This is a genomic window from Marinomonas profundi (assembly GCF_020694005.1).
GTDB lineage: Bacteria > Pseudomonadota > Gammaproteobacteria > Pseudomonadales > Marinomonadaceae > Marinomonas > Marinomonas profundi.
Window position 1 is genome coordinate 749,730 of the sequence record NZ_CP073013.1, and the last position, 57,671, is coordinate 807,400.

61 protein-coding genes (2 of these 61 cut by a window edge) are annotated in these 57,671 nt (G+C 46.1%); 5 read left to right on the forward strand and 56 right to left on the reverse strand.

Annotation, left to right across the window (positions count from 1 at the left end; genetic code table 11):
• The 10 genes from zipA to ccmA form a co-directional block, all read right to left on the reverse strand.
• A protein-coding gene (gene zipA / locus J8N69_RS03460) for a cell division protein ZipA (RefSeq protein WP_168822637.1) crosses the window boundary here: on the reverse strand, positions 1–853 show its 5' portion. The gene continues 161 nt to the left of window position 1, outside the view; 853 of the gene's 1,014 nt are visible here — the first part of the coding sequence; it begins with the start codon at positions 851–853; the stop codon falls past the left edge of the window.
• Between the two features lie 65 nt (positions 854–918).
• Positions 919–2,121: a tetratricopeptide repeat protein gene (locus tag J8N69_RS03465; protein WP_227803964.1), complete on the reverse strand. Its 1,203-nt coding sequence runs from the start codon at positions 2,119–2,121 to the stop codon at positions 919–921.
• Entirely contained in the window at positions 2,121–2,531 is a 411-nt protein-coding gene (locus tag J8N69_RS03470; protein WP_168822635.1) for a cytochrome c-type biogenesis protein, read from the reverse strand. The genes J8N69_RS03465 and J8N69_RS03470 overlap by 1 nt, the downstream gene beginning before the upstream one ends.
• A complete protein-coding gene (locus J8N69_RS03475) occupies positions 2,528–3,037 on the reverse strand; it encodes a DsbE family thiol:disulfide interchange protein (RefSeq protein WP_168822633.1) in 510 nt (169 codons plus the stop codon). Before J8N69_RS03475 ends, J8N69_RS03470 begins: the two co-directional genes overlap by 4 nt.
• Before the next feature lies 1 nt (position 3,038).
• A complete protein-coding gene (locus tag J8N69_RS03480; RefSeq protein ID WP_168822631.1) occupies positions 3,039–4,976 on the reverse strand; it encodes a heme lyase CcmF/NrfE family subunit in 1,938 nt (645 codons plus the stop codon).
• 34 nt (positions 4,977–5,010) lie between these two features.
• Positions 5,011–5,478 (reverse strand): cytochrome c maturation protein CcmE, encoded by a 468-nt coding sequence (ccmE, locus tag J8N69_RS03485; RefSeq protein ID WP_168822629.1) that lies wholly within the window; start codon positions 5,476–5,478, stop codon positions 5,011–5,013.
• Complete coding sequence (ccmD, locus tag J8N69_RS03490; protein WP_168822627.1) at positions 5,478–5,654, reverse strand: heme exporter protein CcmD; 177 nt, start codon at positions 5,652–5,654, stop codon at positions 5,478–5,480. The genes ccmE and ccmD overlap by 1 nt, the downstream gene beginning before the upstream one ends.
• Positions 5,644–6,390, reverse strand: coding sequence for a heme ABC transporter permease (locus J8N69_RS03495; RefSeq protein WP_168822625.1), 747 nt, complete (start codon positions 6,388–6,390; stop codon positions 5,644–5,646). Before J8N69_RS03495 ends, ccmD begins: the two co-directional genes overlap by 11 nt.
• Complete coding sequence (gene ccmB, locus J8N69_RS03500) at positions 6,390–7,052, reverse strand: heme exporter protein CcmB (RefSeq protein WP_168822623.1); 663 nt, start codon at positions 7,050–7,052, stop codon at positions 6,390–6,392. The genes J8N69_RS03495 and ccmB overlap by 1 nt, the downstream gene beginning before the upstream one ends.
• Positions 7,049–7,663: a cytochrome c biogenesis heme-transporting ATPase CcmA gene (ccmA, locus tag J8N69_RS03505; RefSeq protein WP_168822621.1), complete on the reverse strand. Its 615-nt coding sequence runs from the start codon at positions 7,661–7,663 to the stop codon at positions 7,049–7,051. Before ccmA ends, ccmB begins: the two co-directional genes overlap by 4 nt.
• A gap of 189 nt (positions 7,664–7,852) precedes the next feature.
• Here ccmA and J8N69_RS03510 point away from each other — a divergent pair, with 189 nt between their 5' ends.
• Together J8N69_RS03510 and J8N69_RS03515 are read left to right on the forward strand one after the other, a co-directional pair.
• Complete coding sequence (locus tag J8N69_RS03510; RefSeq protein WP_168822619.1) at positions 7,853–9,439, forward strand: flagellar hook-length control protein FliK; 1,587 nt, start codon at positions 7,853–7,855, stop codon at positions 9,437–9,439.
• Complete coding sequence (locus tag J8N69_RS03515) at positions 9,439–9,687, forward strand: EscU/YscU/HrcU family type III secretion system export apparatus switch protein (RefSeq protein ID WP_168822618.1); 249 nt, start codon at positions 9,439–9,441, stop codon at positions 9,685–9,687. The genes J8N69_RS03510 and J8N69_RS03515 overlap by 1 nt, the downstream gene beginning before the upstream one ends.
• Here the strand turns inward: J8N69_RS03515 and J8N69_RS03520 are convergent.
• The 40 genes from J8N69_RS03520 to bioB all read right to left on the reverse strand — a co-directional run bounded on the left by J8N69_RS03520 (position 9,678) and on the right by bioB (position 49,381).
• Positions 9,678–10,082 carry a DUF2802 domain-containing protein gene (locus J8N69_RS03520; RefSeq protein WP_168822616.1) on the reverse strand — a complete coding sequence of 135 codons (405 nt, stop codon included), beginning with the start codon at positions 10,080–10,082 and terminating at the stop codon, positions 9,678–9,680. The genes J8N69_RS03515 and J8N69_RS03520 overlap by 10 nt on opposite strands.
• Positions 10,083–10,102: 20 nt before the next feature.
• Complete coding sequence (locus J8N69_RS03525) at positions 10,103–10,594, reverse strand: chemotaxis protein CheW (RefSeq protein WP_168822614.1); 492 nt, start codon at positions 10,592–10,594, stop codon at positions 10,103–10,105.
• A 37-nt stretch (positions 10,595–10,631) separates the two neighbouring features.
• The gene (locus tag J8N69_RS03530) at positions 10,632–11,498 is read right to left on the reverse strand and encodes a chemotaxis protein CheW (RefSeq protein WP_168822612.1); all 867 of its coding nucleotides are present in this window, start codon (positions 11,496–11,498) and stop codon (positions 10,632–10,634) included.
• A gap of 9 nt (positions 11,499–11,507) precedes the next feature.
• Positions 11,508–12,281 (reverse strand): ParA family protein, encoded by a 774-nt coding sequence (locus tag J8N69_RS03535; protein ID WP_168822610.1) that lies wholly within the window; start codon positions 12,279–12,281, stop codon positions 11,508–11,510.
• A 70-nt stretch (positions 12,282–12,351) separates the two neighbouring features.
• A complete protein-coding gene (locus J8N69_RS03540) occupies positions 12,352–13,128 on the reverse strand; it encodes an OmpA family protein (RefSeq protein WP_229426400.1) in 777 nt (258 codons plus the stop codon).
• A 31-nt stretch (positions 13,129–13,159) separates the two neighbouring features.
• Positions 13,160–13,897 carry a flagellar motor protein gene (locus J8N69_RS03545; protein WP_168822606.1) on the reverse strand — a complete coding sequence of 246 codons (738 nt, stop codon included), beginning with the start codon at positions 13,895–13,897 and terminating at the stop codon, positions 13,160–13,162.
• Positions 13,897–14,961 (reverse strand): protein-glutamate methylesterase/protein-glutamine glutaminase, encoded by a 1,065-nt coding sequence (locus J8N69_RS03550; protein ID WP_168822604.1) that lies wholly within the window; start codon positions 14,959–14,961, stop codon positions 13,897–13,899. The genes J8N69_RS03545 and J8N69_RS03550 overlap by 1 nt, the downstream gene beginning before the upstream one ends.
• Positions 14,962–14,987: 26 nt before the next feature.
• The gene (locus tag J8N69_RS03555; RefSeq protein ID WP_168822602.1) at positions 14,988–17,273 is read right to left on the reverse strand and encodes a chemotaxis protein CheA; all 2,286 of its coding nucleotides are present in this window, start codon (positions 17,271–17,273) and stop codon (positions 14,988–14,990) included.
• 12 nt (positions 17,274–17,285) lie between these two features.
• Positions 17,286–18,071: a protein phosphatase CheZ gene (locus J8N69_RS03560; RefSeq protein WP_168822600.1), complete on the reverse strand. Its 786-nt coding sequence runs from the start codon at positions 18,069–18,071 to the stop codon at positions 17,286–17,288.
• Between the two features lie 9 nt (positions 18,072–18,080).
• Positions 18,081–18,461, reverse strand: a complete 381-nt coding sequence (locus tag J8N69_RS03565; protein ID WP_204355562.1) for a chemotaxis response regulator CheY — start codon at positions 18,459–18,461, stop codon at positions 18,081–18,083.
• A gap of 55 nt (positions 18,462–18,516) precedes the next feature.
• Positions 18,517–19,254 carry an RNA polymerase sigma factor FliA gene (locus tag J8N69_RS03570; RefSeq protein ID WP_168822598.1) on the reverse strand — a complete coding sequence of 246 codons (738 nt, stop codon included), beginning with the start codon at positions 19,252–19,254 and terminating at the stop codon, positions 18,517–18,519.
• A gap of 96 nt (positions 19,255–19,350) precedes the next feature.
• A complete protein-coding gene (flhF, locus tag J8N69_RS03575; protein ID WP_168822597.1) occupies positions 19,351–20,637 on the reverse strand; it encodes a flagellar biosynthesis protein FlhF in 1,287 nt (428 codons plus the stop codon).
• Positions 20,638–20,738: 101 nt separating this feature from the next.
• Positions 20,739–22,856, reverse strand: a complete 2,118-nt coding sequence (gene flhA / locus J8N69_RS03580) for a flagellar biosynthesis protein FlhA (protein ID WP_168822596.1) — start codon at positions 22,854–22,856, stop codon at positions 20,739–20,741.
• A 27-nt stretch (positions 22,857–22,883) separates the two neighbouring features.
• Positions 22,884–24,020, reverse strand: coding sequence for a flagellar biosynthesis protein FlhB (gene flhB / locus J8N69_RS03585; RefSeq protein ID WP_168822595.1), 1,137 nt, complete (start codon positions 24,018–24,020; stop codon positions 22,884–22,886).
• Positions 24,013–24,795 carry a flagellar biosynthetic protein FliR gene (gene fliR, locus J8N69_RS03590; protein ID WP_168822594.1) on the reverse strand — a complete coding sequence of 261 codons (783 nt, stop codon included), beginning with the start codon at positions 24,793–24,795 and terminating at the stop codon, positions 24,013–24,015. The genes flhB and fliR overlap by 8 nt, the downstream gene beginning before the upstream one ends.
• Entirely contained in the window at positions 24,795–25,064 is a 270-nt protein-coding gene (fliQ, locus tag J8N69_RS03595; protein WP_168822593.1) for a flagellar biosynthesis protein FliQ, read from the reverse strand. The genes fliR and fliQ overlap by 1 nt, the downstream gene beginning before the upstream one ends.
• Before the next feature lie 2 nt (positions 25,065–25,066).
• The gene (fliP, locus tag J8N69_RS03600) at positions 25,067–25,804 is read right to left on the reverse strand and encodes a flagellar type III secretion system pore protein FliP (RefSeq protein WP_168822592.1); all 738 of its coding nucleotides are present in this window, start codon (positions 25,802–25,804) and stop codon (positions 25,067–25,069) included.
• Positions 25,801–26,223: a flagellar biosynthetic protein FliO gene (fliO, locus tag J8N69_RS03605; RefSeq protein ID WP_227803965.1), complete on the reverse strand. Its 423-nt coding sequence runs from the start codon at positions 26,221–26,223 to the stop codon at positions 25,801–25,803. The genes fliP and fliO overlap by 4 nt, the downstream gene beginning before the upstream one ends.
• A 6-nt stretch (positions 26,224–26,229) precedes the next feature.
• Positions 26,230–26,691: a flagellar motor switch protein FliN gene (gene fliN, locus J8N69_RS03610; protein ID WP_168822591.1), complete on the reverse strand. Its 462-nt coding sequence runs from the start codon at positions 26,689–26,691 to the stop codon at positions 26,230–26,232.
• A gap of 1 nt (position 26,692) precedes the next feature.
• Complete coding sequence (gene fliM / locus J8N69_RS03615) at positions 26,693–27,667, reverse strand: flagellar motor switch protein FliM (RefSeq protein WP_168822590.1); 975 nt, start codon at positions 27,665–27,667, stop codon at positions 26,693–26,695.
• A gap of 4 nt (positions 27,668–27,671) precedes the next feature.
• On the reverse strand, positions 27,672–28,163 hold the full coding sequence (locus J8N69_RS03620) for a flagellar basal body-associated FliL family protein (RefSeq protein ID WP_168822588.1): 492 nt from the start codon (positions 28,161–28,163) through the stop codon (positions 27,672–27,674).
• 121 nt (positions 28,164–28,284) lie between these two features.
• Positions 28,285–29,931 carry a flagellar hook-length control protein FliK gene (locus J8N69_RS03625; protein ID WP_168822586.1) on the reverse strand — a complete coding sequence of 549 codons (1,647 nt, stop codon included), beginning with the start codon at positions 29,929–29,931 and terminating at the stop codon, positions 28,285–28,287.
• Positions 29,932–29,976: 45 nt separating this feature from the next.
• The gene (locus J8N69_RS03630) at positions 29,977–31,692 is read right to left on the reverse strand and encodes a SpoIIE family protein phosphatase (protein ID WP_168822584.1); all 1,716 of its coding nucleotides are present in this window, start codon (positions 31,690–31,692) and stop codon (positions 29,977–29,979) included.
• A gap of 6 nt (positions 31,693–31,698) precedes the next feature.
• Entirely contained in the window at positions 31,699–32,001 is a 303-nt protein-coding gene (locus tag J8N69_RS03635; RefSeq protein ID WP_168822582.1) for an STAS domain-containing protein, read from the reverse strand.
• 34 nt (positions 32,002–32,035) lie between these two features.
• Complete coding sequence (locus J8N69_RS03640) at positions 32,036–33,937, reverse strand: hypothetical protein (protein WP_168822580.1); 1,902 nt, start codon at positions 33,935–33,937, stop codon at positions 32,036–32,038.
• A 15-nt stretch (positions 33,938–33,952) separates the two neighbouring features.
• The gene (locus J8N69_RS03645; protein ID WP_168822577.1) at positions 33,953–35,857 is read right to left on the reverse strand and encodes a hypothetical protein; all 1,905 of its coding nucleotides are present in this window, start codon (positions 35,855–35,857) and stop codon (positions 33,953–33,955) included.
• 50 nt (positions 35,858–35,907) lie between these two features.
• Positions 35,908–36,342, reverse strand: coding sequence for a flagellar export protein FliJ (gene fliJ / locus J8N69_RS03650; protein ID WP_168822575.1), 435 nt, complete (start codon positions 36,340–36,342; stop codon positions 35,908–35,910).
• A 98-nt stretch (positions 36,343–36,440) separates the two neighbouring features.
• Complete coding sequence (gene fliI, locus J8N69_RS03655) at positions 36,441–37,772, reverse strand: flagellar protein export ATPase FliI (protein ID WP_168822573.1); 1,332 nt, start codon at positions 37,770–37,772, stop codon at positions 36,441–36,443.
• Positions 37,773–37,777: 5 nt separating this feature from the next.
• The gene (locus J8N69_RS03660; RefSeq protein ID WP_168822571.1) at positions 37,778–38,581 is read right to left on the reverse strand and encodes a FliH/SctL family protein; all 804 of its coding nucleotides are present in this window, start codon (positions 38,579–38,581) and stop codon (positions 37,778–37,780) included.
• 7 nt (positions 38,582–38,588) lie between these two features.
• On the reverse strand, positions 38,589–39,602 hold the full coding sequence (gene fliG / locus J8N69_RS03665; RefSeq protein ID WP_168822568.1) for a flagellar motor switch protein FliG: 1,014 nt from the start codon (positions 39,600–39,602) through the stop codon (positions 38,589–38,591).
• Positions 39,603–41,276: a flagellar basal-body MS-ring/collar protein FliF gene (gene fliF, locus J8N69_RS03670; protein WP_168822566.1), complete on the reverse strand. Its 1,674-nt coding sequence runs from the start codon at positions 41,274–41,276 to the stop codon at positions 39,603–39,605.
• A 27-nt stretch (positions 41,277–41,303) separates the two neighbouring features.
• The gene (gene fliE / locus J8N69_RS03675) at positions 41,304–41,666 is read right to left on the reverse strand and encodes a flagellar hook-basal body complex protein FliE (protein ID WP_168822563.1); all 363 of its coding nucleotides are present in this window, start codon (positions 41,664–41,666) and stop codon (positions 41,304–41,306) included.
• Positions 41,667–41,755: 89 nt separating this feature from the next.
• Entirely contained in the window at positions 41,756–43,102 is a 1,347-nt protein-coding gene (locus J8N69_RS03680; protein WP_168822561.1) for a sigma-54-dependent transcriptional regulator, read from the reverse strand.
• 1 nt (position 43,103) lies between these two features.
• Complete coding sequence (locus J8N69_RS03685) at positions 43,104–44,258, reverse strand: sensor histidine kinase (protein WP_168822559.1); 1,155 nt, start codon at positions 44,256–44,258, stop codon at positions 43,104–43,106.
• Positions 44,258–44,728: a helix-turn-helix domain-containing protein gene (locus J8N69_RS03690; RefSeq protein WP_168822557.1), complete on the reverse strand. Its 471-nt coding sequence runs from the start codon at positions 44,726–44,728 to the stop codon at positions 44,258–44,260. Before J8N69_RS03690 ends, J8N69_RS03685 begins: the two co-directional genes overlap by 1 nt.
• A gap of 89 nt (positions 44,729–44,817) precedes the next feature.
• Positions 44,818–45,495, reverse strand: coding sequence for a dethiobiotin synthase (gene bioD / locus J8N69_RS03695; protein ID WP_168822556.1), 678 nt, complete (start codon positions 45,493–45,495; stop codon positions 44,818–44,820).
• Positions 45,496–45,498: 3 nt separating this feature from the next.
• Positions 45,499–46,317 (reverse strand): malonyl-ACP O-methyltransferase BioC, encoded by an 819-nt coding sequence (gene bioC / locus J8N69_RS03700; protein ID WP_168822555.1) that lies wholly within the window; start codon positions 46,315–46,317, stop codon positions 45,499–45,501.
• Complete coding sequence (locus J8N69_RS03705; RefSeq protein WP_168822554.1) at positions 46,301–47,104, reverse strand: alpha/beta fold hydrolase; 804 nt, start codon at positions 47,102–47,104, stop codon at positions 46,301–46,303. The genes bioC and J8N69_RS03705 overlap by 17 nt, the downstream gene beginning before the upstream one ends.
• A 53-nt stretch (positions 47,105–47,157) precedes the next feature.
• Complete coding sequence (gene bioF, locus J8N69_RS03710; RefSeq protein ID WP_168822553.1) at positions 47,158–48,342, reverse strand: 8-amino-7-oxononanoate synthase; 1,185 nt, start codon at positions 48,340–48,342, stop codon at positions 47,158–47,160.
• Positions 48,326–49,381, reverse strand: a complete 1,056-nt coding sequence (gene bioB, locus J8N69_RS03715) for a biotin synthase BioB (RefSeq protein ID WP_211084860.1) — start codon at positions 49,379–49,381, stop codon at positions 48,326–48,328. The genes bioF and bioB overlap by 17 nt, the downstream gene beginning before the upstream one ends.
• A 65-nt stretch (positions 49,382–49,446) precedes the next feature.
• Between bioB and J8N69_RS03720 the strand changes: the two genes are divergently transcribed.
• Complete coding sequence (locus tag J8N69_RS03720; protein WP_168822552.1) at positions 49,447–50,220, forward strand: ComF family protein; 774 nt, start codon at positions 49,447–49,449, stop codon at positions 50,218–50,220.
• A 77-nt stretch (positions 50,221–50,297) separates the two neighbouring features.
• On the forward strand, positions 50,298–51,584 hold the full coding sequence (gene bioA / locus J8N69_RS03725) for an adenosylmethionine--8-amino-7-oxononanoate transaminase (RefSeq protein WP_168822551.1): 1,287 nt from the start codon (positions 50,298–50,300) through the stop codon (positions 51,582–51,584).
• Between the two features lie 353 nt (positions 51,585–51,937).
• Here bioA and J8N69_RS03730 read toward each other — a convergent pair whose 3' ends face one another.
• The 6 genes from J8N69_RS03730 to rpsF form a co-directional block, all read right to left on the reverse strand.
• Positions 51,938–53,491 carry a methyl-accepting chemotaxis protein gene (locus tag J8N69_RS03730; protein WP_227803966.1) on the reverse strand — a complete coding sequence of 518 codons (1,554 nt, stop codon included), beginning with the start codon at positions 53,489–53,491 and terminating at the stop codon, positions 51,938–51,940.
• Positions 53,492–53,588: 97 nt separating this feature from the next.
• A complete protein-coding gene (dnaB, locus tag J8N69_RS03735) occupies positions 53,589–54,965 on the reverse strand; it encodes a replicative DNA helicase (RefSeq protein WP_168822547.1) in 1,377 nt (458 codons plus the stop codon).
• Between the two features lie 143 nt (positions 54,966–55,108).
• Positions 55,109–55,552 (reverse strand): 50S ribosomal protein L9, encoded by a 444-nt coding sequence (rplI, locus tag J8N69_RS03740; RefSeq protein ID WP_168822545.1) that lies wholly within the window; start codon positions 55,550–55,552, stop codon positions 55,109–55,111.
• A 22-nt stretch (positions 55,553–55,574) separates the two neighbouring features.
• Positions 55,575–56,435 (reverse strand): hypothetical protein, encoded by an 861-nt coding sequence (locus J8N69_RS03745; protein WP_168822543.1) that lies wholly within the window; start codon positions 56,433–56,435, stop codon positions 55,575–55,577.
• A gap of 21 nt (positions 56,436–56,456) precedes the next feature.
• Positions 56,457–56,687, reverse strand: coding sequence for a 30S ribosomal protein S18 (gene rpsR / locus J8N69_RS03750; RefSeq protein ID WP_013662377.1), 231 nt, complete (start codon positions 56,685–56,687; stop codon positions 56,457–56,459).
• A 22-nt stretch (positions 56,688–56,709) separates the two neighbouring features.
• Positions 56,710–57,114: a 30S ribosomal protein S6 gene (gene rpsF / locus J8N69_RS03755; RefSeq protein ID WP_168822541.1), complete on the reverse strand. Its 405-nt coding sequence runs from the start codon at positions 57,112–57,114 to the stop codon at positions 56,710–56,712.
• 283 nt (positions 57,115–57,397) lie between these two features.
• Between rpsF and J8N69_RS03760 the strand changes: the two genes are divergently transcribed.
• On the forward strand, positions 57,398–57,671 hold the start of the coding sequence (locus tag J8N69_RS03760; protein ID WP_168822539.1) for a MipA/OmpV family protein. 461 nt of this gene lie beyond the right edge of the window; 274 of the gene's 735 nt are visible here — the first part of the coding sequence; the start codon lies at positions 57,398–57,400; its stop codon lies beyond the right edge, outside the window.

Genomic DNA, 57,671 nt, shown 5'->3' on the forward strand with positions numbered 1-57,671 from the left:
CTTTCATGCTGTTTTTGGGTCCCGGTAGCCCCATGAAAAAACTGACGCCGGGGCAATCGTTTTCCCCCATGGTGTCCAAATCAAAGGTGCCAGGTTCAATGGCGTTGGCCATACTAAATTGCACTCGACCACGATCAAAACCATCTTCATGGCGATGGAAAATATCCATTTCGCCATAGCGCATACCGCAATTCAAAATAAGCTGAAGCAACTCCATCCCAGAAAAACTCTGGCCTTCTGGAGCAAAAATATTAATGACGATGACTTCTTCTATTTCAGCAATATGCTTATCTTCTTCCACTGTCTCTAGGTCTTCGGCGGCCGTGTTTGAAGCCACCTGATCCATATCAATTTCTGAATAACTGCGCTCATAATCTTCATAACGCGGCCCATCTTCATGATGGTTTTCAGTCACTGGCGCATCAAGATCAAGCTCATCTTGTTCATAAAAACCGTCGTCTGAATAATTTTGCTCTGACACCGCCGAATCACCAAAGTCTCGTTCGGGTACCAAAGAAGCCAGCTCATCCAGATGCAAATCGGCGTCTCGATCCATTTCAGGGCCAGAATCTACTTTGTGAGGAACATCCGTTAGCGGTGCTTTAGATGTCTTCCTCGCATTTTCAAAGGCACTAATAATAGGGTTTTGAGCAGAAAAGCCTTCTTCTTTAGGCGGCTTTCGGCCCTCTGGTCGCACCAAGGCGTCGCCTTCAAGGTCGTCTGTGTCCGCAAGATCATTATCCTGAGCCGTGTATTCTTGGCCTTTTTTATAGCGACGAAATCCATCTATGAGGATAGCGACAATAATGACGACCCCAATCAAGATTAGCCATTCACGCAAGCTAAATTCCATTACCTATTCCGAATCACATCAATTAAAGTGGACTGTATTATCAAACGAAGCGCTTTAGGTTTCAATTACAAGGCGACCTTGATGGCGAAAATCTCTTTACTATTTGTCAGTAGACCATGTTTTATACCGATAATTCGACCTTTTGTCAGATCATTGTCATTAATACTCGATAATTTCACCACCACATCTACTTTTTTTGTTTCCGCCAGTGTCGCGGTTGGCATCAGGGCATCAAGATTGGTGAGTAAAATAAGCGGTTCTAAGTCCTCAGGAAACACACGCTGTATGGCGATCGGCATTTTCTCCCCTTCTGCCAACGCATAAACCAGTAAAACATCGTCTGACCGCCAAGGCCGAGCGTTCGCATCCCATTCAATTTTCACCGCCAGTTGATGCGTAATAATAGGCGCCACTTGCTGATAATCAATGCGACCAAGTTGTCGAGCCTTCGCAATAGCAGACAACAGCGCCAAACGCTCTGCCGAGCGGACGCTATAACGAATCGCCTCCTGCCACGCCAATACGGCCCCTAAATAGTTGTGCTGTGCAAATTCCGCCACGCCCTTTAAATCCAGCGCCGTGGCTTGAGTAGGATCTTGTTGCAAAATAGTCTTCACCACGGTTTGCATTTTTGGCGAACTTTGATTGTCATTGGCATAAAAAATTGCCAACGCATATTCTGCCAATAAGGCCACTCGGTCCTCTGCATGCTGCGGACGTTTTTCTAAGGCTTTTTCAAACGCGGTGACGGCTTCTTGGTACTTCCCAGCGCTCACATAATCGCTTGCTAGATAATACCAATCTTCTGTTCTGCCATAGCGTTCACTACGATATTGCAAAAATTCCGTGATTTTCTGCGGCGTCAGTTGTTGTGTTTGCAAATCTTGTGTAAAAACCACTTCAGCGGCATAACCAAGTTTTTGGTACAGGCTCACACTGCCCAACACCATGATCGCCATAGCCCCCAGCATCAACCAACGGGCAAAAGAAACATCCGTGCGAAAAAAATGTTTTCGTCGCTTACCAACAGCACCGACTTCATGTTCGACATCCGCTAAAAGCTGGTTCGACTCACTGGGCGTCAAGCGCCCAGCGTCCCGTTCTTCCGCGATTTCTACCCGGCGCAGCGTAGCAAATGCTTGACGCTCTTGCTCTTCATTGCCACCAACACTATCGCTAAGACTGTTACCAGCATATTGCGCAAGCACGCCATATAAATACACCATACTCAGGACTATCATGGAAATCATGGCTAGATACGCAATCATCACAACCCACCTCCGCGCCGTTTACGGTTTGTCATTACCACGCCAACAAAAGCTAGAAAGCCCAACCCGAGCAGAATAAAGGGCCCATACCACAGTAAGAAAGTCGCGGAAGAATGCAGCGGACGATACAAGACAAAAGAACCGTAACGGGCGACCATGTAATCAATAATTTCTTGATCTGTCTTGCCTTGCTCAATCATCTGATGCACCTGCTCTCGCAAATCGATGGCAATAGCAGAACTTGAATCGGCCAGATTTTGGTTCTGACATTTTGGGCAGCGCAACTCGGCAACCAAACTTTGATAACGGGTTTTGTGCAATGCTGAACTAAACGTCATTTGCTCTTGAGCCAAAGCAGACCAGGAAAAACACATGACAAAAGACAATAATACCCCTCTAAAAAACCTCATTTCATATAGCCTTTTATTGATGGCCAATTCTCGGCACTAATGACGCCTTGGAGTCGATAAACCACCACACCAGCACTGTCGACCACAAAGGTTTCGGGGGCGCCAGTGACCCCCATATCGACACCAAAATGTCCCCTCTCATCCATCAGTACCCACTGATAAGGATCGCCTTTTTGCGCCAACCATTGCACCGCAAGCGCTTGTTGATCTTTATAATTAATGCCGACTATAGGCACGCCAGACTTCGCCAGTTGCATTAAAAAAGGATGTTCAAGATGACAAGCAGGGCACCAGGTGCCCCAAAAGTTGACTAGGTAAGCGGTCTTTGGCAAATCGCTTTGTGTGTAAACTTGGTCATTCTGCAGAGACACCAAGGCAAAGTCAGGTAGTTTTTTGCCGACCAAGGCCGAAGGCATGTATTGCGTATCTTTGCCTAGCTGAAAATACAATAGGCTGCCAAGTAACAAGAAAACCACTAGCGGTATAAACAACACTATTTTACGCATCTTAGATTCCTGCCCTTTTGCGATAACGCTTATCCACTGCCGCCAACAATCCACCCGCCATCATCATCAACCCACCCAGCCAGATCCAGCGTACAAAAGACTTCACATAAATCCGCACGCCCCACGCGGAATCGTCCAATTGTTCCCCCAAGGAAACATACAAGTCACGCGTAAAACCAGCATCCAAGGCGGCTTCGGTCATCACTTGCTGGCGGGTGGTAAAGAAGCGCTTTTCAGGATGAAGCACAGCAACCGCTTTATTCGCCTTGTAAGCGGTAAACTGCCCTTTGCTCGCCACATAATTCGGTCCTTTTACTTGCACCATTTGATCAAATTGAAATTCATAACCCGCCAGCGTCACTCGATCCCCGGGCGATAAGCGCAACATAGATTCCTTGCTGTTAACACTCACCATAACGATTCCCACCAAGGTAACGACCATCCCCAAGTGCGCCAATAACATGGCGTAATAATTCCTCGGCAATTGTCTAGCGCGGGGGATAATTCCCTTTGTACCAGCAGAGACTTTTTCAAACCAATCTAAAAAAGACAGCACCACCACCCAAAAGGCCACCGTCAAACTCAACCAAGCCAGAAATCCAAATTGATAATAATAAACCAGCAAAGCGGCGGCTAACATCGACACAATAGCCGCCATTAGGCACGGTTTAAACAACACGTTGAATGTCGTGTGATGCCATTTAGACAAGGGACCAACCGCCATAAAAACCATCAGCAGCAAGGCGATTGGCGTAAAGACACTATTGAAATAAGGCGCACCAACGGAAATTTTCCCCAACCCCAACACATCGAATATCAAAGGATACAAGGTGCCCAATAAAACCGTTAAGGTCAGAACCGTTAATAAAATGTTGTTGAGTAGCAACCAAGCCTCTCGCCCAGTGGCACCAAACGACACACTAGATCGAACCTCAGCCGCTCGAATGGCGTACAGTAACAAGCTGCCGCCAACGAACACCAAGAGCAACACCAAAATAAACAGACCACGCGTAGGATCCGCTGCGAAAGAATGCACTGACGTCAGCACACCAGAACGCACCAGAAATGCACCAAGCAAGGACAAACTAAAGGTGAAAATAGCCAGCAAGACGGTCCAGCTTTTGAACACTCCGCGTTTCTCCGTCACAGCTAAAGAGTGCAACAAAGCGGTTCCCGCTAACCAAGGCATAAAAGAGGCGTTTTCCACCGGGTCCCAAAACCACCAACCGCCCCAGCCTAATTCATAATAAGCCCACCAGCTTCCTAGCGTGATACCTAAGGTTAAAAATGCCCACGCAGTCGCTGTCCAAGGTCTTGCCCAACGCGCCCAGGAAGCATTCAAATTGCCAGTAATCAAAGCCGTCACCGCAAAGGCAAAGGTCACAGAGAAGCCAACGTAGCCCATGTACAAAACAGGAGGGTGAACAATCAGACCAAAGTCCTGCAACAGCGGATTTAGATCACCACCATTCAGAGGCACATCGGGTAATAAGCGAGCAAAAGGAGACGAAGTAAACAGCAGGAAGGATAAAAAACCCAAACAGACCATGCCCAACACAGACAACACAACAGGCCCAATATCCTCCGGTAAGGTGCTACTTTTCAACGCCACCGCAGAGCACCACCCCGCGAGAATCAGCACCCACAATAACAGCGAACCTTCATGCCCACTCCATAGCGCACTGAATTTATACCAAACGGGCAACTGGCTGCTTGAGTTCTGACTCACGTACAACACGGAAAAGTCATCCATCAAAAATGCCACGCTTAACAGCACAAAACTTACTAGGACCAAGACAGACATAATAAAGGTCAGCGGTCGAGCCGTTTCCAACAAGAGCCGATTGCCTTGCCAATAACCAATCAATGGCAATGAGGACAAAAACAAAGCAAAAAACAACGACAATATCAGCGAAAATTGACCTATTTCAGGTAACATAAACAGCCTAAACTCATTTAAATAGATAATTCGGTTAAAAGGGCGGCACGGCGTTTTTCAAGTTAGTTGGCGCCGAATTCTGTGCGTTTTTTAACGCCTCAGACACTTCCGGTGGCATGTATTTTTCATCGTGTTTGGCGAGCACTTGGGTGGCTGCAAAAATACCATTATCATTTAATCGACCTTGCGCCACCACGCCCTGACCTTCTCTGAATAAATCCGGCAGAATGCCACGATACTCAATCGTCACTCGATGTTGAAAATCAGTCACTTCAAAAGACACCGCCAAACTGACAGGGTCGCGCTTTATGCTGCCTTCCACCACCATACCGCCCGCACGAATATTCGTATTACGCGGGGCTTCTCCCATCACAATTTGGGATGGCGAAAAAAACAAATTAATGTTTTGCTGCAGGGCGTACATCACCAATCCGATAGCGGCGCTTAAGATCAGCAAAATCGCCGTTATTATCAGCAAACGTTTTTTTCTGACTGGGTGCATTAGCGGTTCTGGTTCCTCAACAAGCGTTTGCGTAAAATATTGCGTGTTTTTTGGCGTGTCGATAAGGTGTTCCAAACCAGCCAGATTAATGCCAACACACTAAAGCCATAGGCCGACCACACATAAGCACCGTGTGTTCCCATCGCCAAAAACTCGGTCAAATTATTAAAGGCCATTTTCCATTACCTCTTGTTGCACCCAGCTCGCTCTGTGTTCCCGTTGCAGTATTTCAGACTGCATTCGCCAAAGAACCAAACCAGCGACAAAACAATACAAACCAATCACTGAAATAAGCAAAGGCAACCACATCTCAGATGGCATCTCAGGTTTTTTCGTTAAAGTAAAGGTCGCCCCTTGATGCAATGTATTCCACAGCACCACAGAATATTTAATGATGGGCAAATTGATCAGCCCAACCACACTAATCAGCGCTGCCGCTTTATTGGCCAAGGCGATATCTTCTAACGCACGTTGCAGAGTAATAACGCCCATATAGAGGAAAAAAAGCACCAACACCGAGGTGAGCCTTGCATCCCAAACCCACCAAGTCCCCCAAGTAGGTTTCCCCCAAATAGCACCAGAAACTAAGGCGATAAGCGCCATCACAGCGCCAATCGGCGCCATGGCTTTAATAAAAATAGGCGCTATTTTTATTTGCCAAACGAGAAACACAAACCCCGACAAGCCCAACGCGAGGTAACAAGATTGCGCCAACATCGCCACCGGCACATGGATATAAATAATACGAAAACTATTGCCTTGCTGGTAGTCGACAGGCGCAAACGCCAGCCCCCATATCAAGCCCACCATAAGCGCAAAACAGCCAATACAAAACAAAGGCAAAGCCCATGATTTAAAGCAAAAGAAAAACCATTTGGGCGAGCCTAATTTATGTAACCATCTCCAGTTCATCAATTTACACTCGCTTTAACAGCAATCGCCGCGATAAAAGGTGATATCACCAAAAACAGTAAAGACAGTGCCGACAACATAGCCAATAGTCCCGCATAAGGTAAGCCAATCTGGGCGGCTTGAACGGCTAACGTGGCAAAAATAATCACCGGTAAATACAATGGCAAAATGAGTAACATCACCAAGACTGCACCCTGCCTTAATGAGACGGTTAACGCGGCCCCCATCACTCCAATCAAAAATAAACTTGGTGTCCCCAGCAGCAGGGTCATCATCAACACCCAAAAGCCCGAACGTGGCAAATACAGCATTTCGCTCAATAAAGGCATTATGATGAGCAGCGGCAGCACAACAACAAACCATTGCGCGGCCACTTTTAGCAAAATCAACAAAGGCAAAGAAAGACCACTCACGACAAGCTGCTCTAAGGAACCGTCTCGGTAATCTTCTTTAAACATTCCTTCTACCGCCATCAAGATAGCCAACACGGCAGCACACCAGATAATACCAGCGGCTGCGGGCGCCAAAAACTCAGGCGATGAGTTGATCCCGATAGGAAACAAGGCAATCACGATCACAAAAAACATCAAGGCATTAAAAACATCTTGCTTGCGACGCCACAACACCAAACATTCAGCCGTTAAAAACGAGTAATAGGTCATGACAACAAAACCACATCACGATAAGAAAACGACAACACATCCTGATGGGTGGTCAATATCACCAAACCACCAGACAAAATATGCTGTTTAATTTGTTCCTCGGCTAACGCCACTCCCGTGGCATCTAGCGAAGCAAAAGGTTCGTCCAGCAGCCAGAGTGTTTTATCACTCAGCCATAAACGCGCCAAGGCAACACGGCGCATTTGCCCCGCTGATAAGGTTTTTACAAGAGCATCAGACTGATCGTCAAGACCCAACGCCGCTAGCACAGAGGCCAACCGGCTGGCGGCTATAGACGGATAATAGCAACGAATATTTTCCTCTACCGTGAGCAGCCCCTTTACGCCAACAGAATGGCCAATGTAGAGGCTATCTTGCTGCAAAGTACTGCGATCTAATGTCACGTCTTCGCCCGAATACACTATTTTTCCTTCTAAGGGAGAGAGAATACCCGCAATGACTTTTAACAAAGAACTCTTACCCGCGCCATTCTCACCCAATATGCGCACCACTTCACCCGCTTGAAGCGTAAAAGCAAGCCCTTTACACAGGTCTCTATCCCCACGTTCAATCCAAAGGTCTGATATTGCTAAAGAAGCAGAAGGTTGCAAAAGATTTATCCAATTTGGCCGATATGAAGGTCAAGGTTAACATTGTTTGACTGCGCTGTTTTAACTATGCTGTTTTAACAGTACGGTTTCACTCTACTATTCAACTAACTGACTCATTAAGTTAAGCGAATAGAATGCAGACATTATATGAGAAGCATTTCCAAAAGCACAAACCAATAGGCAGGCGACATGATCTCTGATATCCAATCTATGCTTAATGCATCCTCAGGCAAACAGAGCAGCGCCAGTCACAATAACAGCAGCATTTTGGGAAACAAGGGTATCATTGCGAAACTAAGCAGCGAAATAAAACTCATAGAAAGCCTCAGCGTGATTAAATTTCAGGGCAGCGAATCGCTCAATTTTCAAGGCAAACCTGCGCAACTTTTACATGCAACAAGCGCACAACAACCTTTCACACTCATTAATACTGGCCCGCCTATTAATCTTGAGGGGGTCAAAAATGCACAAATGAACAAGACTCATTCACAGCAAGCATCGCTGACTATTCCAGTAGAGAATCAAACCAGCAGATCAACCACCAATCAAATGCCCCCCCAAGTTAGGCAAGCCGACAATCTTATGCTGGCGTCTCGCGTCGTCAACTTGACCGTCACGTCTGTGGCACCAGCACCCAATAACACAGGCAATACTTCACAGCCGACATCCAATACGCCACTGAGCCCTACGGCCATAGCAACCAGTACGCCGACTGTCACAGCGACTCAAGCCGCCGCAAACACCTTGCTGAGCAGTGCTCAATTAACTGCTGGCAATTCTAACCAAGCATTAACCACAACCGCAACGAACGCCACCCAGCCGATACTTGCCACCGTAAGCGATGGGCAATCTGAATTCCCCATTATCAGCCAAACAGCGCTAAAAAAAGGCGATATTATTCGCGTCATGGTAGACGCTAATAACAGGATGCAAGTGCTGCCACCAAAAACAATGACACCATCGCCTTCCCTTCAGGTAGAAGCACTCAAACACAGCCTACCTAGACAATTATCCCTTGGCGATATGTCTCAGCTGGTTAAGCAATTACACACGTTAAATGAAACATCCTCTGCAAACTTGCCGCCACCAACCCAGCAAGCGCTTAAACAACTGATGCAGCATCTGCCAACGTTAGGCACACTCACCACGTCGCCAGATGCGATGAAGCAAGCCATTCAGACCAGTGGGCTATTTTCAGAGGCGTTGCTTGCAAAGGATAGCCAGACCCAAATTCCAGCAGATTTAAAACTCAATCTCACACGCTTAAAAGACAGTCAAGAAAATACAGCACCACTGCGACTTAATAGCGTTCCAACCGAGCAGATTGCCAGTGCGATTGAACGTATTACCACCAGTCAGTTACGCCACTTTTCAGACCCAAATCAGATCAATACGCCAACCTATCCTTTGCACATAGAGCTACCAATAAAAACCGCTCAAACACCCAGTTATGTGCAAATAGAAATCGATAAAGACGCCAGTACTGAGGAACACAAAAAACAAGATAGACGCTGGTTAGTAAAGCTGAAATTTGATTTTGAAGAAACCGGACGCTTTGATGCAAGAGCCAGCATCCAAGCCAATAAAGTCGGCATTCTATTTGCGGCAGAAAATCCCGACACGGTACAAAAATTAAAACAAAGTCTGCCAGACCTAAAGCAACAGTTAAAAGACAAAGACATTAACGTCGAGAGGTTAGACGCATTTCAAGCCAAACTAGAGCAAGAAAAAGCCAATGTCATCAAAGCTCGATCGTTAATAGATGTGAGAACCTAATGCAAAAAGCCGTCGCGTTAAAATACGACTTTAGTGACGCACCAACTGTCGTCGCAAAAGGGAGTGGCTTACTGGCCGAAAAAATCATGGCAGTTGCCAAGGAAAATGATGTTCTGCTGCACCAAAGTCCTGAGCTTGTCGAAATGCTCAGCACTTTGGAGTTAGGAGAGGAAATACCGGAATCGTTATATCTGGCTGTGGCTGAGGTGATCGCCTTTGCTCACAAAATCAAAGATCATCAATGGTAATCTGAGTTTCTACGGGATTCTTGCTTTAATAAACTGATCAACTCAGCCTCGGCTCGAATAAGGCCACATTTAGAAACCAAATCATCGATAGTGGCTCCCATTTCAAGCAATTCCATTGCTCGATTGTATGACACGCCCCCCTCTTTCGATAAAATTTCAGATTGTTTTTCAACCGCAAGATTCAATTTTTTCTCAATAACGACCAAACGACGCCCCATACCAATAGAACCCGAAGCCAGCACTTGAACTTGCTTCTTTTGGTATAGCTCTACTTCCGCCTGATTATTTTTCAAATTCTTCACTCGCTTGGATAAGCGAAAACACCACACAACAACCGCCACTAAAGTAACAAACTGAAGCACGAGAAGAAGATTAAAAACCCATTGAGATTCCATCGAGTACAACTACCTTTTGCTTAAATCGACCCAACTTCGGACCATTCATCATCAGACAACAATTTATCAAGATCCACTAGGATCAATAAAATATCATTCTTATGGCATACGCCCTGAATAAATTTAGAAGACTCGTCATTGCCCACGTTAGGCGATGGTTCGATTTCAGACTGGCGTAGATAAACCACTTCCGAGACAGCGTCCACTAAAATACCAATGACATACCCCTCAACCTCCAAAATCATGATACGCGTTGCATCCGTGATCTCGCCAGAAGGTAAGCCAAAGCGCTGGCACGTATCAATAACCGTCACGACGGTACCGCGCAGGTGAATAATACCTAGGACAAAATTAGGCGCCCCCGGTACAGGAGCAACCTCAGAATAACGCAGAACTTCTTTTACCTGCATCACATTGACGCCATAAATTTCGTTTTCTAAGCGAAATGTTACCCACTGTAGCATCGGGTCTTCAGACTGGTTTGCCGTTTTTAACGCTATGCTCGTCGCCATTGTTTATCTCCAGAGATCAGCAATATAACCATTACTATTATTTGTTTGTATGATTTTTAAACCCATTTTTAGGGTCATCCAACAATTCTATAAAACCCTGTACATCTAGTATGGCACACATATGGTCAATAACCGTGCCCGCAAGCCAAGGCCGTTTGCTCCTATCACTGCGCCATTTCACCTGTGATGGTTGTAGGGTAATTGCTTCCGCAACGCGCTCACACGCAACCCCCCAATCAGAACGATCAAGCTGTATCACAAATTTAAACTTCTCTTTCATCTCACCCTGATAATGATTAGGCATTACCCAAAGCGCTGTATCGACCGTTCGAAGGTTAAACTCTCCCACGTTCGCAATCCCCATAAACCAATCAGGCTGCCCAAAAATAGCGGTCACCTTGTCTTTTCCGCTCTGAAAAATGCCACCTAGTTCAACGAGAGGAACCGCCAATTTTAATCCACCTACATAAAATAGTAGACATTCAAACCGGCCTGTTGCCCAGGGTAAAGGGTCTGTTTTCGAAATGCGTTTTTCTGGTTCTGGTTCTGGTTCTGGCTCTGGTTCTGACTGAATAACAGGTAAGCTTTCCGGTACCTCGGGCAAGTTATCAAGGTGTTCCGTAATCGCGTCTTCAAAGTCTCCAAACGAGGCATCTAATGATGAAGGTTCCTCTTCATTTAATTCAGGGTCAGATTCTGCCGACGCACCTAGATCTTCCGTTTTAGCAGTATTTTCAATCAGCTCTGCATCGTCAGCGGCTTGTTGATCCTCAATCTGCTCTTGTTCTTGCTCTTCAACCGTTTGCTCTTCTGTTGTCGCCTCTTGCAATAAATCGTCGAGATAGCGCTGAACCGCAATTTGTGGCCCGATCAGAGCCTGCTCTTTCTTTTTTGTTTCTTTCATAATTGATTACTATCCCGCGGGGTTCAGCAAAGAATCCATCAGACTTGCGTAAGCCTTAATTCCTCTCGCATTTGGATCCAACGCCGAAGGCGCTATGCCGGCCGTACTTGCGTCTCTTAATTTTGTATCCACTGGAATCACAGAGTGCCATACCAACTCTTCATAGGTATCTTTTAAACTGCGCAGGCTCTTGTTGGATGCCTGAGTGCGTCGGTCAAACAACGTGGGCACAATCACAAATGGCACAGGGCGCTTTCTCGCTCGATTTATCATGGTTAACGTTCTAACCATGCGTTCCAAACCCTTAATCGCTAAAAATTCTGTTTGAACTGGGATGACAAGTTGCTGGCAAGCCGCTAACGCATTGATCATCAAAACCCCCAGCACGGGAGGGCTATCAATTAACACATAGTCATAGTCGTCCCATAACATCGTCAGTGTTTTTGAGACAACCAAGCCCATCCCACCCTGAGATTGTGCGTGACGCTCTAAGGTGGCTAACGCCGTAGAAGCAGGCATTAAAGACAAATTTGGATGGCCAGTTTCTAAAATCAAAGAAGCGGCCAAGCCTTCTGGTATTTTTCCAGCGTTTTGAAAAAGGTTATAGGCACTTTTTTCAATGGTATCAGGGTCAAAACGAAAATAGCTGGTTAATGAACCATGTGGATCAAGATCAATCATTAACACCCGATGGCCAGCATCCGCCAACAAACCCGCTAGGGAAACAACCGTGGTTGTTTTGCCAACACCACCTTTTTGATTTGCCACTGCCCAAATGTGCACTCTGATTCCCCTGATATTCCTATGCTATTATTTTGCTTACGAATTATTTGCAATCATATACAGTAATCGGCTATTTAAACAAGTAATCATGAAGATTATCCGCGTTGCGCTTACTAATACGCAGAATCACCCGACGATTTTGCTGACGAGCAAAGTCGTTTGTGTTTCGCACTTTAGGCTGCTCACTGGAAAAGCCGATAGGCGCGATCATTGATGGATCAACACCTCGATAGATCAATTCGTCCACGACAGAAGAAGAGCGCATACTGGATAAATGCCAGTTAGAGATTAAACGTCGAGAGTTCACCGGTAAATCATCCGTATTCCCCTCCACTAAAATAGCGGATGGATAGGCCTTCAACACATTCGCAATGGTCATTAATAACGCAACCGCTTCGTTGGTCAAATCATACTCACCTTGACCAAATAATAGACCTGATTTTAGCTCTAAACTCACCCAGTCAGTCGATTCAGTTACTGAAATTTGGCCCGCTTGATGCAAACCTGAAAATTGATTTTCAACGACTTGGCTCAATAAAGCATAAACGGAGGAAGAGGTATTTTCTTCGATGGTAGGCACGGCGGCAGGAATTGGCTTGGCGTCGATCACTTCGACATCTTTTGGCTCGCCCACGATGGGCTCACCAATATTAATTGGTTTGACCGATTTCTGAACCGCATCAAAAACCCCTCGAAGTGTTTCCTTTAAGCGCTGTTCGTCACCTGTATTTTTCAACGAAATAGAATACAGCGCCACAAAAAAAGCAAACAACAAGGTAATAAAGTCGGCATAAGACAGCACCCAACGGTCTCGACCTGGTGCGCTAGAAGGGTGTGATTTGATCACCCGACGACGCCTTGATGATCGAGTCGGCGTGTCACCCATAAGTGTTTAACTCAAGCTCTAATCGATATGGATGTTTGCCTGTTGCAATCCCACAGATACCATCAACCAGTAACTGATGGTATAGCAGCTCTTTTTCCACATAATTGGTGAGCTTTTTAGTAATAGGGAAAATGATCAAGTTTGCAAAGCCCTGACCATAAAGCGTAGAAACAAATGCCACCGCAATACCATGACCTAATGCTTCTGGACTGTCTAAATTTGCCATGGCTTGGATTAACCCAAGGACTGACCCCATAATTCCCAACGTAGGAGCATAACCGCCAATAGACTCAATAAAAGACACGCTTCTCATGCGTTTATCATAAATACGAACCGCATCATCATGCAGCCGATCGGCCAATAAATCGGGGTCCGTTCCATCTATCGCCATTTGTAAGGCACGTGACGAAAAGCGACTTCCCATCGCATCAATATCAGACTCCAACGCCAATAATGATAACCTTCTGGCTTTATGGGCAAGGTTATTTAAAGAGGCTCGAGCAGAATGAAAATCATAAACAGGGGGGAAAAGACTCCATTTCAGCAAAATAAGCGCGCGCGTTGCTTCTTGGATACTACTTTGAACTAATGAGGCACCGATACTGCCAACAATAACGATGATGGCAGAAGGAAGGTTTAGCAGGAGGACGACTTCGCCGCCTCCTAACCAGTTGGCTAGAAATACAGAACTAAAGGCAATGAGAAGGCCAGCTAAGGTGACAAAATCCACTAACTGACCTCACGTGCAATACGTTCACCAATATGCTCTAAGTCAATAATATCATCGGCTAAATTTGCCTTCTCTACTGCCATTGGCATGCCGTAAATAACGCAAGACTCTTCACTCTGAATCCAGACTCTTGAGCCTGAACTTTTTAACATACGCGCCCCTTCTCGACCATCAACGCCCATTCCCGTCATCACCACAGATAACACCTTACCTGGGTAACACTTTGATGCAGAGCCGAATGTCACATCGACTGAAGGCTTATAATTAAGTCTTTCATCGCCATCAAGAATACGGACACAGCCGCCGTTTCTAGAATCGATCATCATCTGTTTGCCGCCCGGGGCGAGCAAGGCCACCCCCGCTTCTAGACGATCACCATCCTGAGCCTCTCTCACCGTAATCTGACATATATTGTTCAGACGTTCTGCAAACGCACCAGTGAAAGCAGCAGGCATATGCTGCACCAACACCAGCGGGGCTGAAAAGTTTTTAGGAAGTTTTGTCAACACCGTTTGCAGCGCCATCGGACCACCTGTTGAAGTACCGATAGCAACCAAGCTGACGCGTTTTCTAACTCGTGGAATAATCACACCACGATCAGTCACAATAGGCTTAGGCGCCTCTCGTGGAGCAAGCGCCGCCACCGGGCCTCGACTTCCCGCTAAACGCGTTCGTGCAACCGTTAACACTCGTTCCACTAATGCGCGCTTAACGACCGCTGAATCTCGAGAAATATCCTCAAAATTCTTCGGCATAAAGTCAACCGCACCCGCTTCCAGAGCATCAAGAGTGACTTTCGCACCTTCATGAGTCAATGAAGAAAACATCAGCACAGGTGTTGGCTTAAGCTTCATTATATTCACAACAGCGGCAATGCCGTCTAGGACAGGCATTTCGTAATCCATTGTGACGACATCTGGTGATAAAGATTGCACTTTATCTATCGCTTCCCTGCCATTATTTGCAGTGCCTACAACAATTAGTCGGGGGTCAGCTTCAAAAATTTCAACCAACCGTCGCCGAAAGAAACCAGAATCATCAACAACCAGCACCTTAACAGGCATATCACATCCCCTAAATGAAAAACCTACTATCTAGATGCATAACTTTTCAGCATGCTAGGTACATCCAGAATCAATGCAATACGACCATCACCAGTAATTGTTGCGCCTGCTATTCCGGCAGTACCCTGCAACATTTTCCCTAATGGTTTTATAACCACCTCTTCTTGGCCGACTAACTGATCAACAACAAAACCCACTTCACTCATTCCTACCTGAACAACGACAACGTGAGCTTCGGTCGGTAGATTGTCTTTGTTACTGCCTTTGATCAACCAATTCTTAAGATGAAAGATAGGGAGCGTTTTGCCCCTAATAACAACGACTTGTTGACCATCTACCACATTGGTTTTCTTCAAGTTCAGGTGAAATATCTCATTCACACTAACCAACGGGAAAGCAAACGCTTGATCCGATAAAGTCACCATCAAGGTAGGCATAATCGCCAGTGTCAAAGGCACTTTAATAATGAATCGAGAGCCTTGGCCAAGAACCGATTTAATTTGCAGCGTACCATTAAGCTGAGATATTTTGGTTTTCACCACATCCATCCCAACACCACGGCCAGACACATCGGTAATTTCTACCTTAGTAGAAAACCCTGGAGCAAAGATTAAATTAAAGGCTTCTTCATCCGACAACCTATCTGCCGCATCAGTGTCCATTAACCCTTTTTCAACGGCCTTTCTGCGCAACAAGCCTGGATCCATACCCGCGCCATCATCTTCGATGGAGAGCAAAATATGATCGCCTTCTTGTTCAGCAGACAGCACAACGGTTCCCACTCGCGGTTTACCATTCGCCTCACGAACGTCTGGTGCTTCCACACCATGGTCTACTGAGTTTCGCACCAAGTGAACCAGTGGATCGGCTAACGCCTCTACGAGGTTTTTATCCAAATCTGTTTCTTCCCCGCGAAGAATCAAACTGACTTCTTTCTTCATGTTTCGAGCAAGATCTCGAACCACTCGCGGGAAGCGCCCAAACACTTTCTTGATAGGCTGCATACGCGTTTTCATGACCGCGTTCTGCAAATCCCCAGTCACCACATCCAAGTTGGACACGGCTTTCCCCATGGACTCGTCGTCACTTTGCAGTCCCAAACGAACTAAACGGTTACGAACTAATACCAGCTCACCAACCATATTCATTATATCGTCTAGACGCTTAGTATCGACACGCACCGTCGCTTCTTGGGTAACGGGTGAATTCGCTGTCTTTTCTTTTACATTATCTGCATCTTTTTCCTGTGGCTCTGGGGCTTTAGCCGCTGGCCTAACAGGTGCTTTTGGCGCTACTTTCGGCTTTGACGTTTCTTTCGGTGCGGCTTTAGGCGTGGCGTCTTCAGCCTTTTTCGCGCCAGCTTTACCTTGTAAACTGTCAAGTAGAGATTCAAATTCGTCGTCTGTAATTAAATCCGACGCTGCATCTACTGACGAATCACGACCAGAATGATTAGCATTATCCGCCGATCTAGGTGCTTTTTGCTCGTCTTTTTCACTTGATGCACTTTCGCCATGCAGCTTATCCAGCAAGGCTTCAAATTCATCTTCCGTAATTTCATCTGAGGAACTTGCCGTGTCTTTTTCGGCAGGCGTATCACCAAGACCAGGCGCACCACTACCGTGCAGCTGGTTTAATAGTGCATCAAACTCATCTTCTGTAATTTCATCATCGGATCTATCAGGCTTAGCTGAATCTGACTGATTAGCGCTGTTGTTTTTCGCTGTGTCACTTACTTTTGGCGAATCTTCGGGTTGAGTGTCTGCCAAAGCATCTAACAAGGATTCAAACTCATCATCCGAAATATCAACTGGTTCATCCAGATTCGATGTCTCTTCTGTTGCATTTGTCTCTACGTCATCTTGCTCTTCAGCAACATCTTCAATCTCATCTTCATTATGCCCAGCAAGCTCTTCCGCTGTCGGAGGCTTGGCGTATGCAGCGAGCGCTGCGATCAGCTCTGGTGAAGCACGTTCTGGCTCAGCGCCAGCACGAACAGCATCGAACATTTCATTTACAGCATCAAGCGCCTGCAACACAATGTCCATTAAATCAGAGTCTATTTTACGCTGACCATTTCTTAAGATATCAAATACGTTTTCCGCGTAATGACAACAATCAACCAACGCGGTTAATTGTAAAAACCCTGCACCACCTTTGACAGTGTGAAAGCCACGAAAAATAGCATTAAGCAGCTGTTTATCGTCAGGGTTTTGCTCTAAATCTACTAATTGCTCGGAAAGCTGCTCTAGAATTTCACCAGCTTCTACCAAAAAATCTTGTAGAATCTCTTCATCGACCTCGAAACTCATCCTCAGCTCCTTCTAGAAACCAAGACTTGATAGCAAGTCGTCTACTTCGTCTTGACTATTCAGTACTTCAGGGTTGTTTTGTTTATTAATAGCTGGGCCATGTCCACGAGTGTCATCGTGTTCAGACTCATTCTCTTGATGTTTAATCCCGGAGATACTATCAACGCGTCCAGCAACAGCAACGAGATGCACAAGTTTTTCTTCTACATCTCGAATTAAATCATTCACTCTAGCGATAACTTGACCCGTTAGGTCTTGATAACCTTGCTCTAGAAGAATTGTGTTGAGGTTTGAATGCAAAGTGGTGGCACTGTCGTCTGCGTATGACAAAAAGACATCAATGCGCTTATATAAGTCTCGAAATTCTTGTGGTGTTAAATCCCGTTGGATTAAACGCCCCCAATCTTTTCGCAGTGCTCTAGCTTGAGATTGTAGTTCACTGGCAACAGGGACACTGCTGTCCACCATATCCATGGTTTTATTGGCAGCGGCACTGGTTGTTTCAATAACATAATTCAATCGATCTGACGCATCGGTGATTTTAGTGGCAGAGTCGCCTCCTTCACCAATAACCAAATCCATTGAGTCAACTTGAAAATCACGAATAGCATCATGCAAACTTCGCGTTAAAAAACCAACTTCATTATAGAAGCTGCTGTGACGAGCCTCGCTTAGCTCTTGGATTATCTTAATCGCGCCACTGAAGTCGCCTACTTCTATATGGTTTAAAAGCTCAACAGCGCCGTCTTTAACAAGATTTTCAAACTCTACTAAACCAGATCCTGAAACGTTTGGCATCTAAATTCCCTATTTGGCCGCATCTATTCGTTCGAATATTTTCTCAATTTTTTCTTTGAGAGCTACCGCGGTAAAGGGTTTCACGACATAACCATTTACGCCAGCTTGTGCCGCCGCAATAATTTGGTCACGCTTGGCTTCCGCCGTTACCATAAGAACAGGAATGCTTTTTAATTTCTCATCTGCGCGAACCGCTCGAAGTAACTCAATACCGGTCATGCCAGGCATATTCCAATCGGTCACTAGAAAATCAATGGTTCCACCCTGAAGAATAGGCAGCGCGGTTGTTCCATCGTCCGCTTCAACTGTATTGGTAAACCCTAAATCCCGCAGTAAGTTTTTAATGATTCGTCTCATTGTCGAGAAATCATCAACAATCAGGATCTTCATGTTTTTATCCAATGCGACCTCCACACCCCAACGGTACTATTTCACAACTCATAATTTAATCTCGCCAATCACTTAATCTTGCTCGCAAGCGTATAGCCGCTTGACCATGAATTTGACTCACCCTTGATTCACTGACACCTAACACAGCGCCAATCTCTTTCAAGTTAAGCTCATCATTGTAATACAACGATAATACTAATTTTTCCCTCTCGGGCAGTCCTTCTATCTCTTGCGCAAGTTGACGCTGAAAGCCATCCTCTTCAACGAGAGAATAGGGTGCACTGCCAGCTTCAGCTTCGACACTGTCTAAGTGGCTAGAGTCAGAGTCTAGCATTTCTTCATAGCTAAACAACTGGGTCGACATGGATGAATGTATCATTTCATGATATTCATCCATAGTAATGCCCATATGAACCGACACCTCCATATCTGAAGCCTCTCGGCCCAAAGTTGCCTCTAATTCTTTTATCGCATTAGTGACGGCTCTACCATTTCGTCTGACGGATCGAGGAGCCCAATCACTTTTCCTGACTTCATCCATCATGGAGCCACGAATGCGAATACCGGCATATGTTTCAAAACTAGCGCCTTTGGTGGACTCAAAACGTTTGTACGCTTCAATCAGCCCCATCATGCCAGCTTGAGTCAAATCATCCACATCAACACTATCTGGCAGACGTGCCAATAGATGGTAGGCAATTTTTTTCACCAAATACCCATATTGTTCAACAATCGCATCAATCGGAAGCGTTGCCTTTTTTGAGTATGTGCTGTATCCGTTTTTGGTCTGCATAAAATAGTCTAAGCAACCTTTACCATTTAAGTTAGTTGCGCCAATCCACTGTACTACATAGTTTGGCGTAACGCTTTCAGTAATAACATTTTTTTATTAACTGCCGTACTTTAACGCCCCATAAAGCTGACTATAGTGCTCAGCCGTATACACAGCACGGCTGATTATATTATGGGCTCGCGCAGGCTCAATATCATCGGGAATGCGCTGACCATCAGCGATATACACGACTGGTAAACCTTCCTCAATAACTACACTAATTGCTTCACCAAGTGAAGCAGATTCATCTAATTTGCTTAAAACACACCCATCTAACTGCACTTGCGAGTAGACATCCACAACTGTCTTCAACACTTGTCGCTGACTAGTGCAAGGCAACACCAATAATTTTTTAAGATTGGCTCTAGCACGCTTCATCATTAATAGTTGGCGCTCAAGATTTGAGTCTCTAGGATTCATACCAGCAGTATCAACCAACACTAGAGAATAGTTCGCATATTTTGCCAACACCTCATTTAAATCCGAGTACTCATTCACCACTTCAACAGGTACATTTAATATGCGACCAAATGTTCTCAATTGTTCATGGGCAGCGATGCGGTAAGTATCTGTTGTGATAAGAGCCACGCCTTCGGTTCCGTGCTTCAATACATGTTGAGCCGCGATTTTGCCGATGGTGGTTGTTTTCCCCACCCCTGTTGGCCCCATAAAAGCAATACAACCGCGCAGCTCTGATGCACTAGAACGGGTAGGAATGTAATCTGCTAAATGCGCCAACAAGCGATTCCAGTCGTCTTCTCGCCCTCTCAAATCAATATCATCAATCAATCTTGAGACCACAAAATCAGACAAACCTAAGCCTTTCAACTTTTCACGAGCGCGTGCCTCAACCATGCCCTCTTTGGCATTCGAACGCGCTTCATTTCGCTCTCTCTCTTCCAGTAAAGTCCGTACTTTTTGCAGCTCTATTTCCATTTCTCGTAGCTGCTTCGTACTATCATTATTACGAATAGAAAGAGCCTCTTCAACTACGGGATCTTTTTCATCTTCAGACAATGGAGGCATTTCGAAAGAAGTTGGTGGTGTCGTTTTTTGAGCTGAGGGAGCAGACATCGCAGGTGGAGCCGTCTGTAATTTAGCCTTTTCGATACGCTGCAAATAATTAACACTAGGGTCAGCATATCGCTCTGAACGATCTACAGCAGGCTTTTTAGACACCATGCTAGAAGGTAAAGACCCATCGTAATCTAAAGCCGCAACTATCTCTATCTCACCGGTAGGCAGACGCTGATTTGACAAAATGACCGCATCAGGGCCCACAGCATCACGAACCTTCCGTATCGCTTGCCGCATGTCAGGTGCTCGAAACCGCCTAATTTGCATGAATAACTTAATCCTTCCAGTGTATTTTTCTTACAAATCCATAGCTTACCCGAAAGATTCAAATAAATACAGACGCAATAGAGAGCATTAATAGACGTTTTTTACTGACCAATAACACCGACCACCGTAATGCGTTTATGGTCAGGCACTTCTTGATAAGAAAGAACCGCCATATTGACCACGCCATAACGCATAAAACGCGCTAACATCGGACGAATGGGCGCCGAGACAATTAAAATAGGCGTATTCCCCATCGCCTCCTGCTGCTCAGCCGACTGGCGCAAAGAAGCTTGCAACTGCTCAGCCATTTGCGGCTCCAAAATCAACGCCTCTTCATTTTTAATGCCAGACTGCTGACTCTGCTGAACCGTCTGCATCAACATTTTTTCCAACTGAGGCTCAAGAGTCAATACAGGAATTTCTTCAACACCATCTGCCAACGTCTGAATAATCAATCTAGACAAAGAGGTTCGAACCGCCGCAGTCAATATCATCGGATCCTGAGTTTTAGGCTGCACCCCCATTATTGCTTCAGCAATGGTGCGCATATCTCGAAGCGGCACCCCCTCGATTAGCAAGTTCTGCAACACTTTCAAAAGCACACTCAATGGCACAGTGTTGGGCACCAACTCTTCCGCCAACTTAGGATTATACTGCTTCAACAAACTTAACAATTGCTGAACTTCATCATGACCAATAAGCTCATAAGCGTGTTTGTGCATGATCTGATTAATATGTGTCGCCACCACCGTGCTCACATCAACCACAGTGTAGCCATAAGTTTGCGCTTGATCGCGCTTCTTTGGATCAATCCAAACCGCATCCAAGCCAAATGATGGATCTTTGCCCGCAATACCATCAACCGTGCCAAATACTTGCCCAGGATCAATCGCTAAATCTTTATCTGGATGCACTTCAGCCTCAGCCAGACTCACCCCCATTAGCGTCACACGATACGCATTTGGCATTAAATCCAAATTATCGCGAATGTGCACACTCGGCACTAAAAAGCCCAGATCCTGAGAAAGTTTACGGCGCACCCCTTTAATCCGCGCCAACAACTCGCCACCTTGCGTTTTATCCACCAAAGGAATAAGACGATAACCCACTTCCAAACCCAGCATATCTACCGGCGCGACATCATCCCAACTCAAATCCCTAACTTCTGAAGCTGACGGGCTATCAGAAGGCGATTTGCTGGCATTTTTTTGCCCTTGTTTTGACTTTTGCTTTTTTTGATGATCAAGAAAATACGCCAATCCTCCCAAACAAGCCGCCAATGATAAAAAGGAAAAGTGCGGCATGCCTGGCACGACACCCATGATAGTCATGACAGCAGCGGCGACATATAGCGCTTTTGATGAGCCAAACATTTGCCCCATCACCTGCGTCCCCATGTCTCCCGACTCATTCACCCGAGTCACCATGATCGCCGCCGCCGTGGACAACATCAAAGAAGGCAACTGAGCCACCAGACCATCACCAATCGTCAATAAAGAATAGCGCTCAATGGCTTGCGTAAACGAAAGGTCATGTTGCGCCATACCAATGGACAAACCACCAATAATATTAATCCCAAGGATCAACAACCCAGCAATCGCATCCCCTTTAACGAACTTCGAAGCACCGTCCATAGAACCATAAAATTCAGCTTCTGAAGCAATTTCTGTACGTCGAATCTTAGCCTGATCCGCGTCTATCATCCCGGCATTCAAATCCGCATCAATGGCCATTTGTTTGCCCGGCATAGCATCCAAGGTAAAACGCGCACTCACTTCAGAAATACGCCCCGCCCCTTTTGTCACCACCACAAAATTGATGATCATTAAGATAGCAAACACCACAAAACCAACAACATAGTTGCCGCCAATCACCACTTCACCAAAGGCTTGTATTACCTTACCTGCCGCATCGCTACCTTCATGTCCATCCAGCAAAACCACTCGCGTTGAGGCCACGTTGAGCGCCAGCCTCATCAAGGTAGAAATCAATAAAACCGTCGGGAAAACAGCAAAATCCAAAGGGCGTAGGGAATACACCGCCACCAGCAATACAACAATAGCCAACGCAATATTAAAGGTAAAAAGAACATCCAGAAGAAAGGCAGGAATAGGTAAAATCATCATCGCCAAAAGCGACAACAATAAAATAGGAACGCCTAGATTCCCTCGAAAAACACCTTGAACTTGCCCTGTAAGCCGACCACGGTCAAAATTCACAAAACATCTCTATAAAAAAACATATGATTAATTACCATCCCACTGAAACTCATCGGGCACATCCAAATTGGGCATAACGTCGGGCCTCGGCGCCCCAGTACGGGCATTACGCAACTGATACACATACGCTAACAACTGAGCAACCACCTTAAACAACCCCTGAGGGATTTCTTCACCGATTTCCGTATGATGGTAAACCGCACGCGCCAAGGTGGGGGATTGTATCACAGGGATATCATAGTGATTGCCCACTTCACGAATTTTCAAGGCAATAAAGTCCCCGCCTTTAGCCAATAAAACAGGCGCGGACCCACTGGTTTGATCGTACTTGAGAGCCACAGAAAAGTGTGTTGGGTTGGTAATAATAACATCAGCCTGAGGCACATCAGACATCATTCGATTCATTGCCGCCTGTCGTTGCATCTGACGTATTCGGCCACGCACCAAAGGATCACCTTCTTGCTGTTTAAACTCGTCTTTTACTTCCTGCTTGGTCATTTTTAGCTTTTCCTTATGAGACCAAACCTGAAACGGCACATCAATCGCCGCAATCAACACCAGCGCAAGACTAACAAAAACAAACGACCAAATAACAATGTCGACACCATGAGCAATAGATAACGCTATCGGCTGAAAAGTCAGCCCTAAGGTTTCCGGCAAAAAATAGCGCAGCACTAAATAAGCAACCACACCAACTAAGCTCACCTTTGCAATAGCCTTTAAAAGCTCAACCAAGGACTGCACAGAAAACATTCGCTTCAAACCAGCGATGGGGCTCATTTTACTCAACTTTGGCGTTAACGGCTCCCAAGAAAAATTCAAGCCTCCTAATGCAATACTACCAATCACGCCCGCCGCCGCTAATACAGACATCAACAACACCATAGAATTCATCATCGATGCCACAGACCCATAAAGGTGGAACACCATACGACTTAAATCAAACACATCTTCTCGCTCAACGGAGAAATTAAAGTCAAACAACGCCGCCAAATCACGAACCAACAACATACCCGTGGCATAAATAGTCGCTGCGGCCACAACCAACAGCAGCGCAGAACTTAAATCTTTGGAACGAGCAATATTGCCCTTTTCACGCGCATCCTGGAGTTTCTTACTACTGGCACCTTCCGTTTTTTCACTGCCGTCTTCATTTTCAGCCATCTAACTGAATCCCCCACGCGGTTTTTAACCATTGAATCATTTCATCAAAAAACAACAAATAAATACTTAAAAAGTCTTCCAGCATAATCCAAAAAAAGAACAGCGAAAACAACATTATGATAGGAAAGCCAAGGGCAAAAATATTCAACTGAGGAGAGGCTTTTGCTACCACACCAAACGACAAGTTAATCACCAATACGGCAATCGCTAAAGGCAAAACGATCAGCAAGGCTTTTTCAAACATCCACCCACCCAACAAAACCAACTGCCAATAACGCTGACTATCAAAACCCTGACCAATCGGCCAATAGGTAAAACTCTCGGCCAAATATTCAATCATCACCAGATGGCCATTTGTCCCCAAAAACGCCAACGCCACCATAGACAAATAATACTGCCCAAGTGTTGCCACAGAAATACCGTTGGCAGGGTCATTAGACATAGCAAAACCAAGACCGGCCTTCATGGCAGCCAACTGCCCCGCTAAAGAAAACAACTGAAATAAAACCGTGACAACAAAACCAAGCGCAAAACCAATCACCAACTGCTCAGCAATTAAAACAATATAAGCAGGCGAAACGGGATCGTAACTAGGCACCTCAATCACAGGCGTGACAATCACAGCCACCACAAACGAAAAGGCGGCACGAAGCCGCACCGAAACCAACTGACTACCAAACAAAGGCAGCGCCATAAAAAAAGCGCCAATACGAAAAAAAGGCAGTAAAAAACTAATCGTCAGATTCAATAACTGATCAGGATGAATCTCTAGCATTAGCCGATGATCATGGGAATATTAATAAATAAATTCGTCGTAAAATCCATCAGCTTCATCAAGATCCAAGGACCTAGCTGCATAATCACCAGAATGGTGACGATTAATCGCGGAAGAAAAGAAAGGGTTTGCTCGTTGATTTGCGTAGCGGCTTGAAACACACTCACAACTAACCCCACCAACAAGCTTGGCAGCATTACAACACCTACAATCAAAACGATCAGGTAAAACCCCTGCCCGTATAGATCCAATACCACCTGAGGGTCCATCGTTAAATCCCGAAGCTTGCTGCCAACGTCCCCATAATCATAGACCAGCCATCTACCATCACAAAGAGCATTATTTTAAAAGGCAATGAAATAATAATAGGCGACAACATCATCATACCCATCGCCATCAACACACTGGCCACCACCATATCAACAATCAAAAAAGGAATGAAGATCATAAACCCAATTTGAAACGCGGTTTTTAGCTCACTGGTTACGAAAGCCGGCATCAAAATAGTAAAAGGCAGCTCTTCCATCGATTGAATAGTGCCTTCACGCCCCGCCAACTTAACAAAAAGAGCAATATCATCCTCTCTTGTTTGTGCCAACATGAAATCCCGTACCGGCACCGAAGCCGCTTCAACCGCTTGAAGTGAGGTTATTTCCTCTTTTAAATAAGGCTGCAGCGCGACTTCATTCACTTTATCCAACGTAGGCGTCATGATGAAAAGCGTTAAAAACAAGGCCATACCAATCATAATTTGATTAGACGGCGTTTGCTGTAAACCAATCGCCTGACGCAGTATCGCCAATACCACCACAATTCGTGTAAAAGACGTCATCATCATTAACGCAGCGGGCAGCAGCGTTAATGCGGTCATAATAAAAAGAATTTGTAGTGACACCGAATATTCTTGACTGCCGTCGGCATTGGTCACCATTCTTACCGCGGGCAACCCAGCTTCAGCCCACGAAAACGAAGGGATAACACACAATAACAATAGGATAAAACGAATCACACCGCATCCTCATGACGGCGATCTGCCGCCGTACTTTCTTGGCGAGCTTCATCCATTGCCGAAGCAAACGAGGTAGCCTGAGATGGAAAGCTTTTTAGGTGAGTGATAGTGTGCGATGTCACGCCAATCAGTAAGCGCTCACCTTCCACCTCAACCAGCATTAGCTTTTCTTTTGTGCCCAGCGACTGAACATTGACGATTTTGATCGCTGATTGTCCCAATTTCATTTGGGCAAATTGAAAACGCTTCATGAGCCATAAGCAAGCGGGAATAAAAGCAACCACAAAGAGTAAAGATAGGACTACTTTCCAAATAGAAGAAAGCGCAGACATATCTTGCACTTCTGCTGCCTGCAGATAAGAGGTCGCCACACACAGCGTGGCGAACAAAACACATCGATTAAAAACAGAAGAAATCAATTGTCACTACTTAAGTCGTCGAATTCGCTCACTAGGGCTCACTACATCCGTCAAACGAATGCCATATTTATCATTCACCACAACCACCTCACCATGGGCAATCAAGGTACCATTTACCAAGACATCCAACGGCTCTCCCGCAAAGCGATCAAGCTCAACAACCGACCCTTGAGTCAATTGCATCAAGTTTCGGATGGCGATTTCGGTATTGCCCAGCTCCATAGAAAGAACAACAGGAATATCCATGATCAAATCTAGATCGGAGCCAACGCCACCGCTTGGCACAGAAGGGTTCGACAGCGTCTCGAGTTTAACAGGTTCGACTTTTTGTTCAGACATTGCCGCCGCCCACTCGTCTTCGAGCCCTTCACCGTCATCGGTTTCGCCGGCTTCTGACATTGCTGCAGCCCATTCGTCTGCTAAATCATCGTCCATGCCAGCGGCATCTGGATTTTGTTCTTCTGCCATACTATTTCGTCACCTTCACTTTAAAGCTTTCTTCCATTTGCACCGAATAGCGCTCATCACTAACGCCTAACTTGCCTTTGAACGTCGGCACACCATTCGCTCTAACGGTGACAAATTCCGGCATTTCTATCGGAATAATATCACCCGTCTTAAATTTTAATACCTCACCCAGTGAGATCTTTCGATTTGCCACATTAACAGACAAATTCACACTAATGTCTTTAACATCCTGCTCTAAAGATTTCCCCCAGCGGTCATCTTTTTCATCCACATCACTTTGCACACCCGCATCAAGCAATTCGCGAACAGGCTCAATCATAGAATAGGGTAAGGTAATGTGCAGTTCGCCGCCGCCGCCATCCAATTCAATATGAAAAGTAGAAACGACAACCACCTCGCTAGGACTGACAATATTTGCCATTGCAGGGTTAACTTCCGAACTAATGTATTCGAGTTCCAACTTTAATACTGGCGCCCACGCCTCTGTCAAATCAACAAACACCTGCTCCAACATCAACTGAACAATACGAATTTCAGTGGGGGTAAATTCTCGCCCCTCGATTTTAGCGTGTCGCCCATCGCCACCAAAAAAGTTATCCACTAACTTAAAAACAAGCTTTGCGTCCAATATAAACAACGCCGTACTTCTTAAGGGCCGGAACTTCACCAAATTCAAACTGGTTGGAACATACAGAGTATGAACGTACTCACCAAACTTCATTACTTGAAGGCCGCCAGATGAGACATCCGCAGTACGGCGAAGCATGTTGAATAAACTAATACGTGTATAACGAGCAAATCGCTCATTAATCATTTCCAAGGTGGGCATGCGCCCACGCACAATGCGTTCTTGGCTAGTGATGTCATAAGAAGCGACACCATTGGCGTCTCGATTATCCTCTTCCGCAGGCTTTTCATCCGCGCCGTGTAAAAGTGCGTCGATTTCGTCCTGGGATAATAGATCTTGGGCAGACATAATATTATTGCATCACAAAATTAGTAAATAACACGCCATCAACGCCTCCCTGACCAGTTTCCTGCTCAAGAATACCATTGATTGCGTCAAGGGACGCCTGTTTCAGCGCCAATTTGCCTTCAGCGGTTTGCAAATCCACAAACGACTGACTAGAAAAAAGCAACACCAAACTATTACGAATCAACGGCATATGCAGTGTAACAGCATTGATTTGATCTGTGTTTTTTGATTTCAGCGTCATACTTAATTGCACATAGCGCTGACGCCCATCCACCATGAAGTCTACGGTAAAGGCAGGCTCTAACGCCAGATAAATAGAAGGCTTATTTGCCAGCGCAGCCTGTTCATCAGCACTCGAATCACTAAAAAACAAAAAATACGTCGCAACACTGCCACTAATAAGAACCAAAAGCAGCACAGCGATGATAATCAGTTTTTTCTTCCCTCTTGATTTCCCCTCTTCTGCACCAAGATCCAAACCGTCTTCATCTGCCATCTTCATAAACCTTAGCTATATCAAATTCTTTTAACCGAGCGGACGCGAGTAACATCCCTACCATCGAACTATCGCCTATTCTACAAAGAATCAAACATAGCACCATCAATTTCTCATCACTTTAAGCATAGTAATCAACTCCCGTCGCAGAAACATAGGACATATTACTGTCAATCAGCTCATCATCCAGCTCATCATTGGCGGCAACACCCTCTTGGTTCGCGGCATTATTTCGATAATTGCCTCGCTCCTGGGCGCCAGATGCGTCCTGTTGTGACACATCAACCTCTGCTCGACTCAAGTCCATGCCTTGTTGTGCCAACATTTCCCGTAACCGCCCCATTTGTGCCTCTAACAAATCTCTTGCTTGGGGCGTCGCAGCAACAAAACTGACTTGAGCATTGGAATCGCTGTCTACTGATATTTTTACCGTCAAACTGCCCAATTCTGGCGGATCCAATCGAATATGTGCGGTATGACCACCATCACGAGCAACCCAAGCAACCTTCTGAGTCATTTCACCAGCCCATCCAGGATGGGTCGGTGGCAGATTCATCGCCAGATTCGGAGGTGGATTTTGTGCAGCGACATTCACTGCTGTCGCGCCAAGTGCGGCTCGACCCGCCTGACTACCATGTAACGCGCTATTTAAACCGCCTGATACATTATCATCCGCCATGCCGCCATCAATTTGGGCCGCCATGCGCCCCATCATGGCTTCTTGGTCTTTTTTACGCAGTTCAATGGGCTCATTTAGCAGCACACCGTCTTCTAAAAGCCCCCCATCTTCCCCAAGCAATGCCTCCGCCGACTCTGCATTTACCTCATCCGACACCGCAGCGCTTCCCAACAAGGCAGACGGTACCGCTTGCGATTGACCTTCTTTATTGGTCACGCCGGCTAAAACACCTACTGCCACCCCTGCAGCCGCTTTAACAGCATCAGGCACCAATTCAGGCGTTACCGAGGCCTGTGCGGCTTTCGCCGCTGACGAGTCCATTTGAGATAACACCCAAGACAACTCTCCATCTTCACCTTGCGCTGACAAATCGATAACAGCCTCATCGGTAATCGAGGTTTTACTGGTTGGCCCATCCGCTTTATTAGCATGACCCGACAACGTTTGCTTTATCGTGTCCAGCCCCAACACACCCGTTCCTGCAACCGCCGCACTGGACATGGCTGACGGCCCAGCACCTTGTGCAGCGGCCTCAGATGGCAATAACGTTGCCGTACCTGATTCAGTATCGGACAACAATGCTGACGCTTGCTCTGGTGACGACTTGAGCGCTACTGAAGATTTAAGCTCTTCTGAAGACGCCTGCTCTTGCGACAGCCCTGCAAAAGTAAGCATTGCACTTTCTTCTCCGCCATCGGCACCGACGGCCACTTTGTCCACAAGCCCATCTTGAGCGGGTAATCCCTCGCCATCGCGCTGCAAATTGTTGCCGCTTTTCTCAGACACAGCACTCGACGTCATCGCCTTTTCTGAAGCTGGCAATGCCGATTCGGCCTCTCCGCCTTTAGCACGCACTGAAGTCGAGTTTTTATCAACCGACGTAGACTCATCAAGAGATGCGGAGGATGAAGCCTTTGCCGCAGAAGACACAGCTTTGCCCGATGATTCGTGGCTAACTTTAGGTTCTTTCGCTCGATTAAAATCACTGGCAAAAGCAGCACCATTTGCAGAAGAAGACTTAGCAAAAGGCGCTTTTTTAGGGGGAACACTGGGTGTTAAAGACAGTACCGTATTTGAATCTGTGCGCATAATTTCCTCCTGCGATAGAGGCAACTATGCAATAGAAAGGCCAATCTAACTTTCTTCTCCAACTTGCCAACAATAATGCGCGCTCACCGCTCGTCCGCCTTTAGAAAACTCTAATTTAGAACACAGCCGATGCAATAACCCCAAGCCTCGGTTATAAAGCAACTCCGTATTGGATGTGTCATAGCTAGCACGATGAAAATCAAACCCTACCCCACTGTCTTCAACATACAACACCAACAATCTGTGCTGGCGATCAGACGTCACCTTGACCGAAATTTTCACGAACCCTTCCGTTAAATTAGCCAGCGTACGCTCACGTTCCTCATAATAAGATGAAAAACCATCACTCGAATCCTTCTTTGCAGAGCTTAGTTTTAAGACGCCATGCTCAAGCGCATTTGAATAAAGTTCCGATAAAATCATAAAAATTTGACTGGAAAAACGACTTAATCCCGGCACAGTCGTCAAAATTTGCAACACATAAGGCAAAGGGTCTGTATTGCGTAACGAGTCTGCATGCAACACATAGTCAAAAGAAAAATCGGCCGGTGCCTCATGGTGAGCTTTTGACACCAGATGCCGAGAAGAATCAATACCGATAGCGGGATCAAGCCGAACACTTAAACAAGAAATATCATCATGCGGATTATCCAACACATCTTCTTGTTGAAGCTGCGCCATCAACCAGTCAACCGACTCCTCGGCACGGATTTCTCCCTTATAAAGAGGCGGTAATACAGAGTCGCAAAACATAGTCCCAGCCCCGTCTAATGCTTCATAAACCCCGTCAGAAAATGCCATTATCCGATCACCGGAAGAGAAGGAAACAGGGTCAATCCGACACTCAAACAACTCAGGCGACAAAATCCCCAAGGGTAGATTTTTTGATGCAAACCTGATGGGTCGGTCTGATTGCTGGGAAAAAAACAATAAATCTGGCAAACCGCCATTCCAAATTTCGATGCTTTTATCATTGACTTTAATATCAATAAAAGCCGCACTGCAAAACATGTTCGTCGGCAAAATCCCTTTCAGACGCGCGTTGATCTCAGGAATAATTTGACGCATCAAAAAGCCTTTTTTGGTCCAATCAAAAAAGATATCCGCCAGTGGCAGCGCACCAATGGCAGCCGAAAGGCCATGTCCCGTAAAATCCCCTAGCAAAAGGTGCATTCCACCATTTGGCTTATAGGCCGCCAAGATAACGTCACCATTAAATGTATGTGTTCCATAATGAAACGTTGATAAGGCTGAATCGTTGAGGCAATTAGAATGGGTTATGTTTTCATAAACGACTTTGGCAACATCCTGCTCATTAAGCAACTGCTGGTTGTACAAAGCCATCGCATCGCGCTGCTCTTCGAGCGTTCTTCGCATCACTAAAAGACGCACGATAGTGTTTAATTTCGTGGTTATCAACGCCGTATTATAGGGTTTAGAAATAAAATCAGCGCCGCCAACGCGCAAACAATTAGATAAGGCAACCGCATCCACAACCCCTGACAAAAAGATAATAGGGATAAACAAATCCCCCGTAATACATTGAATATCTTCGGCCACTTCCCAACCATTTTTATGTGGCATGGTAATCCCCAAGCACACTAATTGAACGGTTTTGGCGTCAAATTTTTCAACCGCATCCCGGCCATCTACAGCCAAGATCACCTTGTGACCAAACTGCCTTAAAATGCTTGCCAATAACAGACGATCAACAGGATTATCGTCTGCAATCAAGATAGTTAAAGGTTGAGGTTGCTCCATGTAATGCTACTCAGTTATCGAAAAAAGCCGATGGAAATTGGCGGCTTTAAGTGTATCCATCACCGCACCGTTTACATTAATCAAACGAATATCGGCTCTTTCCCCTCCCGCATGATCTCTAAGCAACAGCAGCATCCCAAGCGCAGAGCTGTCTAGGTAAGTCACTTCTACAAAGTCAATCACATAACAAATTGTGGCATCAAAAGCGCTAAAAGCGTCTTTAAAGATTTTATGGCAATTGTAGTCAAAGCGCCCTTTGACGGAGATTGTCAAACATCTTGCTTGTTTATCAAAAAACCGTTCAACCACAGCCTACTCCTCGACCATCAAGCGGGAGACACTATCACTCCCCCAGCTCATTATTAGATTCTTTTCGCGATGTTTTACTTGCGTCTACCGCGGCAACAGAGTCTGAGTCCACAGTGGATGCATCTGTCATCAACCCATGTATCCGCTCAATCATTTCATTAATAGACTCTCTTGCTCTGTCTAAGCGGGCTAACCCAACACTGCGATCCGACTCAAGCAAAGAGAGGGTAGAGGCTGCCATAGAGGTCATCACTTCAACTTGAGACTGCACTTTACTAATATCGTGCTCCAGATCTACTGCAAAGCGTCGGCGAATATATTCACTTTCCCCTTCGGTTGCAGCAAGACTCGATAACACCCCGGCACGAACTTCGTTAAGGCAACGATCAACATCCCCCAACAGAAAAACATCCGACGATAAATCTTTTTCAACCAAAGCCAGACGCTGTAGAACCAATTCATAACCCAAGATCAATGAGTCTCGAATCTGCTCAGAAAGCCAAGCCATATCATTTAGCTCAACTTGAAGACCTTCAATTGATCTATTCTCCAGCGCTACAACATCACTTGAGCACTGGCCATTTTGAACCGTTTTTTCGTCAATTAGGGATGCTATTTGTTGTAGTTTCGTAATTTTCTCCATGGCTTTTGTTTGGTCAGAAGACGCATTTAAGGCCTCTAATAGCGCCGACACTCTTCGGCGCACAACTTCCAAAGACTTAGCAAAACCGAAATAAGGTGACTCAGGTCGAAAAACGCGAACCGGAGCATTCCATACATCTTGCTCCATAAGCGTTAAGCTATGCTGCAGCACCCCTAACTCGGCCATATCAGACTTTAGCCGAACAGAAATAAAACGCGGCACGCCTTCAGACTCAGCGTCGGACTCAACCGGCAAAGCATCAACATTTAAAGCATAATAGCCATCCGACAAACGCAATGCTACGGTTTGATCTGACAACAAAATAGAGTCTGCAACACGCTCCCCGATAGGGTCCTCTAAGCCAGAATCAATGCCAAACATAGACTCAAATACCGCCGTATCTCTAAACCAAAGCCGCTCAGCACCACCGCTCAAATAAATAATATCGCCTTCGTTATTGGTCACAAGAAAAGCTTCCCCCACTTGGGATAAGGCTTTATCAACCAAACTCAAGCTCTCTTCTTGCCGCTTGAGGTCAAAGTCCCGTGAAGCCAGCTCGTTATCAATCAAATGGCCTAGGTCCGTCAATTCATCGACCACATCGCGAACAGGCAAGGTAGCGACATAACCGCGTTTTCTGTGTTCAACAACCGCGTGCAACCCTGCCAAGCCGCCAGTCAATTGACGGGAGAATTTAACGGATAGCACAAGAATAAGCAGCGCAACGACCACAAAAGCCGCAACAGGAGCCCAAAACATTCGCTCGACAAAAATATGTCGGTCATAAGCCAAGCCAACATTAATTTGCATCAAGCGATTATCCAACACCTTTAATTGCACAAAAGCCGCATACATATCTTTGCGCTCGGCGTTAGACAACCCAGCAACATTGAGTTCGTTTTGCGCCAGTGTTTCAAGCAAGACCATAGAATCAGCAACCGACACGTCAGCCAAAGACTCAAAGCGGCTCAAACCTGGCCCAATTAAGCGATATTCACTAAACAACATTTGATGCAACTGGCTGGGCGAAGTAAACGCTATATCCTCATCGTAAATACCGCCATCCTGCACCAACAGCCACTCTAACCAATGCTCTTCCGCACTGTGAACCAAACCGACCAACTCATCCAACTTTTGTTGCTGAGTATTCTGTTGCTCCAGCCCCTTTTTGATCAACACATACAAACCAGCGAAGGCCAACAACAAAATAAACAGCACAACGACCACGCCTTTTTGCAGTCGATAGGTCAGTTCTTTTCTAGGAGCACCAAACGGTGGATGCGGTGTGTTCATAGTCAATAATCACCTTCAAGCGGAGGAGGATGGCCATAAGCCAGCAACAGCGGATAAAAAGTTTTTCTTATTAATAACAACCTTGTTTGATAAAGAGGATCCATTTATATTGCTTTCACTCTCGACCGATTCAGGTAAAGCAGCACACCAGTCACACGACGAAAATGGCAACACAATAGACTCTCCCATAGCATCAAGAATGACAGAAAAAGCAGGCGTTTCAGTACAAGGCTCCTGATTTAAAAGCAAATCACTGGCAATGACTTTGTCAAAGCAACGGCCATCATAGAGAATAAACAGTGGCTTATCAGCTGCCTTACCCTCACCACAAAGCCACGAAAAAGGCGTTTGATAAGACAGCAACGCCAAGATCAAATCAGCTTCAACCCAAAACATCCTGCCACAGACCTGCCCGAAATAATAACCCTTCTTAGGAGGCGGCGTAGATTTATTTCTCCCCAGCCGATCAAAAACTTGCGGCAAACAATCTACCTGAAGTAACCAAGGTTCCAACAATGGCGTATTCGACGCACTGAGCCAAACATTTTTGACCCAAAACCGCGGCGCTTGCATCGTGGCGCAAACCCCTTCAACATCGCGAATAGAAGTATAAGGCAGCGCAAAATAGTGCCCACATTGCTTCACGATTAGCACCTTCGCGCTCTCTTTTGGCAAGAGACTCGACAGCATGTCAGGCGAATTCTCTGCGCCATACAAGGACGTAACAACCTCAGCATTCACGCCCTCTTCAACTCTAAACCACCAGCTATCGCCAACCATAAAGAGCGCTTCAGCCGAAAGCTCATAGCGTCCAACGCAATCCACATGATCAAAAACAAACGAGCCGCCCAGCGTCTCAACCTCAGACAAAAAACAAGGTAGGTAATCCTCTCCCAAACAATCTAAATAGGATACTTTTGAGGAAGGCGTTTTCGCATCATACCCGATGTAAACCGATCCACCGTGACGCACAGGGAAATATCGAGCACTCTCATCGACCTCAAACGTCGTCAACTGACGCTTAGAGGGAACAAGCACCTGAGATTGCTCAATCACCTGCCCAGCCGAAGAAAATAACGAACCAAATGCCTGATAAGATAAGCGTTTGAGATGACCCACATACAGATCCAAAAGCCGATAACGTGCCGCCCGAGGCATAGTTATATGCTGGAAAAGTGGCAAGATACTTAACTCACACAAGCTTTGACTAAAAGACACTTTTTGATCAACAAAAGACGCTTTTTGATTAATAAAAGACGCTTCTTGATTAACAGAAGGCATCTCTTGATTAACAAAGGACACCCGCCAACTCAATGCAGGAAACCGCTTCTGCAGCCAAACAAGTGACTGCGTGCTGGTCAGCAAAAAGCGCCCAATTAACAGTCCGTCTCTCACCTCATCAAGTTGAAAGGCCACTTGCCCCGCCGATGATAACGCCGCTAAATACGCGTCTACATTTGTCCTGCTATGCTTAGCACCACCATAGGCGGCCTGCCATTCTGCCTCATAATCTCGATACTCAAATAAAATATCCTCCTCAGAAATCGCCGCAATAACCGCCCAACAAGGGCGATCAACAGATAACAAGCGCATTAACTGCAGCGCACGATCTTCCCCTGTCTGACCACCCACCGCCATTTGCATAAGAGCATCCGCGGCCGCTAAAAACGCCGCATGATAATGATCAAAATAAGGACAGCCGGAAGCAATGAGCCGATTCGTTGCGGCTAAAAAAGCAGACAATCTTTGATGGTAAACAGGGCAAGGTAACTTGGGGCGGGAACGGGCTTCTAAAGACGTTAACAGCGTTTGAAGTTTCTCCAAACCTTGTCGTGGAGAATAGGCGTATTCGTGCAAGGCGGTCTCTACCTGAGAAACCAATAAAGGCAGATCTTCTAGCCTGTTATCCAGTCGCGCCATACGTCACCCTAACAATAAACGAAAGAAGCCTGCAAAATAATACTTGCACCTTATCGCATCGAGTCCAAAAAACGGCGCATCGCGAACTCATCGCTTTGACGTTGCTCTTGTCTTTCCTCAACAGCCAATTCCGCTTTATGATTTTTTTCTTTTAGCCAGTCCATGCTTTTTGTTTTTGATCGAGCCTGCGACCAGCGTCGCATACTCATGTCCGCTTGCTGCTCAGCCCGTCCAACCGCCGCTTCTTGCTGAACGATCGCCTGTTGCACTCGGTTGACAAAATGCTGATAGTTGGTGGTCAAGTAGGCACTTAGCCCTAGAAGGTTGCGCTCAGACTCATATTGTCCAGCGTATTCTCGCAACTCGTTTAACTTTTGCTCATCATGCATGACTTTTGCTTTATCGCGAGCAAGCTGCTGTGCCGCAGCGTCTTCTTTGCGCCGAGCAAGGTCGACCAAAATCTGCATTCGATGTGATTTTTTCATCTGCCCTCACTACAAAAGCTCAACAATCGAGCACTCAATAATCAAACACTCAATAACTAGAAATGCCATAAATAGTAGACGTTTTTATCAACGACCGTCTACTGACCTTTTGTCATTGCCGTAACAAGCGCCTGCAAACTCTGATCAATAGTGAAGCTTTCTGTTAGCGACTGCTGTAGGAAACTGCGAATTTCAGGCATTTGTATAATCGCTTGATCCAAATCTGGATCACTGCCTTTGGCATACGCCCCTACCGAAATCAGATCTTGATTTTGTTGGAATTTAGAATAGAGCTGCTTCACCCTCATCGCGCCATACAAATGGTCTTCACTCACAATATGTGGCATGGCTCGCGAAATAGACGCTTCAATATCAATCGCAGGATAATGACCTTCCTCCGCCAGACGTCGAGACAACACAATATGGCCATCAAGAATCGCTCGCGACGCATCAGCAATCGGATCTTGCTGATCATCCCCTTCCGTCAAAACCGTATAAAATGCGGTGACCGAGCCACTGCCTTCACAGCCATTGCCTGCACGTTCAACCAATTGGGGAAGTTTAGAAAAAACAGAAGGCGGATAACCTTTTGTAGCGGGTGGCTCACCAACCGATAACGCAATTTCTCGTTGAGCTTGAGCATAACGAGTCAGAGAATCCATCAGTAACAACACATTTTTACCTTGATCTCGATAATACTCGGCGATACGCGTCGCCAGCATGGCCGCACGCAAGCGCATTAATGCGGAATCATCCGCAGGAGACGCCACCACCACCGAACGAGAAAGACCTTCTTCCCCCAGAATCTGATCAATAAACTCTTTTACTTCTCGGCCACGCTCACCAATCAAACCGACAACAGTAATGTCCGCCTCGGTGAATTTTGTCATCATGCCGAGCAACATACTTTTGCCTACACCGCTGCCAGCAAACAACCCTAAACGCTGACCTTTACCGACGGTTAGCAAGCTATTGATGGCTTTAATGCCAACATCCAACGGCTCGTGAATCGGTTTACGCTGCAACGGGTTTATCACCTTACCATGTAGCGTTACCGAGTCTCGCGCCTTAATCGGCCCTTTTCCATCCAACGGTTTACCAAGGCCATTTACCACTCGACCTAGTAACTCATCGCCAACGGGCATTTCACTGTCCCCCAACAGAGGGCGAACACGCGCGCCAGGAGAGATACCTTCAATGGCTTCTGTTGGCATCAGGTAGGTTAAATCTCCGGTAAAGCCCACCACTTCAGACTCGACCCAGCGATCCTTACGAACCTGAACCGAACAACGATCCCCCAACGCCACCACACAACCGACCGCCTCCATAGTCAAACCCACCATACGAGTGACTTTGCCCTCAATCTGAGGCGGCAATGCGACAACAGAAACATGATCGAGTTTGCTTAAGCGTTCTTCAAGTGTGGACACTGGCACTAATCCTGTTCAGGAAGAGAAAGTTGACTAAGCTCTTCAAAGATCATCGTTAAACGCTGCTCAACACGCCCATCGATATGAAAAGATTTAGAGTCAATAACAAAGCCCCCACTGATCAAGGTATCGTCCATTTCTAACTGTAGAGTCAATCGATCTTTAACCCCCAGCTCCTCTAAAATAGACACGTCATCGGGGTGAAGGCGCAATCGTACTCGACCTTCATACTCACCTATGCAATCAAACACCTTAGACAATTGTTCTTTAAGAATTTTATGACCATCTTCATGCATCTTAGATAAACACACATTCTCTATCATTCGATTCATCGATTGATAGAGAATATTTTCGACCGCAGAGCGACTGTCTTCTAATGGTTGAGTGATCTCTTTCACCATGTTCGCGAATAACGTTTCCAGCGCTTCCAGCTTAATCTGAGCCTCGGCCCTTGCTTGCGTCAAGCCTTCTTCAATGCCTATCGCGCGCCCTTCTCCATGCCCTTTCTCGAAGCCGTCGACTTCACCCTTGGAAAAACCATCATCATGACCTTTTTTGTGCCCTTCTTCTTCTCCTTGAATAAACCCTTCTTCATACGCAGCGCTACGGATTTCTTCTAACTGGGAAGCGGTCAAAGGCTCATACACCAAGGAGTCTTGATCCACTTCTTCTGTGGTCACCATGGTGTCTTTCTGGATAAGTATCGCAGGACCCGAGTGGTTACTTGGCTTATTATTCTCTAGGTGGGGAAGCTCCCAGCGCTCGTAAGCGGTTAACTTACGCTCGCTCTTTTCCTGTTTATCTGACATATATTAACTAAACCATCTGCTCACCACTGCCACCGAGGACGATTTCCCCGTTATCGGCAAGGCGTCTGGCGACTGCCAGTATTTCTTTCTGTGCAATTTCCACTTCACTAACCCGAACAGGACCTTTTGCTTCCAAATCATCTTTAAGCATATCAGCCGCACGAGACGACATATTTTTAAAGATTTTATCTTGCATATCAAGGTCCGCGCCTTTCAAGGCTAGAATTAAGGTCTCAGACTCAACCTCACGAAGAATAACTTGAATGCCTCTATCGTCTACTTCCAATAAATTATCAAAAACAAACATCAAATCTTGGATAGTATTTGCCAAATCTTCGTCCACATCACGAATCGACTCCATCAACTCAGACTCCACCGAGCTGTCGATAAAGTTCATAATATTCGCAGCCGTACGCACACCACCAATGGTGGTTGACTGAGTTGCGTTATTGCCAGAGAACTGGCGCTCCAATATATTATTCAATTCTTGCAATGCCGCAGGCTGAACCGTTTCTAGCGCCGCCACACGCAACACAATATCCAACCGAACTCGCTCATCAAAATTCGCAAGAATGTCCGCCGCTTGATCAGGGTCTAGATAGGAAATAACAATCGCCTGTATCTGCGGGTGCTCATAACGAATGACGTCCGCAACCGCACGCGACTCCATCCATTTGAGTGTGTCCAATCCTGTCGTGTTTCCGCCCAGCAAAATACGATCAATCAAGCTGCCCGCTTTTTCTTCACCAAGCGCTTCTCTAAGCATGTTACGAATATAACCATCGGCGCCCAACCCTAAACCGGTTTGATCGCCCACCAGCACCAAAAAGTCATCCAATACTTTTTCAACTTGATGACGTTGAATATTCGCCAGTTGCGCCATGGTTTGACCAATACGCTGAACCTCTTTTGGCCCCATATGTTTCAGTATTTGCGCAGCATCGGATTCCCCCAGTGACATAAGAAGCACGGCGGCTTTTTGCACTGAACTCAACTCTGCACCTTGGCCTATATCACTCATTTACTTTTCCATTACCCATTGTTTCACGACTTGAGCAACACGCTCAGGCTCCTCAGCAATCAAACCGCGAATTGCATTCAATTGACGGTCAATTTTTTCAGGGGAACCGGGCACCAATATATCTTCGGCACTCACAAGCGACACTTGATCATCCGAAATCTCATCCGTTTCATCAGAGAAAATCGCAGCTTCAGTATCCTCAGTAACCGCAATTTTATTCTGATCGCTAAGTGCTTTCAAAATCGGACGGACCACAACCAGCAGTAGAATCAGAACAAAAATACCGACCAATGTTGGCTGCAACAGGTTTAAAAACCATGTTTGCTGATAAAAGGGCAGCTCGACCATCGGCTCTTCTGGATCAGGCAACGCAAAAGGCGAATTGATCACGCTAACACTGTCGCCACGCGTTGGGTCGTAGCCCACAGCGTCTCGTACTAACAGTGTTAAACGCCCTAATTCATCGTCACTCCACGGCGTTCGCACAACAGCGGATGTTTCTGGGTTAAGGCTGATCAAATCATCCACTACCACAGCCACAGACAATCGCCTCACCATACCCTGCTGACGCTTGGTGTAACTGATGCTACGATCTAATTCAAAATTACGCATGGTTTCTTCACGTGACTGCCCATTTGCACGATTCGAATTCCCGCCTATCGGCGCACCGTTTTCATCTACCGCTTCTGGTATCGTGACCGCACCGGGCGGCTGGTTCGTCAAGGCGCCGGGGATACCGCCATTGTTTGCTCCAGCATTACGACTTTCTCTTAATGTTTGCTCACTACGTAACGCTAATAAATCTGGATTGTATTGCTCAGCGGTTTTTTCTACCGCGGTAAAATCCACATCGGCAGAGACCTCTGCTTTAAAGCGACCTTGCCCAATAACAGGACCCAGAATATTGTTTACTCGTTGCTGCAAGACCTCCTCGACTTTTCGAGCATAATCAAACTGTTTACCCGCAACTGACAATTCAGAATCTGTGTCTTTCTCTGTCAATAATGTGCCACGTTGATCGATCACGGTAACAGCTTTATCGCTCAATTGAGAAATACTAGAGGCCACCAAATTCACAATCGCTTCAACCTGACTTTGATCCAAGCGCCGCCCCGGATAAATTTCCAAAAACACGGATGCTGAAGGTTTACGCGTGTCTCGAACAAACACTGACTCTTTGGGAATGGCCAAATGCACCCTGGCACTTTTAACACTTTGTAGACTGGAAATGGTTCGGCTCAACTCCCCCTCAAGGCCTCGCCGATAACGTGTTGTTTCGACAAACTGAGAAGTGCCAAGCCCTTGCTCTTGGTCCATTATTTCCATGCCAACAATATTGTCAGAAACAAGGCCTGAGCCAGCTAATTTAAGACGTGCCTGATGATAGAAGTCGGACTCGACCAGCAAGGCGCCAGTATTTTGATCTAACTTGAAGGGAATGTTATTTACACTGAGGATTTCAACAATTTGATCAGCATTGTAATCGGTGATGCTGCTTAAAACAGGTTTGTAATCCGGTCCATTACTCCATAACACAGCGGCTAAACCAATGGCTATAGAAGCGGCCAACCCCACCATTAAGGCAAGCTGACGTATTACCGTCAATTTATTAAAGCCAGTGACTAACTCAAGATAGAGCTTTTGCTCCGATTGTTCTGCAGGGACATTATCCATTAAAAAGCGCCAAGCGGTTTAGTGTGCCTAAATCGGCATATTCATAATTTTTTCATACGCGTCTACAAGTTTATTACGCACCTGTGTCATTGCTTCAAATGATACACTCGATTTTTGCAGACCAATCATAACTTGGGGTAAATCCACCCCTTCGTCACCGCGCTCGTAAGATTGGGCTAATTGCGTTGCATCTTTTTGTAAGGTGTTCACATTATTGACAGCATTTTTCAACATTTCAGCAAAATCTGCACGCTCAACCGTTTGACCACTCTCACTTTCTCCTCCCACCTTGGTAACACTAGGCATAGGCGAACTCGGCGCCTGAACCTGCGACCGCATATCCCTCATTTGGGACAACACTTGATTAATGTCTGGTCGACCAGAAATCATCCTACTCACCTAAAAAATCACATTTACACAATTTAACATATCGCTAATACACAGCTTAGCATAAAGCTAATTAAAACAAGATACAAAAATCAATCAACGTCTATGCCACTTTCACGCATTTTAGCGATTTTATACCGCAGCGTCCTAGGGCTAATACCCAATGTGTCTGCAACCACTTTACGTTTGCCGTTGGCGTCGACCAAGGCTTGCGCAATAATGCGGAATTCATGCTGCTGCACGCCCTTACCTAAAATGGAAGCGGCACTGTCTTCCTCTTCGTCAAACACCGTCATACTCGGCGCGACACTCATCATATCAAAAGCAATATGGTCCTCGTTAATCTGCGCATTTGGGCTCAAAATCAACGCCCGCTGAATAACATTATCCAATTCACGAACATTACCAGGCCAAGGATGCGATTCCAGCTTACTCTGTGCCGAGGGTTTTAATACAGCGCCAGTAATACGCATTTTTGCGGCGTGCTTGGCCAACAAATGTAGTGCAATGGGCAAAATATCCCCTTTACGCTCCCGAATCGGCTGCCAACGTAACGGAAACACATTCAAACGATAGTACAAATCCTCTCTAAAACCACCGCCTCGCACATAATCCGCTAAATCACGGTTCGTGGTCGCAATGATTCTAACATCCAAAGGAATGGACTTTTTACCGCCAAGGCGCTCAACCTCCTGCTCTTGTAACACCCGCAATAGTTTAGCTTGCAGCCCAACATCCATTTCAGTGATTTCATCCAGCAACAAGGTGCCGCCATTAGCTTGCTCAAACTTACCCGCCTGAGAAGACACCGCACCGGTATAAGCGCCTTTTTCGTAACCAAACAAAATCGCTTCCAGCATATTCTCAGGAATAGCAGCGCAGTTAATCGCAACAAAAGGCGCATTGGGTCGATTAGAATGTTGATGAATATAGTGGGCAAGCACTTCTTTGCCGGTTCCACTTTCCCCGCAAATCAGCACAGTAGAGTCCGTAACCGCCACGCGTTTTGCCAAATCTAACAAAGCAATACTAGCAGGGTCTTTTGCAATAGGTTGGGCATTTGAGGAGGACGCGACCTTAACCGTGTGCTTGGCAATGGCGTTTAATAGCTCTTCTTCCTGAAAAGGCTTTAGCAAATAATCCACCGCACCGTCACGCATCGCCTCGACAGCATGGGCAATGTCACCATAAGCAGTCATTAACATAATAGGCAACTCAGGATACGTGTCGACCACATGATGCAGCAAACCATAGCCATCCATACCGGGTAAATTCACATCGGACACCACCATGTCAAATTGACCATGCTTTAACGTGATGACCGCCTCCTCTGCACTGTAAACCACTTTACACTGATAGCTTGCCAACATAAGCGTGTCTTCCAGCGCTTCAGCAAGGCCTTTATCATCTTCTACAATCAATAACTTAACGTCAGACATGTCATACCCTTACAAGAGGAAGTGTCAAACTGGCAGTCGTGCCAGCGCCCTCTATACTGTCTATTTCAAATTGCCCATAATGAGCCCTCGCAATGGCTTTGACAACCATCAGGCCTAACCCAGTACCATGTTGTTTGGTCGTAACAAAGCCTTCTTGCACGTGTTCTAAATGCGCTTTGGACATGCCAATACCACGATCTTTAAAGGTCAATGTCACATAACCATCATGGTGCTTCCAATGCAATCGAACCAAATCTCCTGCTGATTGCGCATCAATAGCGTTGTTTAATAAATTGAGTAACGCGCCCAATAATGTTTCTTTATTACACTGAATACAATCTGCAGCCAAAAAGTCCTCGCCTTCCGTCTCAAGGCGCATATTTTTTTGCTCACAAATCTCCTCGCAGTGATGGATCAACTCATTGATAAAGTCATCAATCGCCACCGTTTCATCCAGCTTTATTTCGCTGCGAGAAAAGATCAACATATCACGAATTTGCTTTTCAATATTCGCCAATCTATCCACCAGTTTATTGGCAAAAGTTTGACGCATGACAGGCGCAAGATCAGGCTTTTGTAGGTGCCCTGCATAGAGCGTTGCCGAAGACAGAGGCGTTCTAATTTGGTGAGCCAAGGCCGCGACCATTTTTCCCATATTAGACAGTCGCTCATGGTGAGTGAGTTTTTTCTGCAATACATACGCTTCGGTCAAATCAACCAGAATAACCAATTGCCCTGGCACATTGCCCAACGACGCGGTTTCCACTCGAACACGACGCCCACTTACCATGCTAACATCATGACCATCGTCTTTTTGGGGCCGAAAACTCAATGGTACAATCGCCCCCCAAGACTGACCCACCAAAGGCAAATTAAACAGATGATCAGCAACGGGGTTGGCCATAACCACCAGCCCTTCTTCATTTAATAACAAAACGCCAACTGGCATAGATTCAAAAAGCTGCTGAAACTGCAACACCAAGACACGGTTTTTATCTTGCTCTTGACGCTTATCCTGCTCTGATTTTTCCAGTTGATCGTATAATCGAACCACCTCTTGCTGAAGATCTAAATAAGACTTTGCCAACACATCAGACGATTCGGAAAACGCTTTGAACGCGGTTTTTAATTCCGCTATTTCTTCATCTTTTGTCACTAAAACTCCGATTTATCAATATTATAGCGACGCATTTTTTCGATCAGCGTAGTACGTTGTATTTGTAGATTTTGCGCGGCCTTCGACACCACACCTTGGGTAGACACCAAGGCTTGACGAATAAGTAATGCCTCTAGATGCCGAACATGCAAATTTAAATTCACCCCAGATGCCTGAGGAAAAGTATGCAATTGTTTGATTTCTTTCAATACCGACGACAATGCTTGTGAGCGCCAAGGCAAAGGGCAAAACCAGACCGTATAATCCCCATCAATGCCCATGGATTGACTCAATGAAATGACTGGTACCATTTCATCCAATTCAAATGACCTTATTGCCTTTCCCAACACCACAAAGTCAGGCAAATGAAACGCGGTCAATGACGCACTGTGATCTATCCCTATAAAAGTCAAGATACTGGAAACGCTCGACATTTCCTCATCGTCTAAACCACACAACCAAGCCTTCACACCATCACCTCAACCAAGCCTTCACACCATCACCTCAACCCTTGCTATAATGCCTTGTTATTGGCTACTTTCAAGCGCCAGACAAGCGATTATAGCGCCATAAGAAGGGCATCAAACGCCAACTGTGAATCCTCTTCACTTTCACACCAAGGCAAAGCGCCGAGCAATGGCGCTGGCAGCATTGCCATCAGCGTTGCGAGATTTTCATCATAACAAGGCATTAACTCTGGCCCACTATTAGCGACCCAGCCCGCTAGCGTCAAACCATCACGGGCAATCGCTTGCGCCGTCAAAATAGCATGATTCAGGCAACCAAGCTTCATATTCACCACAAGAATAACCGGAAAGCCTAAAGCGACAGCCACATCAGACAACATCTCGCGGTCATTTAAGGGCACTCTCCAGCCCCCCGCACCTTCGACTAAAGCAAACTCATGAGGTGTCAATAACGCCCCTTTTATATAACCTTCTAACCGAGATGCCGTGACCAAACGACCTTCTTGCATTGCGGCGATATGCGGTGCAATCGCGGCTTCCAGCACAACCGGATTCACTTGCTCATAGGGTAAAACCACACTACTTGCTTGCTGAATAAGCAAGGCATCTTGATTGCGTAAACAACCCTCAACAAGTTCCGCTCCCGCCGCTATAGGCTTTAAACCCAGCGACTTTAAACCCGCCCGTTTTGCCGCCGCAAGCAAACCTACCGTGACATACGTTTTACCGACATCGGTATCGGTTCCGCTGATGAAAAAGCGTTTTTTCACATTTTACTCCTGAGGATAAAAAGGTTTTTGAACAACCACAAATGACACCTGATAACTCAACGGCACGCCCAACTCGCCACGCTGTTGATTGTACTCAGCTAAAAATGCTTTCCATTTACTCGGCGAGATAGCGCTGCGGCCTTCTGCTGCAATTAAACTCGCGCCGACTTTTTTGAGGGAGTCAATTGCTCGCTCAGGAGACTCAAACCACATCACAATATTGGATAACTGGAAAGACGACAGTTGCCATTGTGACGCTTTAAGACAACTTAACAGCGCCCCAGCCGTCATATACTGGTGAGTATGCGGACTATGATCCACCCCCAACCAAGCGTTGGCTATTTCAGGCATAGAACCGTGAGACAAGGTCGAAAAAATCGCATAACCACCTGGCTTAGTAACGCGATAAAGTGCATTAAACAGCTCGTTTGGCGCCAAACACCATTGAATTGCCAAACTCGAAAAAACCAAATCAAAAGACGCCTCTCGAAAAGGTAGCTGTTCGCCATCGGCACAAACATAGTGGGTATTTTGCAAATCAGAACAGCGCGCCTTGGCCACCGCCAACATCTGCGAAGACAAATCCAACCCGATGCAAGACTGTGGTTTCAAGGTCTCGGTTAGCGCCGCCAAAGCCTGCCCGGTTCCCGTACCAAGATCAAGCACCACATCGGCGCGATTGATGGGCAACATAGTCAGTAAACGATCTAGGACAATATTCTGGAATTCGGCATAAGCATCGTAGGATTTAGCGGCACGATCAAAACGCTTGGCAAGCTGACACTTATAGCCAAGCGCCGGTATTTCATGGGGTATGAGCATCGATAAAACTTTCTATATGGCGTACACAAGCGTCCTCTTCTTCAAGAAAAGGTTGATGGGCACAATTTGACAACACAACACATTGCTGCAAAGGATTCATATCCGTTTGTTGCGCCAATGATTGACTCGAAACCAACGCATCCTTGCCACCTAAAAGGTGTAAATTAGGAAGATCCAAAAGCGACCATTCACGGCGAACATCTAAGGATTTCAGCAGCCTAAGACCCCCAACTAACGCCGCACGGTTCAAGGTCTTCATCGGCAAGCATGCCTGTAACTGTTTCGCCAAGGCGCGTTCATTCTCTGCACCTTTGGCCTGCAACAGCACAAAGCGTTTAAGCCCTTCTTCTGGCGACTGCTCAATCAAGGCAGCAAAGGCATCAAAATCGTCAACGGTCATCGCCTTTTCCCAGCCTTCTCGTTGAATAAAACTAGGGGACGCTGACAAGGTAATTACCCCCAGCACTTGGCTAGAACGACGCGCGGCCACATAAACCGACACCATGCCACCCAGCGACCAACCCATCCACCACGCCCCTTTAGGCGCCGCGTCTATCAGCTGCTCAGATAAAGCATCGATATCGTAATTCGGCCCAATACGAGAACGAGAGATCCATTGCTCATCAAGAGAAATACCCGGCAAGTTCGCCACCACAACATAAAACCGCTGACTCAGGCGCAAGGCAAATGAGCGCATCACTTCTTTTGGCATGGCCCAACCAGAGACCATAAAAATAGCTTGATTAGACGAGCTCCCAAAAGCTTCGGTTTCAATACGTGCTCGCATGCTGTCCCTCTATATACTTTGCGTTGAAAAGTTTTGCTTAAATAGTTTTGCGTTTAAACATTTGCTGTTAAAACGCGTTCGAGTGAGTCGCATAGTAACACTAAATCTTCATCGGAGTGGGCGGCACTTAAGGTAATTCTTAAACGCGCACGACCTGTAGGCACAGTCGGAGGACGAATCGCAGTACACCAGATCCCCAGCGATTTTAATTTTTCACTTACTTGAATCGCCGCTGCACTATCACCAATAACAATCGGTTGAATGGCCGTCGCGGAAGGCATCAACTCAACCGGAAGCGCCTCAACTCTCTGACGAAAATACGCAATATGGCGCGCCAAACGATCTCGTCGCTCTTGACCTTCTGCCGACTGAATCAGCTGTAAGGAAGCCAATGTGGCGCCCGCCATCGCTGGCGACATCGCCGTGGTATAAACATAAGGGCGAGCAAATTGCGTAAGATAATCCGCATAATCATGAGAGGTCGCAACAAACGCGCCCGCGGTTCCAAACGCCTTGCCAAAGGTGCCCACTAAAATAGGCAAACTGACCGAATCTAATCCCGCTAAAGACAAACAACCTCGGCCATTTTCGCCAAAGCACCCCAAACCATGGGCGTCATCCACCATAAACATCCAGTCATGCTGACTCGCTAATTTGGATAATTCAGCCAAAGGCGCAACATCGCCATCCATGCTAAACACCCCATCCGTTACCAGTAAACCCGATGAAGTCGACTTAGCGAGTAACCTCTCAGCGCTCGCCACGTCAGCATGTAAATAACGCCGCAAAGGCGCTTGCGCCAATAAAGCCCCATCAATCAAAGAGGCGTGATTCAGTTTGTCTTGTACAACAGGACGATGCTTATCCGCTAGGGCAGAGATCACCCCTAGATTCGCCATATAACCGGTACTAAATAACATAACTCGTTCGTACCCAAGCCAATCCGCTAGCGCCTCTTCTAACCGCTGATGCGGCGCCAAATGCCCACACACCAAATGCGACGAACCACCACCAACACCATAAATCTCTGCCGTACTGTGCATCGCCTTGATCAACGTTGGGTGATTCGCCAACCCCAAATAATCGTTCGAACAAAACGCGGTATACTGTTGCGAATCTATTTGAGTGTGCGGAATTTGCGGACTGTCTAGAGTAATAGTGCGACGCATTAAATCCTCTTGGCGGCGCGTTTCAAGCGCGGCCAACACCCAGTCGGGCGTATTAGACACTGGCTTCATAAAACATCTTAGACTCTTCCTGCTTCACTACCTGCGCGGTAATGGCTTCGACCACAGCCTCATCCGAATGCGCTTCACGCTTCTCTGGGTTAATCCCCAAATTAGCAAATAAAGCCATGTCTTTATCGGCTTCTGGGTTGCCCGTCGTCAGCAGTTTTTCACCGTAGAAAATGGAGTTTGCCCCCGCCATAAAACACAAGGCTTGGGTTTGCTCATTCATGCCTTGACGACCCGCAGATAATCGAATATGGGACTTAGGCATCAAAATTCGTGCCACCGCAATGGTACGAATAAACTCAAAGGTGTCCAGATCATCGACGTTTTCTAGCGGTGTTCCTTCTACTTTCACCAACATATTAATCGGCACACTTTCTGGGTGCGGCGCCATCTGAGAAAGTTGACGCAGCAAACCCACTCGATCTTTTTGCTCTTCACCCATGCCCATAATGCCACCACAACACAGCTTGATGCCTGAATCACGAACCCGAGAAAGCGTATCCAAGCGGTCTTGATAAGTGCGAGTGGTAATAATGCTGTCATAAAATTCAGCAGACGTGTCTAGGTTGTGATTGTAATAATCCAAGCCCACTTCCGATAAGCGCGCTGCCTGTTCATCGTTTAGCGTTCCCAAAGTGACACAAGACTCCAAACCTAACGACTTAACCCCCTTGATCATTTCCAGTACATAAGGAAAATCTTTCTCAGAAGGGTGCTTCCACGCCGCTCCCATACAAAAACGACTGGCGCCTTTTTCCTTCGCTAATGCCGCTTCTTCCAGCACTTTTTGCACTTCCATCAACTTTTCTTTTTCAAGCTCAGTGTTGTAATGACCACTTTGTGGGCAGTATTTACAATCTTCTGGACAAGCGCCGGTTTTAATCGATAAAAGCGTACTCACTTGCACTTCATTTGGCGTAAAGTTTTCTCTATGGACCGTCTGAGCGCGAAACATCAAATCCATAAAAGGTAGGTCAAACAACACTTTAACCTCCGCATGAGTCCAATCAAAACGCGGCGCGCTCACATTATCTGTAGTCATACTTAAAGACATAGTACTTAAAGACATAGTATCCTCGATCCGAAAAATAGAATGGAGCAATACTAATGGACTGGAAAAAACTGTCAACTATAAAAATTCAAGAGGTTTACAACGGGTTATTTTTAAATCGGTGCTATTTGTGCAACGCCAAGAACAACAATACCCAAAGCAGCAGCAAAAGCCATAACACCCTTTGCCAACATTGCCACCAAGGTTTTGCAAAAAATACAAACAGCTGCTATCGCTGCAAACGCCCAACCCATACCGCCAACATACTATGCGGGCAATGCCAAGTTTCCTCACCGCCCTACCAATTATGCGTCGCGCCCTATCGCTTTGAAGGCATAGTAAAAGCCCTCATTCACAGCATAAAATTCAACCAAGGGAACCACTATATTCGACCGCTCACCTACTTGCTCAGTGAACAGCTAATACACACTTACTCAGCAGAACCTTGGCCAGAGCAGATTCTTTACGTCCCGAGCCACCCCACTCGAATCAAAGAACGAGGCTTTTGCCAAACACACGCCATGACCCAGCTATTAATAAAAAACTTACGCCTACATTTGGGTGAAAAATGCCCACTACAAACCAAACACAACCCAATCAAAAAAATCAAACACACCCAAGCTCAACATTCATTAACTCGAAAAGAACGCCTGCAAAAAACCCAAAACAGCTACCAAATCGACGGAGAAATAGCGAAACACGTCGCCTTGTTTGACGACGTGATGACCACAGGAAGCACCATAGAAAGCTGCACCCGACTGCTGCTAAAAGCAGGCGCTGAACGTGTTGATGTCTGGGTCATTGCCCGCACACCAGACAAAGGGTATTAGCCGTTAAGCAGCACAACAGCCTAGCCAGCGCCCTTTGCTTTGTTTACTATGCGCGCAACAAAGCAAGGGCAAACGTCATGAAAACAGATCAACAATACCTAGATTTAGATAAACAACTGCTGTGGCATCCCTATACCTCGATGAGCCAACCCAGCCCACATTTTTTAGTCGAAAAAGCCATTGGCTGCGAGATAACACTCAGTGATGGGCGCACCTTAATCGACGGCATGTCTTCTTGGTGGAGCGTCATTCACGGCTACAACCACCCAGTGATGAACCGCGCCATCCAAGCGCAGTTAACACAATTTGCCCATGTGATGTTTGGTGGCTTCACTCACAAACCCGCCATTGATCTTGCCGAAAAACTCATCGCCATCACCCCCGCAAATTTACAACGGGTTTTCTTTTCCGACTCAGGCTCGGTATCTGTTGAAGTGGCCCTAAAAATGGCCATCCAGTATTGGAACACTCAAGGCAAACCGACAAAGCAATTTTTCGTCACCCCAAAAAGCGGCTATCACGGCGATACATTTGCCGCTATGTCAGTGTGTGACCCTGAAAATGGCATGCACAACGTATTCACCGGTGCACTAACACAACAAATTTTCGTTTCTCCGCCACCAACCGGTCTTAACGCACCCGTAAAAGCCGAATACCTAGACGAAATTCGCACAACCTTTGCAGAAAACCACCAACGCATCGCCGGTTTTATCATCGAACCTGTGGTGCAAAATGCCGGCGGTATGCGCTTTTACAATCCAGAGTACTTAAACCAGATTCGAGCACTGTGCGATGAATTCGATATTTTGTTAATTTTCGATGAAATTGCCACCGGTTTTGGTCGAACAGGTAAGCTTTTCGCCACCGATCACACCAACATTTGCCCTGATATTATGTGCGTTGGCAAGGCGTTAACTGGTGGTTATATGACGCTGGCCGCCACCTTAACAAACGATAAAGTCGCCCTGGGTATCAGCGACAATGGCGGGGTGTTTATGCACGGCCCCACCTTCATGGGCAACCCACTGGCCTGCTCCGCCGCCAACGCCAGCCTGTCTCTTCTAAGTGAATACGACATTGCAGAAAAAATCACACAATTAGAACGTTGGATGCAAGACGCGTTGACGCCATGCGAACAACTTGAGCAGGTCAAAGAAGTCCGCTGCCTAGGTGGCATTGGCGTTGTCGAATTGAAAAAAGCGGTTAACTTAAGTGAAATTCAGCCAAAATTCGTCGAACTTGGCGTTTGGGTACGGCCTTTTGGTAAACTCATCTACCTAATGCCGCCTTATGTTATGAGTGAGAAGCAAATTCAAACACTTGGCCAAGCCATCCACCAAGTAATAAGTGAAGAGACCTGTTAGGCATACGACCAGAACACTAACCCCCTGACTTGCAGGGGTTTTGGTTTGGTGTAATTCGCTTTTTGTCGGCCTAAAGGCGCGACCTACATCGTTTTGTGTAGGTCGTGATTTATCGCGACAAGGGTTTTGATGTGATGCGCTTTTTGTCGGCCTAAAGGCGCGACCTACATCGTTTTGTGTAGGTCGTGATTTATCGCGACAAGGGTTTTGGTTTGGTGTGATTCGCTTTTTGTCGGCCTAAAGGCGCGACCTACATCGTTTTGTGTAGGTCGTGATTTATCGCGACAAGGGTTTTGATGTGATGCGCTTTTTGTCGGCCTAAAGGCGCGACAAAAAGCCACCTGACTGGCGTATTACTGCTTCATGCGCTCTGCAAGATTACCCTGCTCATACGCTTCTTCTTCAATGTGGGTAATGTTCAGCACGATACTTTCAGCTTGTTCAATACTATTAATGCTTAATGCATCAACATCTTGCATCTTATCGTTAAGGTCGCGCGCCACACTCGCCTGCTCTTCAGACGAAACATTAATCTGTGCTGTCATTTCAACAACGCGTTTAATCGCCGTCTCAATATCACTCATTTTCTGCGCTACGTCGTTAACACTGTCAACACCTTGCTGCGCGACCACACTGCCCTTATCTATGGTGCTAGTCACATCTGCGGTATTTTTCTTTAACTCTTCGGTCATGCTGTGAATACTTTGTGTGGCGTTCTGAGTTCTAATCGCCAAGGCACGCACTTCGTCCGCGACGACCGCAAAACCACGACCCGCCTCACCGGCACGGGCAGACTCTATGGCGGCGTTCAATGCCAATAAATTAGTTTGCTCTGCGATACCACTAATGGAATTAACCACTTCATTAATGCTGTCACTACGCTCTGCCAGCACCGCCACCACTTTTTTCGCATCCGATATGTCTTGATAAACCTGACGCATCGTTTCGCCCGTTTTCTGAGCTAACAAACGACTCTCACGAGACAAACCACCCACCGATTCCGTCGCCTCAACGGCGACATGAATGTGCTCCGCAACATGCGTCACACTGGATAATAACTGAGAGCTGGCCGCCACAACCTCTTGAAAGGTGTTACGTTGCGTATTGAAGTTTTTTAAATTCGCTGTCACGCTATTTTTCGCTTCTGAGGCCCTATGACTTAGCTGCTTAGCCCCCTCTTTTAGGCGATAACGAAAGGTATTACCTGCGGCTTCTTGATGAATCTTGGCAAACTTAACCGCTGCTTTTGTGCCAATGGTTTTGCAATACAAGTATTGCCCTATAGGGTTATGCGCCTCTGACGCCAACCCAGACACCACCGTATTTAACGACTGATGTTGATGATAGGTCAAAAGCAAGCCCAACAACGTCAAAATAGGGGCGGCAATCTGCAACGCCAGGGTATTGGACAACAGACCAGCCAAGGCCAACAAAACAAAACAAAGCATCACAGGCCAAGAAGCATTGGCCAAATACGCGGCCGCTTTGGTGCGCAATGGCACCACACTTTTACCCGCATTAATACGATCATAGACAGATTGTGCGTGCTGGATTTCCTCTCGAGTCGCTTTACGTCGAACCGACTCATAACCAATCACTTTACTGCCATCTAGCAAGGGGCTCATATGGGCACTCACCCAATAATGGTCGCCATTTTCACAACGGTTTTTCACCAGCCCCATCCAGCTTTTACCTTGTTTAAGGTTGGCCCACATATCGGCAAAAACCGCCGAGGGCACATCTGGGTGACGAATCACGTTGTGAGGCTTACCTATTAGCGCTTCACGCTCATAGCCTGCTATTTCGCAAAAAACGTCATTAACAAAGGTAATGCGTCCTTTCACATCCGTACTGGAAACCAACATATAGCTTTCAGGAAAATCATTTTCTTTATTTGTTACTGGCATTTTTCGCATAAATAACTCTCGATCTTATAGTAATTATTTTCACCACCAACGTAGTGGTGTGTTTTTAAAGATGACATAAAAATACACCAATCAGGGGCTATTCGTCATCAAAATCTCGGTAAGCATCTGGCGCCAAATCTTCAAAGCGGGTGTACTTACCGACAAACGCCAGTCGACAAGTCCCTATCGGACCATTACGTTGCTTACCAATAATAATCTCAGCGATCCCTTTATGAGGCGTGTCTTCATGATACACCTCATCACGATAGACAAAAGAAATCACGTCCGCATCCTGCTCAATCGCCCCAGATTCACGCAAATCTGAGTTTACAGGGCGCTTATTTGGTCGGTTTTCCAAGCTACGGTTAAGCTGAGAAAGCGCCACCATTGGGCACTCCATTTCCTTGGCGATGGCTTTAAGGGAGCGAGATATTTCAGAAATTTCATTGGTACGACCTTCGGTGAAACCAGGAATTTGCATCAACTGCAGATAATCCACCATGATCATCGCCACGCCACCATGCTCACGCGCAATACGTCGCACACGCGAGCGCATTTCAGTCGGGCTAATACCGCCCGTGTCATCAATAAATAACTTACGGTCTTTGAGCATTTTCACCGCCGACATCAATTTGTCCCAGTCTTCTTGAACCAATTGCCCAGAACGCATACGCGTCTGATCAATTCGCCCCAGGGAGGACAACATACGCATCATTAACGCCTCGGCCGGCATCTCTAAACTGAAGACAATAACGGGTTTTTCACTGATCATGGTGGCATTTTCCACCAAGTTCATCGCAAAGGTGGTTTTACCCATCGACGGACGACCCGCGACAATAATCAAATCGGATGGCTGCATGCCAGCGGTCATGGCGTCTAAATCCGTAAAGCCTGTACTCAAGCCGGTGATCGCACCTTCCTGATGATACAGCTCATCAATTTTATCCACCGTGGCACTTAATATATCGGCGGCAATACGTGGCCCACCTTTTTTCTCACCGCCTTCTGCGATTTGAAAGATTTTTCGTTCCGCTTCATCCAATACTTCCGCCGCCGTCATTCCTTCTGGATGAAAGGCCCGCGCAGAAATATCATTCGTGGTGGAAATTAGGCGGCGCAAGATAGAACGCTCGCGCACAATGTCGGCATAAGCGGCGATATTTGACGCGCTAGGCGTTGCCTCAGCAACCTCAATTAAGTACGCCATGCCACCAATAGACTCTAAGTCGCCACGTTTGTCTAAGCGCTCCCCAATGGTCACCACATCGATAGGCTCAGACTCATCAGCCAAACGAGCAATCACGGTAAAGATCGACTTGTGCTCTGGACGATAAAAATCATCCGCAATCACCAGCTCAGAGACCTTTTCCCACGCTTGTGGGTCCAGCATTAAGCCACCAACAACGGAACGCTCAGCTTCAATGGAATACGGTGGTAATTTAATAGAAGCGACTTCAGAATCATTTAGTTGCACGCAAAACACCCATACAAAAACAGAAAAAACACAAGGGGATTAGCTTATCACGCCCATAAAAAAAAGGGCATCTTGCAAACACAAGATACCCCTTTCTTATTAAGAAGAACTGACGCCCTTCTTAAGTAATTTGCCTAGGCAAATTACTCAGCGATTACAGACAAAGTGACCGTTACAATAACTTCAGAATGAAGTTGAACGTCTACTTCGAAAGAACCTGTATGACGAATCGCGCCTTCTGGAAGACGGATTTCAGCTTTCTCTACCGCTACTTGCGTAGAAATAGCATCTGCGATGTCACGAGTACCGATAGAACCGAAAAGCTTGCCTTCATCACCCGCATTTGCAGCGATAGTGAAAGTTTTGCCTTCTAGCGTTAGAGCACGAGCTTCAGCTGCAGCTTTACGCTCAGCGGCTTGCGCTTCAAGTTCAACACGACGCTCTTCAAAGCTAGCCAAGTTAGCTTTTGTAGCCATTACAGCTTTTTTGTTCGGAATCAAAAAGTTACGAGCATAACCTGGTTTAACAACGGCAACGTCACCAATACCACCTAGCTTGTTTACTTTGTCGAGTAGAATAACTTCCATCTCGATCACCTCTAATTAATCATTAGCTATCACTTGAGTTGGACGCTTTACCTTGGATTCTAGAACGAATATTCACAAAACTGTCGATCACACAAAGTGCGACCAATACATTCGCGAAATACACATTCAGAACAAAAAATCCCACCAGATAAAATGCAATCAGTCCAACAACCCCAATTTCTTTTTTTGCTAAAATACCATGTATTAAAGCGAGCCCCGGCAACACTAAAGCGGGTACAGCGGCTTGAGATAGAATAATAAAGGAACCGCCTAGGCTTTCCCCAATTAAAATCATCCCACCCAAAACCAAACTAAACGCCACTGGCAATCTTAGTTGATGAAACTCAGTACGCAAACCGCCTGGGTTATAGAGCCCTGCTTGCCACTTTCTTGCTAAAAACAAGGAAGCAATGGCAATCACCACTTGGAAGATGGACACTGCCATCACCGCCTGGTTAAAAATCAAATCTTTATCAGGAATCTCGACCCCTTCTGATACCAACACCTTCTGAACCAAAGCTACCGCTAGATTCAAAACGTCCGCCATCAAAAAAGGCTGAAGCAGCGTACTGATAACAGCTAAAAAGCTGCCAGCTAACAGCACCCAACTCCATGACGCTGTTGATCTAAGTAAATAGCCCAACAACATCACATCAACCAACACCAGAAGTGCCGTTGCATCACCTTGGTATATCCACAGCACAAATGCTGGTAGACACCCCCAAGCTAATACCGGTATTCCTTCTTTTACACCTTTGCGAAGCACCACCAATCCTAGGATCGCAGCAGCTAGCCAAAACATCATAGGGATCAGACCAAACACCATCACACCGATAACGGCATTAAGACGTTTTTTCATGACCCATTTCGCTAAACCACTCATAAAAGCGCTTCTTTCAGCCTATTAATTAAAGTGGCTATCAGTGTAAGGAAGTAAAGCAATGTAGCGAGCGCGTTTAATAGCAGTCGCTAGCTGACGCTGGTAACGAGCCTTAGTGCCAGTAATACGGCTAGGTACGATTTTACCAGTTTCAGTAATATAACCTTTCAGTGTGTCTAGATCTTTGTAATCGATCTCTTTAACGCCTTCTGCTGTAAAACGGCAGAACTTACGACGACGGAAAAAACGAGCCATGAGTGTCTCCTAATAAAATAGATTAATCTTCAGATTCTTCAGATACTTCTTCAGAATTGTCGTGGTTACGCTCTTCACGCTGAGGAGCAGAACGACGATCTTCACGACCTTCAGAAGCTTTAATAGGAGATACGTCAGTTACCGCATCTTTACGACGAATCACCAAGTTACGGATGATGGCATCGTTGTAGCGGAACGTGTCGTTTAGTTCAGACAAAACACTGTCAGAACACTCAATGTTCATAAGAACATAGTGTGCTTTGTGAATTTTGTTAATTGGGTAAGCAAGTTGACGACGACCCCAATCCTCTAAACGGTGAACTTGGCCACCATCTTCAGTGATTAGGTTAGTGTAACGCTCTACCATTGCTGGTACTTGCTCGCTTTGATCTGGGTGAACCAGAAAGACGATTTCATAATGACGCATTTAAGCTCCTTATGGGTTCTTAGTCTCCACGCTTGCTTCCCCTGTGATAAAGCTGTGAGACAAGGAGTATTGATTTACAGGGACGCGTATTATATAGCACGAGTGGACAACAAGTAAACCGAAAAGGCGTAACCAAACCAAAGTGACCCTCCCTATCAGTGCAAATGAGGCGCCATCACCAACGAGTTTTTAGGAAGAAAAAAGCATTTCCTGCAAACTATTTTACAGCTCTCTCCTAAGCCAATAGAATCAATGGCACCTTAATTCATTCAAGCGTGAGAATATGGACATCATCCAAAAAATTATTTTAGTATCCATCACCCTTACTCCGCTCATCGCACACGCTGACGGTGACCTAGGAGTCATAGGCGCCATGTCACAATCGATCTACAAAGACGTCGACTCTCGATCCGCATTTTTACCCAATATAAATTATCAAGGTGAACACTTTTTCATCGGCTTACCTGAAACTGGCTACCGTTTTTTACCGAAAAAATCCGTACAGAACGCGGCTATCGGCCTATCTTATGATAGCTCAAGCTTCGATCCTGATGATT

Coding starts and splice junctions, on each gene's coding strand:
- flhF (WP_168822597.1), bottom strand. CDS start 20,637: ATGCAAATTAGGCGGTTTCGAGCACCTGACATGCGGCAAGCGATACGG.
- ccmE (WP_168822629.1), bottom strand. CDS start 5,478: ATGCACCCAGTCAGAAAAAAACGTTTGCTGATAATAACGGCGATTTTG.
- J8N69_RS03525 (WP_168822614.1), bottom strand. CDS start 10,594: ATGGCGACGAGCATAGCGTTAAAAACGGCAAACCAGTCTGAAGACCCG.
- J8N69_RS03560 (WP_168822600.1), bottom strand. CDS start 18,071: ATGCCAAACGTTTCAGGATCTGGTTTAGTAGAGTTTGAAAATCTTGTT.
- fliM (WP_168822590.1), bottom strand. CDS start 27,667: ATGTCTGCCCAAGATCTATTATCCCAGGACGAAATCGACGCACTTTTA.
- J8N69_RS03620 (WP_168822588.1), bottom strand. CDS start 28,163: ATGGCAGATGAAGACGGTTTGGATCTTGGTGCAGAAGAGGGGAAATCA.
- fliQ (WP_168822593.1), bottom strand. CDS start 25,064: ATGGACCCTCAGGTGGTATTGGATCTATACGGGCAGGGGTTTTACCTG.
- J8N69_RS03475 (WP_168822633.1), bottom strand. CDS start 3,037: ATGCGTAAAATAGTGTTGTTTATACCGCTAGTGGTTTTCTTGTTACTT.
- J8N69_RS03550 (WP_168822604.1), bottom strand. CDS start 14,961: ATGCCTGTTAAGGTGCTGGTTGTTGATGATTCTGGTTTCTTTCGGCGA.
- J8N69_RS03720 (WP_168822552.1), top strand. CDS start 49,447: ATGGACTGGAAAAAACTGTCAACTATAAAAATTCAAGAGGTTTACAAC.
- J8N69_RS03730 (WP_227803966.1), bottom strand. CDS start 53,491: ATGCCAGTAACAAATAAAGAAAATGATTTTCCTGAAAGCTATATGTTG.
- J8N69_RS03640 (WP_168822580.1), bottom strand. CDS start 33,937: ATGAACACACCGCATCCACCGTTTGGTGCTCCTAGAAAAGAACTGACC.
- bioB (WP_211084860.1), bottom strand. CDS start 49,381: ATGACTACAGATAATGTGAGCGCGCCGCGTTTTGATTGGACTCATGCG.
- J8N69_RS03565 (WP_204355562.1), bottom strand. CDS start 18,461: ATGAAGATCCTGATTGTTGATGATTTCTCGACAATGAGACGAATCATT.
- fliF (WP_168822566.1), bottom strand. CDS start 41,276: ATGGATAATGTCCCTGCAGAACAATCGGAGCAAAAGCTCTATCTTGAG.
- J8N69_RS03645 (WP_168822577.1), bottom strand. CDS start 35,857: ATGGCGCGACTGGATAACAGGCTAGAAGATCTGCCTTTATTGGTTTCT.
- J8N69_RS03630 (WP_168822584.1), bottom strand. CDS start 31,692: ATGGAGCAACCTCAACCTTTAACTATCTTGATTGCAGACGATAATCCT.
- J8N69_RS03745 (WP_168822543.1), bottom strand. CDS start 56,435: ATGAGTGGTTTAGCGAAATGGGTCATGAAAAAACGTCTTAATGCCGTT.
- bioA (WP_168822551.1), top strand. CDS start 50,298: ATGAAAACAGATCAACAATACCTAGATTTAGATAAACAACTGCTGTGG.
- J8N69_RS03555 (WP_168822602.1), bottom strand. CDS start 17,273: ATGAGTTTCGAGGTCGATGAAGAGATTCTACAAGATTTTTTGGTAGAA.
- rpsF (WP_168822541.1), bottom strand. CDS start 57,114: ATGCGTCATTATGAAATCGTCTTTCTGGTTCACCCAGATCAAAGCGAG.
- bioC (WP_168822555.1), bottom strand. CDS start 46,317: ATGCTCATACCCCATGAAATACCGGCGCTTGGCTATAAGTGTCAGCTT.
- rpsR (WP_013662377.1), bottom strand. CDS start 56,687: ATGGCTCGTTTTTTCCGTCGTCGTAAGTTCTGCCGTTTTACAGCAGAA.
- J8N69_RS03495 (WP_168822625.1), bottom strand. CDS start 6,390: ATGAACTGGAGATGGTTACATAAATTAGGCTCGCCCAAATGGTTTTTC.
- J8N69_RS03530 (WP_168822612.1), bottom strand. CDS start 11,498: ATGAAAGAAACAAAAAAGAAAGAGCAGGCTCTGATCGGGCCACAAATT.
- J8N69_RS03470 (WP_168822635.1), bottom strand. CDS start 2,531: ATGAGGTTTTTTAGAGGGGTATTATTGTCTTTTGTCATGTGTTTTTCC.
- fliN (WP_168822591.1), bottom strand. CDS start 26,691: ATGGCAGAAGAACAAAATCCAGATGCCGCTGGCATGGACGATGATTTA.
- J8N69_RS03480 (WP_168822631.1), bottom strand. CDS start 4,976: ATGTTACCTGAAATAGGTCAATTTTCGCTGATATTGTCGTTGTTTTTT.
- J8N69_RS03515 (WP_168822618.1), top strand. CDS start 9,439: ATGCAAAAAGCCGTCGCGTTAAAATACGACTTTAGTGACGCACCAACT.
- J8N69_RS03465 (WP_227803964.1), bottom strand. CDS start 2,121: ATGATTGCGTATCTAGCCATGATTTCCATGATAGTCCTGAGTATGGTG.
- ccmD (WP_168822627.1), bottom strand. CDS start 5,654: ATGGCCTTTAATAATTTGACCGAGTTTTTGGCGATGGGAACACACGGT.
- fliG (WP_168822568.1), bottom strand. CDS start 39,602: ATGAGTGATATAGGCCAAGGTGCAGAGTTGAGTTCAGTGCAAAAAGCC.
- J8N69_RS03680 (WP_168822561.1), bottom strand. CDS start 43,102: ATGTCTGACGTTAAGTTATTGATTGTAGAAGATGATAAAGGCCTTGCT.
- rplI (WP_168822545.1), bottom strand. CDS start 55,552: ATGGAAGTTATTCTACTCGACAAAGTAAACAAGCTAGGTGGTATTGGT.
- fliR (WP_168822594.1), bottom strand. CDS start 24,795: ATGCTAGAGATTCATCCTGATCAGTTATTGAATCTGACGATTAGTTTT.
- ccmB (WP_168822623.1), bottom strand. CDS start 7,052: ATGACCTATTACTCGTTTTTAACGGCTGAATGTTTGGTGTTGTGGCGT.
- J8N69_RS03520 (WP_168822616.1), bottom strand. CDS start 10,082: ATGGAATCTCAATGGGTTTTTAATCTTCTTCTCGTGCTTCAGTTTGTT.
- J8N69_RS03705 (WP_168822554.1), bottom strand. CDS start 47,104: ATGCGAGCACGTATTGAAACCGAAGCTTTTGGGAGCTCGTCTAATCAA.
- bioF (WP_168822553.1), bottom strand. CDS start 48,342: ATGAAGCCAGTGTCTAATACGCCCGACTGGGTGTTGGCCGCGCTTGAA.
- J8N69_RS03625 (WP_168822586.1), bottom strand. CDS start 29,931: ATGCGCACAGATTCAAATACGGTACTGTCTTTAACACCCAGTGTTCCC.
- flhB (WP_168822595.1), bottom strand. CDS start 24,020: ATGGCTGAAAATGAAGACGGCAGTGAAAAAACGGAAGGTGCCAGTAGT.
- fliJ (WP_168822575.1), bottom strand. CDS start 36,342: ATGAAAAAATCACATCGAATGCAGATTTTGGTCGACCTTGCTCGGCGC.
- J8N69_RS03570 (WP_168822598.1), bottom strand. CDS start 19,254: ATGCAGACCAAAAACGGATACAGCACATACTCAAAAAAGGCAACGCTT.
- J8N69_RS03660 (WP_168822571.1), bottom strand. CDS start 38,581: ATGTCAGATAAACAGGAAAAGAGCGAGCGTAAGTTAACCGCTTACGAG.
- fliE (WP_168822563.1), bottom strand. CDS start 41,666: ATGATTTCTGGTCGACCAGACATTAATCAAGTGTTGTCCCAAATGAGG.
- J8N69_RS03510 (WP_168822619.1), top strand. CDS start 7,853: ATGATCTCTGATATCCAATCTATGCTTAATGCATCCTCAGGCAAACAG.